The 57,671-nt window shown below is 45.8% G+C and carries 42 protein-coding genes and 2 pseudogenes (1 of these 44 running past the window's edge); 10 read left to right on the forward strand and 34 right to left on the reverse strand.

The window, feature by feature from the left end; all coding sequences use genetic code 11:
• Window positions 1–107 precede the first annotated feature (107 nt).
• The 6 genes and pseudogenes from H8S63_RS14145 to H8S63_RS14170 all read right to left on the reverse strand — a co-directional run.
• Window positions 108–4,784: pseudogene (locus tag H8S63_RS14145) on the reverse strand (N-6 DNA methylase); the annotation flags it as partial.
• The gene (locus H8S63_RS14150; protein ID WP_008645575.1) at window positions 4,774–5,226 is read right to left on the reverse strand and encodes a DUF1896 domain-containing protein; all 453 of its coding nucleotides are present in this window, start codon (window positions 5,224–5,226) and stop codon (window positions 4,774–4,776) included. The pseudogene H8S63_RS14145 and the gene H8S63_RS14150, both read right to left, overlap by 11 nt.
• A 163-nt stretch (window positions 5,227–5,389) precedes the next feature.
• The gene (locus tag H8S63_RS14155) at window positions 5,390–7,480 is read right to left on the reverse strand and encodes a type IA DNA topoisomerase (RefSeq protein WP_008645574.1); all 2,091 of its coding nucleotides are present in this window, start codon (window positions 7,478–7,480) and stop codon (window positions 5,390–5,392) included.
• Window positions 7,481–7,539: 59 nt separating this feature from the next.
• Window positions 7,540–9,117, reverse strand: coding sequence for a DUF4099 domain-containing protein (locus H8S63_RS14160; RefSeq protein ID WP_008645573.1), 1,578 nt, complete (start codon window positions 9,115–9,117; stop codon window positions 7,540–7,542).
• Window positions 9,118–9,136: 19 nt separating this feature from the next.
• Entirely contained in the window at window positions 9,137–9,487 is a 351-nt protein-coding gene (locus H8S63_RS14165; RefSeq protein ID WP_008655857.1) for a helix-turn-helix domain-containing protein, read from the reverse strand.
• A 3-nt stretch (window positions 9,488–9,490) separates the two neighbouring features.
• Window positions 9,491–9,883: a helix-turn-helix domain-containing protein gene (locus tag H8S63_RS14170; RefSeq protein WP_008655856.1), complete on the reverse strand. Its 393-nt coding sequence runs from the start codon at window positions 9,881–9,883 to the stop codon at window positions 9,491–9,493.
• A gap of 250 nt (window positions 9,884–10,133) precedes the next feature.
• Between H8S63_RS14170 and H8S63_RS14175 the strand changes: the two genes are divergently transcribed.
• Window positions 10,134–10,427, forward strand: coding sequence for a helix-turn-helix domain-containing protein (locus H8S63_RS14175; protein WP_032535412.1), 294 nt, complete (start codon window positions 10,134–10,136; stop codon window positions 10,425–10,427).
• A gap of 39 nt (window positions 10,428–10,466) precedes the next feature.
• The gene (locus tag H8S63_RS14180) at window positions 10,467–10,772 is read left to right on the forward strand and encodes a helix-turn-helix domain-containing protein (protein WP_008645571.1); all 306 of its coding nucleotides are present in this window, start codon (window positions 10,467–10,469) and stop codon (window positions 10,770–10,772) included.
• A gap of 79 nt (window positions 10,773–10,851) precedes the next feature.
• On the opposite strand, the gene H8S63_RS14185 is transcribed toward H8S63_RS14180, so the two are convergent.
• The 11 genes from H8S63_RS14185 to mutA all read right to left on the reverse strand — a co-directional run bounded on the left by H8S63_RS14185 (window position 10,852) and on the right by mutA (window position 27,686).
• Window positions 10,852–11,214, reverse strand: coding sequence for a hypothetical protein (locus H8S63_RS14185; protein WP_008645570.1), 363 nt, complete (start codon window positions 11,212–11,214; stop codon window positions 10,852–10,854).
• A gap of 11 nt (window positions 11,215–11,225) precedes the next feature.
• Window positions 11,226–12,461 (reverse strand): site-specific integrase, encoded by a 1,236-nt coding sequence (locus H8S63_RS14190; protein ID WP_008645569.1) that lies wholly within the window; start codon window positions 12,459–12,461, stop codon window positions 11,226–11,228.
• A gap of 408 nt (window positions 12,462–12,869) precedes the next feature.
• Complete coding sequence (locus H8S63_RS14195; protein WP_008015585.1) at window positions 12,870–14,423, reverse strand: glycosyl hydrolase family 18 protein; 1,554 nt, start codon at window positions 14,421–14,423, stop codon at window positions 12,870–12,872.
• 22 nt (window positions 14,424–14,445) lie between these two features.
• Window positions 14,446–15,741, reverse strand: coding sequence for a DUF1735 and LamG domain-containing protein (locus H8S63_RS14200; protein WP_004313565.1), 1,296 nt, complete (start codon window positions 15,739–15,741; stop codon window positions 14,446–14,448).
• 12 nt (window positions 15,742–15,753) lie between these two features.
• Window positions 15,754–16,656, reverse strand: coding sequence for a glycoside hydrolase family 18 (locus tag H8S63_RS14205; protein ID WP_186927172.1), 903 nt, complete (start codon window positions 16,654–16,656; stop codon window positions 15,754–15,756).
• Between the two features lie 25 nt (window positions 16,657–16,681).
• Window positions 16,682–18,322, reverse strand: coding sequence for a SusD/RagB family nutrient-binding outer membrane lipoprotein (locus H8S63_RS14210; protein WP_186927173.1), 1,641 nt, complete (start codon window positions 18,320–18,322; stop codon window positions 16,682–16,684).
• Window positions 18,323–18,327: 5 nt separating this feature from the next.
• The gene (locus H8S63_RS14215) at window positions 18,328–21,690 is read right to left on the reverse strand and encodes a TonB-dependent receptor (RefSeq protein ID WP_186927174.1); all 3,363 of its coding nucleotides are present in this window, start codon (window positions 21,688–21,690) and stop codon (window positions 18,328–18,330) included.
• A gap of 195 nt (window positions 21,691–21,885) precedes the next feature.
• Window positions 21,886–22,875 (reverse strand): FecR family protein, encoded by a 990-nt coding sequence (locus H8S63_RS14220; protein ID WP_186927175.1) that lies wholly within the window; start codon window positions 22,873–22,875, stop codon window positions 21,886–21,888.
• Between the two features lie 61 nt (window positions 22,876–22,936).
• Window positions 22,937–23,488 (reverse strand): RNA polymerase sigma-70 factor, encoded by a 552-nt coding sequence (locus H8S63_RS14225; protein ID WP_143864989.1) that lies wholly within the window; start codon window positions 23,486–23,488, stop codon window positions 22,937–22,939.
• 144 nt (window positions 23,489–23,632) lie between these two features.
• Window positions 23,633–25,780, reverse strand: coding sequence for a methylmalonyl-CoA mutase (scpA, locus tag H8S63_RS14230; RefSeq protein WP_007751753.1), 2,148 nt, complete (start codon window positions 25,778–25,780; stop codon window positions 23,633–23,635).
• 1 nt (window position 25,781) lies between these two features.
• On the reverse strand, window positions 25,782–27,686 hold the full coding sequence (gene mutA, locus H8S63_RS14235; protein ID WP_186927176.1) for a methylmalonyl-CoA mutase small subunit: 1,905 nt from the start codon (window positions 27,684–27,686) through the stop codon (window positions 25,782–25,784).
• Between the two features lie 327 nt (window positions 27,687–28,013).
• Between mutA and H8S63_RS14240 the strand changes: the two genes are divergently transcribed.
• On the forward strand, window positions 28,014–29,678 hold the full coding sequence (locus H8S63_RS14240) for a putative transporter (RefSeq protein ID WP_007751760.1): 1,665 nt from the start codon (window positions 28,014–28,016) through the stop codon (window positions 29,676–29,678).
• Between the two features lie 98 nt (window positions 29,679–29,776).
• Here H8S63_RS14240 and H8S63_RS14245 read toward each other — a convergent pair whose 3' ends face one another.
• Together H8S63_RS14245 and H8S63_RS14250 are read right to left on the reverse strand one after the other, a co-directional pair.
• A complete protein-coding gene (locus tag H8S63_RS14245) occupies window positions 29,777–30,406 on the reverse strand; it encodes an AAA family ATPase (RefSeq protein ID WP_007751763.1) in 630 nt (209 codons plus the stop codon).
• 52 nt (window positions 30,407–30,458) lie between these two features.
• Window positions 30,459–33,215 carry an outer membrane beta-barrel protein gene (locus H8S63_RS14250; protein WP_186927177.1) on the reverse strand — a complete coding sequence of 919 codons (2,757 nt, stop codon included), beginning with the start codon at window positions 33,213–33,215 and terminating at the stop codon, window positions 30,459–30,461.
• A gap of 237 nt (window positions 33,216–33,452) precedes the next feature.
• Between H8S63_RS14250 and H8S63_RS14255 the strand changes: the two genes are divergently transcribed.
• From H8S63_RS14255 to H8S63_RS14265, 3 genes are all read left to right on the forward strand, one after another.
• The gene (locus tag H8S63_RS14255; RefSeq protein ID WP_022275775.1) at window positions 33,453–34,589 is read left to right on the forward strand and encodes an ABC transporter substrate-binding protein; all 1,137 of its coding nucleotides are present in this window, start codon (window positions 33,453–33,455) and stop codon (window positions 34,587–34,589) included.
• A gap of 97 nt (window positions 34,590–34,686) precedes the next feature.
• Window positions 34,687–35,703: an iron ABC transporter permease gene (locus H8S63_RS14260; RefSeq protein WP_022275776.1), complete on the forward strand. Its 1,017-nt coding sequence runs from the start codon at window positions 34,687–34,689 to the stop codon at window positions 35,701–35,703.
• The gene (locus H8S63_RS14265; RefSeq protein WP_186927178.1) at window positions 35,700–36,455 is read left to right on the forward strand and encodes an ABC transporter ATP-binding protein; all 756 of its coding nucleotides are present in this window, start codon (window positions 35,700–35,702) and stop codon (window positions 36,453–36,455) included. Before H8S63_RS14260 ends, H8S63_RS14265 begins: the two co-directional genes overlap by 4 nt.
• 92 nt (window positions 36,456–36,547) lie before the next feature.
• On the opposite strand, the gene H8S63_RS14270 is transcribed toward H8S63_RS14265, so the two are convergent.
• The 9 genes from H8S63_RS14270 to H8S63_RS14310 all read right to left on the reverse strand — a co-directional run bounded on the left by H8S63_RS14270 (window position 36,548) and on the right by H8S63_RS14310 (window position 51,346).
• Entirely contained in the window at window positions 36,548–37,717 is a 1,170-nt protein-coding gene (locus tag H8S63_RS14270) for a sugar MFS transporter (RefSeq protein ID WP_022275778.1), read from the reverse strand.
• A gap of 79 nt (window positions 37,718–37,796) precedes the next feature.
• Window positions 37,797–40,172, reverse strand: a complete 2,376-nt coding sequence (locus H8S63_RS14275) for a GH92 family glycosyl hydrolase (protein WP_186927179.1) — start codon at window positions 40,170–40,172, stop codon at window positions 37,797–37,799.
• Entirely contained in the window at window positions 40,173–41,369 is a 1,197-nt protein-coding gene (locus tag H8S63_RS14280; RefSeq protein WP_186927180.1) for a glycoside hydrolase family 76 protein, read from the reverse strand.
• A 3-nt stretch (window positions 41,370–41,372) separates the two neighbouring features.
• Window positions 41,373–42,599, reverse strand: a complete 1,227-nt coding sequence (locus tag H8S63_RS14285; RefSeq protein WP_186927181.1) for a glycoside hydrolase family 76 protein — start codon at window positions 42,597–42,599, stop codon at window positions 41,373–41,375.
• A gap of 12 nt (window positions 42,600–42,611) precedes the next feature.
• Window positions 42,612–43,745: a SusE domain-containing protein gene (locus H8S63_RS14290; RefSeq protein ID WP_186927182.1), complete on the reverse strand. Its 1,134-nt coding sequence runs from the start codon at window positions 43,743–43,745 to the stop codon at window positions 42,612–42,614.
• Window positions 43,746–43,774: 29 nt separating this feature from the next.
• Window positions 43,775–45,379, reverse strand: a complete 1,605-nt coding sequence (locus tag H8S63_RS14295; RefSeq protein ID WP_186927183.1) for a RagB/SusD family nutrient uptake outer membrane protein — start codon at window positions 45,377–45,379, stop codon at window positions 43,775–43,777.
• 11 nt (window positions 45,380–45,390) lie between these two features.
• A complete protein-coding gene (locus tag H8S63_RS14300; RefSeq protein WP_186927184.1) occupies window positions 45,391–48,438 on the reverse strand; it encodes a TonB-dependent receptor in 3,048 nt (1,015 codons plus the stop codon).
• A 39-nt stretch (window positions 48,439–48,477) separates the two neighbouring features.
• On the reverse strand, window positions 48,478–49,578 hold the full coding sequence (locus H8S63_RS14305) for an ROK family protein (protein WP_186927185.1): 1,101 nt from the start codon (window positions 49,576–49,578) through the stop codon (window positions 48,478–48,480).
• Between the two features lie 37 nt (window positions 49,579–49,615).
• The gene (locus H8S63_RS14310; protein ID WP_007751806.1) at window positions 49,616–51,346 is read right to left on the reverse strand and encodes a class I mannose-6-phosphate isomerase; all 1,731 of its coding nucleotides are present in this window, start codon (window positions 51,344–51,346) and stop codon (window positions 49,616–49,618) included.
• A gap of 143 nt (window positions 51,347–51,489) precedes the next feature.
• On the opposite strand from H8S63_RS14310, the gene H8S63_RS14315 reads away from it, so the two are divergent.
• Window positions 51,490–52,218 (forward strand): GntR family transcriptional regulator, encoded by a 729-nt coding sequence (locus H8S63_RS14315; RefSeq protein WP_004312375.1) that lies wholly within the window; start codon window positions 51,490–51,492, stop codon window positions 52,216–52,218.
• A 120-nt stretch (window positions 52,219–52,338) separates the two neighbouring features.
• Here the strand turns inward: H8S63_RS14315 and H8S63_RS20165 are convergent.
• Window positions 52,339–52,880: pseudogene (locus H8S63_RS20165) on the reverse strand (hypothetical protein); the annotation flags it as partial.
• A 300-nt stretch (window positions 52,881–53,180) separates the two neighbouring features.
• Here H8S63_RS20165 and H8S63_RS14325 point away from each other — a divergent pair.
• Window positions 53,181–53,780 (forward strand): DNA-binding protein, encoded by a 600-nt coding sequence (locus tag H8S63_RS14325; protein ID WP_186927186.1) that lies wholly within the window; start codon window positions 53,181–53,183, stop codon window positions 53,778–53,780.
• 35 nt (window positions 53,781–53,815) lie between these two features.
• On the opposite strand, the gene H8S63_RS14330 is transcribed toward H8S63_RS14325, so the two are convergent.
• Genes H8S63_RS14330 through H8S63_RS14340 form a run of 3 tightly spaced genes read right to left on the reverse strand, consistent with a single transcriptional unit; the run spans window position 53,816 to window position 54,437 of the window.
• Entirely contained in the window at window positions 53,816–54,019 is a 204-nt protein-coding gene (locus H8S63_RS14330) for a DUF3791 domain-containing protein (protein WP_004299389.1), read from the reverse strand.
• Between the two features lie 20 nt (window positions 54,020–54,039).
• Window positions 54,040–54,174: a DUF3990 domain-containing protein gene (locus H8S63_RS14335; RefSeq protein WP_004326183.1), complete on the reverse strand. Its 135-nt coding sequence runs from the start codon at window positions 54,172–54,174 to the stop codon at window positions 54,040–54,042.
• A complete protein-coding gene (locus H8S63_RS14340; RefSeq protein WP_186927187.1) occupies window positions 54,171–54,437 on the reverse strand; it encodes a DUF3791 domain-containing protein in 267 nt (88 codons plus the stop codon). The genes H8S63_RS14335 and H8S63_RS14340 overlap by 4 nt, the downstream gene beginning before the upstream one ends.
• 330 nt (window positions 54,438–54,767) lie before the next feature.
• On the opposite strand from H8S63_RS14340, the gene H8S63_RS14345 reads away from it, so the two are divergent.
• Window positions 54,768–55,247 carry an HU family DNA-binding protein gene (locus tag H8S63_RS14345; RefSeq protein WP_004313515.1) on the forward strand — a complete coding sequence of 160 codons (480 nt, stop codon included), beginning with the start codon at window positions 54,768–54,770 and terminating at the stop codon, window positions 55,245–55,247.
• 142 nt (window positions 55,248–55,389) lie between these two features.
• A complete protein-coding gene (locus H8S63_RS14350) occupies window positions 55,390–55,635 on the forward strand; it encodes a DUF4248 domain-containing protein (protein ID WP_186927188.1) in 246 nt (81 codons plus the stop codon).
• A 23-nt stretch (window positions 55,636–55,658) separates the two neighbouring features.
• Here the strand turns inward: H8S63_RS14350 and H8S63_RS14355 are convergent, their stop codons facing one another.
• The gene (locus tag H8S63_RS14355; protein WP_186927189.1) at window positions 55,659–57,029 is read right to left on the reverse strand and encodes a TolC family protein; all 1,371 of its coding nucleotides are present in this window, start codon (window positions 57,027–57,029) and stop codon (window positions 55,659–55,661) included.
• A protein-coding gene (locus H8S63_RS14360; protein WP_186927190.1) for an efflux RND transporter permease subunit crosses the window boundary here: on the reverse strand, window positions 57,026–57,671 show its final stretch. Its footprint extends 2,495 nt past the window's final position; only the last 646 of its 3,141 coding nucleotides appear in the window; its start codon lies off the right edge, out of view; its stop codon occupies window positions 57,026–57,028. The genes H8S63_RS14355 and H8S63_RS14360 overlap by 4 nt, the downstream gene beginning before the upstream one ends.

Genomic DNA, 57,671 nt, shown 5'->3' on the forward strand with positions numbered 1-57,671 from the left:
AGCATTAAGGTGCATCGGTCGGTAGGCTACCGCTGACGGAACAGCGGGTTAAAGCTGATACTCGTAAGTATCATTCTAACAATTATCTATGCGACTTCATGTCGCACCCACGGCGTATCCAAATGATGGATTGCGACACACCGTTTCTGCGCGTTCACACCCGTTCCGAGCATGGAAGTGGAACCGAACAGCACGCGCACCGTTCCGGCGTTCATGGCGTCTATCACCCCCTTGCGTGCCTTGTCGGTCTTGCACTCCTGAATGAAGCGCACCTCGCTTGCCGGGATGCCGTAGTCCTCCGTCAGCTTCCGCTTTATCTCGCTGTACACGTTCCATCCGTCGCCCGGCTGGTATGTTCCCAGATCCGAGAACACGAACTGCGTGCCTTTCTGCGCGTCGTATTTGTGGTAATACTCCGCAATCGTCTTGGCGCAGTGGGAAGCCTTGTTGTCGGGGTGGTCCTCATAATGCGGGTCTATCATGCGCATGTCGAGAGCCATCTTCCGCGCGTAATCGGTGGCGATAAGCATCTTCGCCTTCTCCTCCGTTTCCGACAGGGGCGGTCTGCCCAGCAGCGTGGCGTCACCCGTCTTGGCGAACTGCATCAGCTGTTTGATGAAATACTCTTGGTCGGGCGTGGGAGGTATGTGATGCAGTATCTCGTTCTTACGCGGACGATCCACACCCACGTCCTCCGCCGTGCGGTAATCGGTAATCTCGTTGTAGAAGGCGGCAAGCTCCGGCACTTTGATGAAATATCGGAAACGCTCCTTCTGAACCACATTGTTCGTCACGTTGAACTCGAAGTCGGTTGTCTTTTTGGCGAAAATTGCCGCCCATGCGTCGAAGCATCGGATATCCTGCCTTTCCAATTCCTTCGGACGCAGATACTTGAAGAGCAGGTACAATTCCGTCAGACTGTTGGAAATGGTTGTGCCGGACAGGAACGTAGCCCCCAAGTCCTTGTCCGTGCGCTCCTGTATAGTTCGTATGGCAAAAAGCATATTCAGGGCTTTCTGGCTTCCTTCCGAGTTTCCCAACCCCGCCACACGGTCATGCCGGGTGTTGAAAGTCAAGTTCTTGAATTGGTGGCTCTCGTCAATGAAGATGTGGTCGATGCCCATCTGCTTGAAGTCCACTACGTCATCCGTGCGGGATTTGATGGCGTGTTCCACTTTCTCCAACTTCGCCACAAGGTTGTGCTTGCGTTTCTCCAATCCTTTCAGCATCGCCCGCGACACGTTCTTGCCCTGCTGCCGCAGCACTTCAAGGTTTTCCTCCACCGTGTCAAGCTCCGCTTGCAGGATGCGCTGTTGCAACTCCGGCGACTGTGGTATCTTGCCGAACTGGTCGTGCGACATGATGACGCAATCGTAGTCGTTGTTCTTGATGTTGTTGAAAAAACGCACGCGGTTGGCAGTCGAGAAATCCTTTTCCGAAGCGTAGAGAATCCTCGCATTAGGATATGCCGCCTGATAAGTGGCTACTATCTCCGCCACGTTCGCCTTCAAGCCGATAATCATCGGCTTGTGCGCCAAGTTCAGACGCTTCATTTCATGCGCTGCAATACACATTATCAGTGTTTTACCTGTTCCAACTTCGTGGTCACAGATCCCGCCTCCGTTCTGTTTTATCATCCAGACGCAATCCTTCTGCGACGGATAAACGCTTTGAATACCCCGGCTTGCCAATCCTTTCAGATTGAGGTCGGGAAACGTCTGGTGCGAACCGTCATACTTCGGTCGCACGAAACAGTTGAACTTGCGGTTGTACATTGTCGTCAGCCGTTCCTTGAACTGCGGCGACTGCTCTTCCAGCCATTCCGAGAACCCGTTACGGATTTCGTCAATCTTGGCGTTGGCGAGCTGTATGCCCTCGCTGTCGCGCACCTTGATGTCATTGCCATGCTCATCCTTGCCGATGGACTTCATCATGTCGGGGCAGGTGTTGTGCAGGGCGTGTTTCAACAGGTGCATACCGTCATAGTTCCGGTAATAGCCCTTCACTAAAAACTCGTCCGTGATTTTCATGGTGCGGTAGCCGCACGCCACCGAATACTCGTCCATGCTTGCGGAGTAGGCGATTTTCACGTCCGTGTCGAAAAGATGGCTCATGTAGGCGGCGTACACGCCCGTCGGAATCCAGCGTTCCCCGAAATTGAAGTCGAGGTCCTCGAAGGCGATGCGCGGCGGCTCGGCTTCTTTCAGAGCCAACAACGCCTGCTTCACTTCCGGCATACGCCCGTTTTCTGGGTTGTCACCCATCCATGCCTTGATGCGCTCCGCCTTCTCTATCACGTTCCCGGCGATGAACCTGTCCTTTATCTCGTAACCGGTTACGAGCGGGTTGTAGAAGATGCGTCCTTTGAGGGCGTCAAGCAATCCCTCTTCCGTGCTGTCGGTTATCTCCCGCATATAGTCGAGATTGACCGTGCCGAACTTGTTGAGCGATGCGGAGAGTGCCTCTTCGGGAGAGCTTACGTTGGCATGGCTCTCCACCGAGAAGGAAACGGGACGCTCGAAGATGTCCGCCTTGACGAACCTGCCGTCTTCCGCACGTTCCAACGAAAGGATGTCGCGCCCGGCGGCATCCATCATCAACAGTTTCACGTTCTGCTTGGCATTGAGGTTGCCGTAGCGCATGACAAACTCATCGTAGCAGGTGTTCAACGCTATGCGTTGTGCAGACCCTTCATCGTGATACTCCGCCTCGTAGCGGTAAAGCCGCTCGTATGAATCACGGAGTGACACATACAACATCGCTTTCTCCTTCTGGTAGCCAGTCAGGTCAAGCGGTTGGAATGTCGCGCCGTAAGGCGTGAGGTCTTTCAAATAACCGAGATTGCGTGAAGCATCCAGTACCATAGAGCCGTCACGATAGTGCGGCTCCAGCATGCCGTTGAACGGACGGGGAGAAAGGTCGAGAGGTTCCTCCTCCGGTTTTTCCGCTTCCATTTCGGGGAAAAGGGAGGTTGCAGCCGTTTCCGTTGCGTGAGCGGCAGGAGTGGCGGCAACTTCCGGCTGCGTTTCGGGTTGCCGTGTTTCCTGCTCCGGTGCGGCTTTCACGTCCGGGACATGCTGCCGTTTCTCCTGATGCTGTGCCGCCAGCCTGCGAAGCTCCTTGCGTCGCTCCGGCGTGAGGTCCATCATCATTTCATAGAAGCCGTTGATGGGCGGGTTGGTATCCCAATCCAAAGTGGCGTAAATATCATCCGGATCGGCTTTGGCTGCGACACTCACCGGCTTTGTTTCTTGGCTGTCCCTGTTCTCCGTCGGTGGTGCGGCAGACGGCTGTGGCGGTGCGGTCGTAACCTTCGGCGTAACCTGCGCCTGCGGTTTGGGAGGCATACGTCTTGCCGGGCTTTCCTTTTTCGCCGTCTTTTTCTTCTTGGAGGGTGCTTCCTGCTTGCGTACCTCCTCGGTCATGCCCCAGAGGTCGAGCAGGGAGAGCTGCACGCCCTCCGAATAATCGGGACGGTGCGGCTCTATCTCCGGCTTTTCTTCCTCCGGCTGCGGTGTTACCGCTTCGGGCTTGGCTGCCATTTCATTACGTGGCTGTATCTCAGGAGTGACAACTGGTATGGAAATGGTTTCCGTAACCGTGCTTTTCCCCTGTGCCGGATGCAGGCTGTACATTTCATACAGTTCTTTGTCAAACTGATGCAACTCGATTTTCAGATGTTCCCGCAAGTCCTCCGCCATTTGCCCGATGCCGCCCCGGTGCAGGAGTTGATAGGCAGGTTTCCCGTAAGGGTCTGTGCCTCTGATTAAATCCGTATTGGAAAGAGAGCTGATGCTCCATACATACCCGTTCACCGAAGTGCCGATGGGCGTCTGTTCGGTCTGCATGAAAAGTTTCTCGTTGTAGTACAGTTCCCCGTTCTTTCCGCTGTTCTTTTGCAGGATAATCAGGTCGCTGCCCACCTCCGTACCCGCGTTGTCCGTGAAGAGATTGTTCGGCAGGCGTGCGACACCCACCAGATTGGCATTACGCATCATATACTCGCGTATGGGTGCGTTGGACGGTGCGTCCAGCACCCCCTGCGAGGTGATGAACGCCACGATGCCGCCCTCACGCACAGCGTCAAGGCTTTTCAGGAAGAAGTAGTTGTGTATTGCCTTCGGTGCGGAACGCCTTGCCGGGTCTTGGCTTCCTGTAAACTCCGGGTCGAACACAGCCACGTCGCCGAACGGGATGTTCGAGATGGCAAGGTCGAAATAATCCGTGAAGGGCTTCTCTATCTTCTCGAATCCCTGCACCCTTACCTTTTGGTCGGGATGCAGGTGTCCCAATATCTTGCCCGTCATCAGGTCTTTCTCGAAAGCCATGATGTCCGCGTCCGGCTTGTTTTCCAGCACGGCATCCACGAATGCGCCCACGCCCGCCGACGGCTCCAACACACGGTCGGGACGTATGCCGTGTTCATGCAGAGCCTCCGCAATCGTGCCGGTTATCTCCGGCGGTGTGTAGAATGCGGTCAGCACGGACTGCTTCATGGCATCCGCGTACCGCTTGTACTCCGTATCGTCCTTGCTGTTTTCACGCACCAGCCTGTGCAGTTCCACCGTAGGGGCAAACAGTTCGAGGTCCGATTTCGCCCAATGCACGGCATCCGTCAGTTCCTTTGCCGGGTTCAGTATGCACTTCAACCCGCCGAAACCGCAATACTTCCGAAGTATGGCTTGTTCCTCGGCGGTTGCCGTCCTCCGTTCCCTGTCAAGGATGAATGCCGTCCGTATCGCCTCGATGTTGTCCCGCAGCCGTTGTTTGCGGTTAAACGCCATATTCCCCGATATAAAGGACGACGGCTCCCGTCAGCTCCGTGTAGAGCAGGTCGTATTCGGGCGACAGGGCGAAGTTGTCGTCCGAAAGATCATAGGCGGAGAATACGTTGCCGACAGGCGGCAGCAGCTTTCGGATGAAGGCTTCGCGTTTCTTTTCCGGCACTTCGTCGGCAAACTCGTTTTCCACGACTTCGCGGAGGATGGCGTACTTGGAATAGCGAAGACCACGCAGGAGCGTGTCCATCGCCAACTCCTGCGCCCCCTCGGACGGATAGCCTTCGAGCCGCGCACGCTCATACGTTTCGGCGGCACGGTCGGCACGTTCCCGGATGAAGGCATCGTCGGAAGCCTGTTCAAACCTGTTCGTGCGGAGATAGTCCAGCAGGTACAGACCGTAATAGGAAAAGTCGGTCTGACCTTCGTTTTTCTTCTTGTTGTTCATTACTTTGGAATTTAGTGGGTTGATAATGATGGGGATAATCGTCTGAAAAGGAGAATGAAAAGGCACTCGGTATCCCTCCGAGTGCCACCACTAAATCCAAAGTATGAGTGTAATCCGGTATCGAAGAACAATTCATTACTCTGAACAAGTGGCAAAGTTAATACTATTTCTTCCGTCCTGAAAATTTCCTGCTCGTTTTCCTTTCGGGGAACACGAAAGTCGTGTTATAGTCCCCGTCAAAGGCGACTATGGCGTCGAAGCTCTTGCCCTGCTTGCTCTTGAAGCCTTTGAGCGGCTTCGTATGCCCATCGGTGAGCAGCTCTTTGATCTCGTCATCGGAAAGGGTGCGGTTCGCCTTCAGGCGGAACACGGGTAGCCCGCAGTCCGCGTTGTCGCAGCGGACGACCTTGCCGTAGAACTGCATACTGCCCGTTCCGCACTTGGGACACTTGCAGCCGGAATCCCTGCGGGCGAACAGCTTGTCGCACGAGAGCAGTTCGGAGGTAATCTCCTTTGTGTACGCCTCTATCTCCTTGCAGAAGGTGTCGGCGGGCAGCTCCCCGCGCTCGATGCGTGCCAGATTCTTCTCCCATTCGCCCGTCATGGCGACGTCGGCGATGCGCATCGTCTTCACGACAGAGTAAAGGGCAAGCCCTTTTTCTGTCGGCACAAGCGATTTCTTGCAGCGTTCCATGTAGCCGCGCTTGAAGAGCGTTTCGATGATGGCGGCACGGGTGGCGGGCGTGCCGATGCCGCAGTCCTTCAAAGCCTGACGGAGTGCGTCGTCCTCTATGTCCTTGCCCGCCGTTTCCATAGCCGAGAGCAAGGTTGCTTCGGTATGCAACGGCTTGGGTTTGGTCTTTCCCTCCGTGATGGAACAGCCTTTCAACGTCAGCGTGTCGCCTTCCCGCCAGCCGGGGATGGCGGTTTCTTCCTTGTCCTCCTCACCATATACGGCACGCCATCCGGCTTGCCTGATGACGCTGCCTTTCACCGTGAACTCCACTCCGGCACACTCCGCCGTGACGGTAGCGGTGTCCTTGACGCATTTCTCGGAGAACGCCTCGATCATGCGCCCGGCAACCATCTGATAGACGGTGTTGTCTTCTTTGGAGAGGAACAGCGGTTTCTCTCCCGTGACGAGCAGGGCGTGGTGGTCCGTCACCTTGCTACCGTCCACGCTTCTGCGTGTCGGGACGGCTTTCGGCTGCACCTTGCCTTTCCATTCGGGCAAAGCCCCGATGAAGGCGAGCAGCTTGGGGATTTCGGCGAACACGTCTTCGGGGATGTAGCGGCTTCCGGTTCTCGGATAGGTGATGAGCTTCTTCTCGTAGAGCTTCTGCGCGATTTCAAGCGTCTGTTCCGCCGTGAAGCCGTGCTTGGTGTTGGCTTCCTTCTGGAGCGTGGTCAGGTCGTACAGGAGCGGTGTTTCCTCCGTCTTCTCCTTGCGTTCGGCTTTCGTGACGGTGGCTGTGCCTGCCGACTTCACCTTATTATACAGTTCCGTCGCGGGCTCTTTCTCTTTCCATTTTTCGGAAGAGGAAAACTTCACAGTTCCTTCGTCGCAGCCGTCCGTTGCGATATGGAGCTGCCAGAAGGCTTCGGGCGTGAAGCGGCGGTTCTCCCAGTAGCGTGCGCACACCATCGCCAATGTAGGTGTCTGCACCCGCCCGACGGAGTAAGTGCCGTGTCCGGCGGCGATGGAGAGTGCCTGCGTGCCGTTGATGCCCACGAGCCAGTCCGATTCGCTCCGCGCTTTGGCGGCAAGATAGAGGTCGTCGTATTTGCCGCCCGCTTCAAGGTTGCGCAGTCCCTCGCGGATAGCCTTGTCGGTAAGCGAGCTTATCCAGAGGCGGACGAACGGGGTGGCGCATCCGGTGTAATGGTAGAGGTAGCGGAAAATAAGCTCACCCTCGCGTCCGGCATCGGTCGCCACGATGATCTGTTCACTTTCCTTGAATAGCCGGGTGACGGTCTTGATCTGCGTCACCACGCCGCTGTCGGGCTTGTAGCCCTTCTCCGTCTTTACCTGACGGGGGACGAGCGTGAAGGTGTCGGGGATGACGGGCAGGTTGTCACGGACGAAGCCGCGTATGCCGTAGCCGTCGGGCATGGCAAGCTGTACGAGATGTCCGAACGCCCAAGTCACGGCGTAGCCGCCTCCCTCGAAATATCCTTCCTCTCTCTTTGTCGCGCCCACGATACGGGCGATCTCACGTGCCACAGACGGCTTTTCTGCAATGATTGTCTTCATATTCTTCTGTCGTTTTGAATTTTACAAATGTTACTTCGGATTTAGTGGCGGACACCGGATTACATCTTCATGCCCTTATTGTTTCTTTTTTGCGGCTTCTCCTGCTGCTGTTGCTGCGCGGTGTCCTTCGGGGCGGTCTGTCCCTTCCGCAACGGCTCCTTCAGGTTCTTGGTAGCCTCGTTGGTCTTGCCCTCGCTGTTCACCGCCACCTGCGTGCGGCTCTCGTTGGAAGGCGCGACCTTCTGCGCGTTGTCGGGGTTGGTGTCGTAGCGGTACGGGCGTCCCTTCTCCGGGTTGAACTTGATGTACATCGTGGCGTGGAAGCCCTGCTTGTCGGTCACGTTCTCCAGTTTCACGGCTTTGCCCGCCACGTAGTCGGCTTTCTGCTGCTCGGTGAAGTCCACGCCGCTCCATTTGCTGATGGGGCGGATGCTGCCGTCGGCGTTCGTCCACGTGTTGCGGCGTTGCTCCTTGTTCGTGTTGGCTGTGTTTTCCGTACCTTGCGCCTGTTTCTCCTTATTTTCCTGTGTCTGGACGGCACGGGGCGACCTGCCGGTTCCCGGCACGAACTCCACGCCGCGCTGCTCCACGTTCACTTGCAGGGTGGTGACGAACTTCCTGCCGTCCTTGCGTTCGATGAGTTTGTCACGCACGGGCAGACCGGCACGCAGCATGTCCTGCTCCTGCTTGGTGATTTCCGTCTTGCCGATGCGTTCCGGTATGCGCACCTTGCTGGCCGAGACATCCGTGATTTCGTTCGTCTTGCGGTCGATGCTGACGAACGAGGGGATGATCTCGCCCGTTTCCCTGTCCACGAGGTCCACGACCCTGCCGAGGTTGCCCGTTTCGCGCAGGTTCTTCCGGTCATCGTCGGAGAACTTGTGTTCCTTGTAGTCGTCGAGCTTCTGCTCCTTGCGGATGAAGTGCGGCACAAGGCTGACGTTGCCCTCGCCGTCCTTCTTGAAGGAGAGGCGGGCGTCCAGTTCGAAAGCCTCTCCGCCGAAATTGGGCGACACCCTCACCAAGTCGGACTTGCCGTAGTTGAGCATCCTGTTAAGGTCGCCCGACTTTTCAAGGTCGTCGCGCTTCACGCCCCATTTCTCCTCCAACTTCTGCCAGTTGATCTTGCTCTCGTCGATGGGCTGGTAGCCCCGGTTGCCCTGCGTCTGCTGAGGACTTTCCTGATTCTGTTCGTTTTTCTGTTCCATTTCTTCCTGTTTTTTAGGTTCGTCATCTTGTTTCTGTTCCGGTTGTTCCTGTTTTTCGGCGGACTGCTCCTCCTGTACTTTCTTTTCGTAGCCGGAGGTGTCCACCTTGTGGGGCGCAAGCATCTCCTTGTTGCCGTCGGGATCTTTCAGCAAGTCCTTGATAACCTCCAGCAGTTTGTCGGCTTGGTCCGCCGCGACACGGTAGAAACCGAAGCGGCTGGGTTCCCTGCACTGCCGGAAGAAGTTCCTGAAGAAGTTGTCCAGCACGTCGCCGTGCCGGTCGAATTGCAGGAAACTCTGCGCGTTCTCCGCTTTCGCGGGGATACGCTTGGGGGAGCCGTCGGCGTTCAGCCCGGCTACCACGCTGATTTCGCCCGTCTTCTCGTCACGGACAACCAGCACGTCCTTTTCGTCTTTTTTCTTTGCCATCTGAAAAATGTTTTAATGGTTATTTTTGAAAGAAATTATGGATACGAGCCTTGTAGAAGGCTATGTCTTCCTTGCGGAAATCCTTTACATGTTCGGAGAGGAACGTCAGCACGTCCGCCTCGCTGTAATAGGTCTTTTTGCCGAGCGTCTTGTAGGGCAGCGCGCCGATGCTGCGGTAGCGTTGCAGGGTGCGCTTGCTGATCTGGAGCAGTATGCACAGGTCTTGGTTGTCGAAAAGCCTGATCCCGTCCATCGGGTTCGGGGCTTTGCCGGACGGCTGCATGGAGAGCAGCATCTCGTCCTGACGGTCGAGCCGTTCCATCACCTTCTGCATCCAGTTCTCGAAATTGTTGCGGGTAAGCAGTTCCATGTCTTACGTCCTCCTTCCTTTGGGTCTGCCGCCCGTGCGCAGCGTGTGGTTGCGTTTCAACTGTTCCGGTGTCGCGGCTTCGCCCGTAACGGTGCTGTCTTCGAGCAGGCGGTCGATTTCCGACTGCCGGTAGCGGCACTTGCCGCGCAGCACGACATAGGCGATGCGCTGTTCGCTGCGCATGCGCTGGAGGGTGCGGCAACTCACGTTCAGCAGGTGCGCCGCCTCGCGGGTGGTGAGCAACCTGTCGGGAGCTTCTTCCTTCCTACCGCCGGAAACGGCACGCACGTGTGCCGCTATCTCGGCTATCTGTTCCGTCAATGCGGTGAAGGCGGAACTTTCCATCGTTATCACTTTCATATTCAGTTCTTTCTTTTGGTTTATTTGCATGAACATAGGCTGCGCCTCGGCATACCGTTCAAGCGGGCTTGACGTTCTGCGCTCGGCTTGCGCTATGTTTCTGCGACAAAATTCGGCAATAAACCAAATGGGCTTTAACAGCTCACTACGTGGCTCACGTAAGATTTTTACGGATAATGGCTCCGTAACCCGGACAGACGGCGCAACAAGCTGCCTTTTAGCGGGAAACGGTACGTGTTCAAGGCGGCTTCGTTACCTTTGCGGCAAACTCTGAAATGTTTTGCTTATGGAAATAGTATCTATCGAGAAAAAGACCTTCGAGATGATGGTGGCGTCCTTCAACGCCCTCGCGGAGAAGGTAGCCGCCCTGAGGCGCAGGAGCGACGGCGGGCGGATGGAAAGGTGGCTCACGGGCGAGGAGGTCTGCGGGCAGTTGAGGATCAGCCCGCGCACGTTGCAGACTTTGCGTGACAGGCGGCTTATCGGCTACTCGCAGATAAACCGCAGGTTCTATTACAAGCCGGAGGAGGTCAAAAGGCTCATTCCGCTTGTCGGCACGCTCTATCCCGGCGGAAAATGATTTGATTTTTATTATTCACAACCCACTGAATCCGAAGTTATGATGAACGAGAACAATGAAGTGTTTACGATGGAGGACGAGCCGCTTGCCACCGTCGTGCAGAACATGCGCAAAGGCTCGAAATGGCTCTCCGCCTTTCTGGAAAGTTACCGCCCGCCGTTGGACGGGGAGCGTTACCTGACGGACAGGGAGGTGGCGGAACTGCTCCGTGTCAGCCGCCGCACCTTGCAGGAGTACCGCAACAACAGGGTGCTGCCCTTTATACTTTTGGGAGGGAAGGTGCTTTACCCCGAATCGGGGTTGCGTGAACTATTGGAGGCGAACTACCGCAAGCCGATGGAATAAGGCGGCTGCATGAAAAAAGGAAACGGGCAACTCCATACGGGCTGTCCGTTTCCTTTTTCTTTTTTCTTTTTATGCGTGTTTAGCAATACCCGGCTTTTCCGTTCTGTATGAACATCACGTATGCCTGCCGCTTTTCCTTCGAGAGTGCCTTGCCCACCAGCCACGTGCGGAACACGTGTGCATGGTAGGTGTTCAGCCGGAAGGCGATGGGGATGATGATTTCCAGCGAATACACGTCGGCTGAAAGCCCGTTTTCAAGCCGCATGTAGCGACACACCTCGTAGTCGTTCAGCACGTCCGGCTTGCGGACGGCTCTGATGGCGGCGTTCACTGCCGGGACGCCCGTGTGGAACAGTCCGGCGATTTCTGTGGAGGTCATCCATATCTCGTTACCGGTTACGCTGACCGCCTTGTCCTCTATGATGATTATGTCACGTTTCATGGCTTTTCTTTTTAGATGGTGCAACCTGCAAATTCCTCGATGCCGTTCAACCTTGCGGCAAGGTTCTCCATGTCTTGGTTGAGCTTTTCTTTGGTGATTTTCGCGTATATCTGCGTCGTTTTTATGCTCTTGTGTCCCAGCATGGAACTGACCGTTTCGATGGGTACGCCGTTGGAGAGGAACACCGTCGTGGCTGCCGTGTGTCGGCTCTGATGCCACGTGATGTGCTTGGTGATGCCGCAACGCTTGGCGACGGAACGGATTCCGGCAAGGCACGTGTTGTAGTGGGGAACGGGGAAAATCCTGCCGTTCCCGCACAGACCCCGGTATTTGTCGATGATGCGCTTTGCGATGTCGAGCAGGCGGATATTGGACACCACGCCCGTCTTCTGGCGGTTGATGTTTATCCACTCGTGTTCGTCGAAGTAGGTATGGATGTTCTCTTCCGTCAGGTTGCGCATGTCGGCGAACGACAGGCCCGTGAAGGCGCAGAACAGGTAGAGGTCGCGGTAAAGCTCCTGCTTGGCGTTTTTCAGCCTGCCCTCCATCAGCAGCCGGATTTCCTCTTTCGTCAGGAAACTGCGTGTCGTTTCCTCCTTCTTGATTTCATACTCCCGGAATGGGTCGCGTGTGAGCCACTCGTTGTTGATGGCGATGAACACCATCGTCCGCAAGGGGCAGACATACAGCCACACGGTGTTGGTGCAGCAGTGCTTGTCCGTGCGCAGGAACATCTCGAAGTCGGAGATGAAGGCGGGCGTAAGCTCTTTCAGCGCGATGTCCTTCACGCGGTAGCGGATGGTGAGGAACTCTTGCAGGTGCTTGTAAACGGTCCTGTACTTCAGGAGCGTGCCTTTGGCTTTCATGCCAGCATCCACCTGTTTCTCGTAGTCTTCGTTGTGCTGCCGGAACACCTGCATCAGCGTGTGATAGCGATGTTCCAGTCCGAGAAAGGCGTTCTTGACCTTCTCCGCCGTGACGAAGTTGTCACGCTCCATGATTTCCTGATAGTGTTTGTTGATGCGCACACGCATCTTGTCGAGCATGCGGTTCGTTTCGAGTGCCGCCGAGCTTCTGCCCGTGACACGTCCCCCTTTGGTGTCCCACAGCTTGGGATCGACGGTCAGTTTGCAGCTGAACTGCGTTTGGCTGCCGTCCACCGTAATGCGTCCCATGACGGGTACTGTCCCGTCCTTTTTCACTACCTGACGTTTGAGGTAGTAGATTACTGAAAATGTACTCTTCATCGTCCTTATTTTTTTAGGTTCAAAATTAGTTGGTGAAGAGTCCGTCGCCGGTACGCAAAACGGGGAGGAACGGCGCAATCTTTTTCCGTAACCGGATTTGTTGCGTGAGTTGTCAGTAACTCACTAATCCTTAACGCCTTGTTTCGTTATCCGTGTCCGTTTGTCGCCATTCCGTGCATGGTTACGGACAAGTAACGTAGCGGCGTCCTGATTTGGCTTCAGCGGTGATTGCGATGGCTTCACGAATAATCGGAAGCACGACTGAAACCCTTGTAACTCAATTCTATCACTATATCTTTCCGCATTTCTCTTTTTTGTAGTAACTTTGTATGGAAACTATACGAACCATCTCCCACAATCTCGGGTTCTTACAAACAGCTATTACATCAATAGAGAGCACTTTTCAATTTACCAATCTTTTCGGAAAGCAAAATAATATGACGCTGCCAACGCCTCCGTTACCTCTACGTTATATCGAGGATATTCTCCATTGTTAGTATCATGAAAACAGCTTAAAAGCCCCATAATTCTCATAACATTTGCAACTTCCTGTATATAGTCTCTATAAGGAATATTCTCTGCAACAGCTACTTTTCCAAGTCCCTCATTCAGGGCGATTGCACGGGATTCATCCTGCAGATTCTCAAAGAATAAACCTTCTTCATTTGTCATTATCGGCTTTATATAAAAAGAAATGCCCCCATATCGTTCTTTCGTTATCCCCGCTATAGGTTTGCGTTCCGACCCGCTTGCCCAAGGGTTAACCGCAGTATCCCACACAACATTCCACGCCAAATCAATGTAATCGCCTACTACAATGCCACCCTGTTCTTTGTCCATCATTGCCGTAGTTCCTCCATCATCTGCAAGAGTCAACATGATGTCCGGCATCGCTTCACGCAGTGCCTTAACTAATTTTGGATAAGAAGTTTCATCTAACTCCGGTGCTCCAGTCTTGTCATATCCGGCACCTTCATCACGCAAATGGACGCCATCCAGTTGATACATTTTCACAGCCACTTGGACTTGTGCTACAAAATCAGCAATTTGCACATCTGTTAAATTGGCAAAACCTATGCCTGTTCCTCCACCTTCGATGGAAAGGCAGACTTTTATACCACTCCGCTTCAATGGTTGAATATATTGAGCATAGTTTTTCAACACATGTTCTATATCAGGTGTAAATTTCAAAATTGCTCTACGGGAAGACTCGTCGTATTTCAACAAAGCTTTTCGTAAATTCACTATATCAAATACCGGGACGTTTTCGTAAATAGTTTTTCTATCCCGACGGGATTTCATATACTGCAATTTAGAAGTATATTGGTCAGCAATCAAAGGATTCATCATTTCAGTATCAATATACGCCACCACTGTATACGGTTTATTCGACCTGTCCTGACGTTCCATTTCCACTTGGCAGATATAATAGAAAAGCTTGTACTGATTACCATCTTCATCCGTCGCCAACAATGGCAATAAATAATAAGAACCAATAAGCTCCATATTTGACACAGTAAAACTTATCCGTGTCGATTTTCGTTCACCTGCCGCTACCGTCACCTTTCCTCCATTAGTTATCGTAAATTTATTCTCCCAATCTTCCACAAAATTTGCACCCACTTTATAAAATTGCTCTGTAATCGATGGTATATCCTGGAGAACTAATGAAGTATTTATACCAATTGTGAATGTCATATCCCGCTCTGCCGGCTCCACCAATTCTACATATAGTTCATCACTTCCCTGTTCTACAAAATCAAGAAAAATAAATTTATTTCCCGATTCTGAAGCACTTTGCAGGAAAGCAGCTTCCCCAACTTCCTCCGGTGATACTGTAGACTTGTCATGTGCTACGTTCGGAGCCACCAACGCCGCATCTTCTTCGCAAGCTCCCATCACCAGTGCCAATAACACGCACAAAGAGATATTTCGTATTATTCGTTTCATAATCATATACATTTTAATAGTTATCTGTAATCTCCTATTCCTGATTTATTTTCGGCACCTCAATGCCACTTGGCCATAGTTCAGCATCCGTTTTACTATAAACTTCAACATGGTCGCTTGCTTTCCAATAAGGGACTACTTTCGCATTGTTCCCATGTCCAGTACGGTCTTTGACTTCCATCCCTGTTCCCTCATCAAACTTCCAATAGGCACACAAAGCTGGTTCTTCAGTAGGGTCGGGAATATCATACATATTCTCCCAAATCTGTTCTTGAGTACGAGCTACATTCCAAATGCGAGCTTCACATATTTCACCATCAAACTGGCGGCTTATATCGTGCGACTCTCCATAAGAACGCCCAAAATAGAAGTTAAAATCACCCCCATTCCCAAATTCATCATCAGGTAACTTATCTCCCAAACTGATGCTAGTCAAGTCACTTTTGCCATGACTGGTACTTATGCTTTGTAATTGTCCGTTTACATAGAAAGCAATAGTAGCAGTAGCTATGTCCCATGTCAATGCCACATGATACCACTCACCTGCCAATAGTAATTTCTGGTTACTGATTTCTGGAAATTTGCCGAATGTTGTTTGCGTCTGCAACTGTTGATTCGGAAAGTTTGCATCACCGATACGCATCAAGAAATATTGTTCTATGCCCATGATAGAGGATATTTCTTGCTGGAAATTGTTGACTCGTATAATAGCCTCCATTGTCACTGCCGTCAAATTATTCACCACATCCGCTGTCGGACTTCCTTTATCAAATCCCGGAACAGTGACATAGACATTTTTCAAATTCATAGCTGTTGTTATAGCACTGGAACGACGTACCAAATAATACATCGTGCGTGAACCATCCATAATACCTACTCCTTCAGCTCCTCCAATGGAAAGCGGGCAGAGGTAAGTAACGTCAATCTCCAACTCATCGAGTTTGGAGAATTTAATGCCTACTTCTTCAGAAGTGGTCTTTCCGGCAGGAATTACCACTTCTGTTTTCAATAGCTGATAATATGTTTCAGGCAGCACTTCATAATGCGTGTCGTTCTTTGCATTATATTCACTAGTCAACGAAGCGTCTACCTTCAAGCTGACCTTCACATCATCCCCCGAAGGATAAGACAACTTCACTGTAAAAAGTTTCGTCTGGCTTGTCACCTTCCGATTAAAAGTGAAAGTTTCTGTATTCTTACTAGCAGCTATATTCAGATACGCCGAATTGTCAAACGGTGACTTTTCGCTGTAATCCGTATTATCACAGGCAACCGGCAGAAATAACAAAACTGCGGCTGCAAAGCACTGATAAAGTTTATGTATTCTCATAGCTTACATCGTTTAGTGAGCCGAAGCAGGATTCAGGAATTGAATACCTCCACGGGTCTGTTTATAAATAATATCAGTATCGTAGTAATCGGCAGAGATATTGTAAATAGCAATACCTCCCAATGGTGTTTCCATATTGAGAGCACCGTAAGCAGCTCCGGCGATGGCATTGCGCGTCACTCCGTTATAGTCGGTCAATGTACCGTCAGGAGTGACAGCCAACAGCAGGCGATCCGGAGCGGCCTTGCCATATCCGGTGGCATAGAATACAGAGGTTTCTATATCATATTCATCGGATGCACCGGAAATATCGAGTACGAAATAGTTGAAAAGGCTGCGCTGCGCTTCCGGCAACAAGGAAGGAGTACCCTCAAAAACTAACAGACACGGGGTCTGTCCCAAAGCATCCAGCAGCGACTTTAACGCCGAGACGTCTACCGCAGAGCCTTCCGAACCGAGGGCAAGCCCGTCAAATGTCCCTGTACGCACTGCCTCAACAGCAGAAGTAATAGAGGTATTCAGTTTATCTTTAGCCGTGCAATCTATATAGTAAAGCACTTTCGTCCCATAATCCTCACGCACCAACTTCATATCTTCCCGGTCATATTCGGACAGACGGTCGGCATTACGCATCGTCACTATATCGATACTGTCCGGCAACGCACGGAGAAAGTCCTTCTCACCGGTAGATACTTCCGGAGCATTATCCAACCGGGCATAAACGACAGCATGTTTCGTTGCTTTATATGCGCGAAGATTCTGCGTATATGCCGCATATTCTTGCGGATTCTGTTCCTTAAACCCATTCACCTGACTATCGTGTATTTCCATTTCCGTCCAGTCGTCACAACCGACAGCGGCAACCGACAGAAAAATAGTCAGCAAGCATAACTTAAAGATTGATTTATATTTCATAATCTCATTGATTTAAAGGTTTGTTCTAGTTTGAGGATTGACTATTCTCAATGGAATGGTCTTTCTTATCCCACCAAAGTTTAGTTCCTGCGGCATCGGGACCATTCAGCATTTCTACAGCTTGATCGATGTATTTCGGATTCCCTGTATATTCATCGGCAGGGAAAGGCAGACGACGGGGACCGATTGTTACATTCACACTATTGTTGGGGTCTTTATTCTCCACGGTAGGCAACAACTTCGGGTAGCCCGTACGACGATGTTCCGCCCATGCTTCCAGCCCCAGCGGAAATATTGCAATCCATTTTTGAGTAATGATACGCTCCAGGTTCCGTTCGAAATACTCCGCTCCAGGTTCCCAGGCAATCGTAATGGTACTTACCGCCGGATGGCTATACTTAATATCAGCCCCGTCCATCGGGTTCACATAGTCTATAGGCTTTTTCGTCGCATCCTTCACATATTGGTCCGCTCCGGTGGCTCCGCCACGCTCTTCGAATGAAAGGGCAATAGCCTTTTCATACAATGCCTGCGCATCGCCTCCCATATTCCAACCACGCAACGCGCCCTCGGCACGAAGGAAAGTCACCTCCGCCGCATTCATCCAGAGATAAGGGTCGGTGCTGGAAATCACCTGCTTTGAGTAAAGATTAATCATGTCGTCTTTCTTCTGGGTAAATATGCCGATACGTACACCGTAATAATCGTATACATCGACTTTCTCGCCATCCTGATCGACTGTCTGCACACCTTTGACAAACATCTTATCCAAACGCGGATCTTCATAACCTTTCATAATAGAAACTAAATCGGCACTAATACGGTAGTCATTCCAGTTATTAAACAGTAACTCCGAACGGTTCTCCGCCACATGAAGCATGGCGTTGTCCTCATTCGATTCAATCACTCCCGCTTCCACAGCCTTCTGCGCAATACGTTGCGCCTCGGTAGGATTGACATAGCTCATACGCATGGCAATGCGAAGTTGCATGGAATGTACAAACTTACGCCATTTGGAAATATTTCCGTAATACAAGTCTTCCAGTTTGCGGAAAGCCTCGGACGACAGGTCTTTGTTTTCCTCCAACACTTTATCCGCTTCTTCCAGTTCTTTCAGCATCTGTGTATATACCTGCTCCTGCGAATCGTAAGCGACAGCCAGGTCTTCACCCGAATTATCATTATCCATCATCTTCGAATAAGGAATCGGACCATAAATGTCCGTCACACGATGCATGATACACACCCGGAGAATTTTACCAAAAGCTAAAGCCACAGGGTCATCCGTCTTGTTCATCATATCGCGGTACTGCGGGTACATATCTTTAATCGGATCGGCAAACGGGGATTTGAGCCATCCCTGTTCGGGATTGAAAGTAGAGAATTTCATCACCCAAGTGTCTACAATTCCTTCCAGATAACCACCGTATGCTCCTCCTGCCATGGCATCCATAAACTGGTAAAGGTGTTCACGTGTAGGAATCACCAATCCCTGCATTCCTTTGAGCGTAGCACCTACAATATGATTCTCACGCTGCATTTCATCTCCGTCCGCTTCGTACATACTCCGGTTGATGTCGCTGTCGAAACAACCGCCCAACGGAAGCAGAAATAATGAAAGGATCATTATCAGAAGAATGTTATATATTCGTTTCATGTCCATCATAGTATTTAGAAGTTAATCTTTATGTTAAATCCTATATTCCGGGTACTCGGCATCATGAAGTAGTCGATTCCCTGATAATAGTTGTTCGTAGTAGCTACTGCTTCAGGATCGAAAGGAGCTTTACAGTAGATCATCCAGAGATTTCTGCCCACAAGGGATACATTGATATCACAAACATTGCCCAGCCAGCGGCGCGGAACGGTGTAACCGATATGTGCCTCCTGCAGACGCAGGTTGGTAGCACTATAAGTATAGTAGGTAGGCAATCCGCTCTGCGATGCTACCACTTCATAGAAGCTTTGCGGATTCACGCGGCTACGGCCGTTTATCCATACTCCTCCGGCATCACGCGCGGCAGCAGATGTTTCAGATACTCCGTAGAGATCAAGATAAGCCTGTGTTGCCGAATAAACGATTCCGCCCAAACGGGCTGTCAACAAGAAACCGGCATTGATACCTTTATAAGAGAAGCTATTATTCCAGGCTAAATTTGCCTTAGGAAGTACGCTTCCCAACTTTATGTCACCGGCATTGTCGATGGCTGTCACATTGCCGCTATCGTCAATCAGGACATTACCGTTAATATCACGCTTTAAATCGGCATGGGTATAAAGATCGCCCAGCGTACCACCTTCCTTCAGGATAAATTTCGCCTTTCCGAATCCGCGACCTTCATCGGTTTTGAGTTCCAGTTTATCGACGTTGTAAGTTTTGCCCGTTTCCGGGTGAACATAATCCTTCACTAGTTCGACGATTTCATTCTTGTTGGCCGAGAAAGTAAAGCTGCTGTCCCAGCCGAAATCTCCCCAACGATGCCCATAAGACAACATAGCCTCGAAACCATAGTTGCGTACATATCCGGTCTGTACATACAATTTGTCATATCCTGACGAAACAGGAAGCCGAGGATCAAATGTCTGATTATAAGTATTGGCGTAATAGAAAGATCCGCTCAATTTGAAATCTTTAAACAGGGTTGCATCCAGACCTACTTCCCATGAGTCAGTACGCTCAGGGTATAGTTTACCAATGGGATAATTCGTCTGCGATTTCCAGTCCTGCTTATTGGCATCATACGAGTAAGTAGGATAGGTAAGAAAACGAGGATAAGGATTACCTACGGAACTGAACGATCCACGTACTTTAAGATAATCCACCCAATCAGGCAGTTTCAACATTTCAGTGATGACAGCCGAAAGCCCTACGGAAGGATAGAAGAATGAAGCCTGCGGAGAATGTGTCAGCTGCGAAGCCCAGTCGTTACGTCCTGTAACGGTGAGATAAAGCATACTTTTCCACCCTACTTCGGCACTGGCAAAAATAGATTCGGTCGCTTCGCGCCAACCCACCTGCGTAGCACGTTTTTTTGCGTTGTCAAGGTCGTAAACATTGAACAGATTAGGAATACCAGTTTCTCGTATAGGCCCCGCATAGCCCAATTCCTTACTAGTCACTCCACTATAACTGGCACCGATATTGGCTACAATCGTAAAATCCTGAATACGTTTATTAATATTCACCAACACATCGGCATAAGTCTGCGAATATTGTCCGTTATTTACTGTATAATGGCCTTGTGAACTACCGTCAGTCAGCGTGTTGCTACTGCTTGCATAAAGCTTGCCTTCATATTCGCTATGAGTATTGTCGATGCGAACACGCCCTGCCACATTCAGCCAGTCAAGAATCTGGTAACTCAAACCTGCTGAAGCCATATAGCGTTTCTTATTGTTGAGACGGAGATTACGGTAAGCAATCCAATAAGGATTCTGCATACGAAGGTCACCTTCGCCCTGCGGCCAAAACTGTACGCTAATTTTCCGGGCTTCATCCCAACGCTCGAAATTCTTCACTATAGAGAAATCATCCCCACGAGGGAAAAGATAAGCAGAAACCAACGGATTGGAGTACTGCCCCTGATTGGTCATATTACGGTCGTTCTGAAGAATATAGCTTGCACTTACATCCAGTTTCATCTTGTCATTCAAGAAACTGGTCGTATTGCGGAAAGTGAAATTATATCTGTTATACCTATTGTTGGGAACCATCCCTGCCGAATTGACGGCAGCCGCAGAAAAGAAAGTCTGATTTTTATCCGTTCCGGTAGACAACGTAACGGAATTTGTATATACCGCACCCGTATCAAAAAAATCATCCGGCTCATATCCTGTTTGAGCAGCCGAGTTTAACTTCGGTCCCCAGCTATAAATATTGGAATTTCCTGTTTTACCATTACTACCTGTACCATAACGGTCCTGGAACTCGGGCATCTTAAAAGCATTCAACCATTCGATGCCACTTGATACACCTACTTGCAGCTTACCTACCTGTCCTTTTTTTGTAGTAATCACAATCGCACCGTTTGCCGCATTACTACCATAAAGGGCGGCAGCTGCCGCTCCAGTCAGTACGGAAATGCTTTCTATATCTTCCGGATTAATATCAGCAATGGCCTCGGTAGCTCCCTTTGAACCAAATTCCGTATCTCCTCCGCCACCGAAATTATACATCGGAATACCGTCAATCACATACAAGGCGTTACTACTCTGTTCAATAGACTTTGTTCCACGCATCACCACTCTACTTGCCCCACCGACACCGGAAGAGCTCGTATTGATAGTAACACCCGCAACTTTACCATTCAGGCTGTTTACAAAATTAGCATCCTTAATCTGGGTCAGTTCGTCGGACTTTACTTGCTGTACGTTGTAGCTCAATGCTTTCTGCTCGCGTTTGATGCCAAGTGCTGTTACAACAACTTCACTCAACAGTTTTGTATCCGAAGCCAGTTGCACGCTATATGTATTCTGTCCGGTTACTTTTACCGTCTGTGGAGTGTAACCTACATAACTGATACTCAACACACTTCCAACAGGAGCTTCGAGTATAAAATTACCGTCAATATCCGTAATAGAACCGACACTCGTTCCCTCTACATGTACATTGACACCAATTAACGGCTCTCCGTTATCATCCAGCACACGGCCGGTGATACGTTTGGCAGAAGCTGCTTCCGCTTCTTGTTTTTCCTGTGGAACGATGATTACATATTTTCCTTTTAACTGATAGGTATATCCCGTATTTCTAAGGATTTCTTTGAGAGAACTCTCCAGCGTGGCTTTTTCTAACGCCAAATTGATGGAGGGTTTGTTTTTCAACTGCGACTCATTGTAACCAACGGACAGTTTCGTTTGTTTTTCCACCTCTTTCAATGCCTCGATGACCGATATGTTTTTCTTATGGATCGTAATCCGGACATTGCTACTTTGAGCAAAAGTAGGAGCAGAAAGGAGCAGACAGCACAAAAAAAGCATAAATACTCGACTGATTGCCTGCTTATTGGCTATAAATTCATAAATTTGCTGCATCTTCTTAGTATTAGTTTATACAGATAAAGTTAGATTCTCGAATTTAGTAGCGTTTGTGTAACGCTAATAGTAAGAATTTCGATTTCACATCCGGGGGAAGGTTGCAGCTTCTCCCGGATATTTTTTCCGCATAGGCTTCTTGTATATTTTAAGGTTAATAATCGGTGTTATTCAAATAGTCCGGTAGCGGGAACGTTATTTATGACGCACCGTCAGATAACATTTGTCGCCCACTATCTTATAATCCAGATTACCCGTCACACGGGCAATAATATCCATCACTTCTTCTATGGAAGCGTTCTGCCCGAAAGTCAGGTTAAAACGGTCACTTTTCAGGCTGTGAAAGCTATACACGAATGTATAAGGATATTTGCGTTCGAGACGGGTGAAGATCTCTTCCATCGTCATACTGCGAAAAACAATCTCACCGCGTTGCCAGGCTGTGACATCCTGCATATCCGGATAAGTCACACTACCCAAGCGGGTGTGTTTATTATAAGCCAACTGTTCGTTGGGTTTCAGTATCTCTTGCTCTTTCAACCCGTTGTACTCTACCAGAACTTTTCCCGAAATCAACGTTGCCGTTACCTCTTCCTCTTCGGGATAAGCCGACACATTAAATTCCGTTCCCAATGCCGTGACTTGGAAATCTGCCGACTTTACGATAAACGGATGTGCTTCGTCACGTCTCACCTTGAAGTTGGCTTCTCCCACCAGATAGACACAACGACTGTCTCCCGTAAACTGTTGAGGATATAGCAAGGTACTTTCTGAATTGATCATCACTTGCGTGCCGTCCGGTAAAGTAATATTCTGCATCTCGGTGGTAGGTATATAAGCCTGCAACAAGTCCGGTGCCTGTCTGTTCTGTAAAGCCAGATAAATAGAGCTAGCGGATACGGCAATCAGCAAAGCCGCTGCAATCTTCCAGATAACCAGCCGCGTATGTAAGGTATGTACTTTTTGTCTCGTCTTTATTCCGGTGAGTTCTCTCATCCTCTCCAACGAATGTTGATAATTGGGAGTAGTTGCGGATTCGGTAGCTTTCCAAAGCTGACTCAATTCGGAATCCTTTTCATCGGCACGTTCGTCATCTATAAGCCATACACGAAAATCCCGGTCGACTTCCGCCGGATAGTCATGCTTGATATAACGGTCTATAACGTCACGAATATAATTCTTCATAAGGTGATATTTATTGTTTCTAAGAAACGTTTACATAATTACCACCATTCAGAAAGAGAAACTACGGAAAGAACCGGAAGAGAATAACAAACATTAACACTTTACGAAGTTCGGTCAATGTTTTGTAGATGTGGTCTTCCACTGTGCGCAGAGGGATTTGCAGTTTCTCCGCTATTTCTTTGTGAGACAAACCTTCAAACCGGCTCATCTCAAATATTTGCCTGCGTTTGGGAGGCAATTGGTCGAGTGCCATCTTGACGAGGAGGAGCACTTCTTTATAATAGAGATTTTCGAGCAATGAAGTATCTTCATCACACAAATCGCCTATCAACTGCGCTTTCATTATCTTATCTTCATATTCCTGTTCCACCTTCTGATGTTTGAAAAGGTTGAAGATTTCATTTCGGGTAACGGTATAAAGATAGCTCGTCATGGTTTCTTGCTCCTGCCAAAGTTCAGGACGTGTCCATAACTTAAGAAATATATTCTGAGCGATGTCTTCCGCATCCTCCTCCGATTTGGTCAACAACTTCGCAAAGTTCTTGACACGAGGGTAGTTAGCCGCGTAAAACCGTTCAAAACGAACATCCAAGTCTTCTACTTTTTCACTCATCTATTCTGCTTTTTATAATGAAAGCCGGACAAATATAGCCAATTTTAATTTCAGACAAACGAATGTCAGTAAAAAAAACATCCCGCCTTTCAGTTCATTTGAACTAAAAAGGCGGGATAAAATCAAAAACAGGAAAGTCCTGTCTTATTCTTCGTCCATCAGGATTTCCAAAATCTGGCAAGCAGCTTTCGCCACCGGAGTACCCGGACCGAAGATAGCAGCCACCCCTGCTTTATACAAGAAATCATAATCCTGTGCAGGAATAACGCCACCGGCAATCACTACGATATCTTCGCGACCCAGCTTCTTTAATTCCTCAATAATCTGCGGAACCAATGTCTTATGTCCGGCAGCCAACGAAGAAACACCGACTACATGAACATCGTTTTCAACAGCTTCACGTGCAGCTTCCGCAGGTGTCTGGAACAACGGTCCCATATCCACGTCAAAACCGCAGTCGGCATAACCGGTCGCTACCACTTTGGCACCACGGTCGTGACCGTCCTGTCCCATCTTCGCAATCATGATACGGGGTTGACGCCCCTCTTTCTTCGCAAACTTCTCAGCCAGTTCACAAGCACGCTTGAAGTCGCTATCGTTTTTACTTTCTGATGAATACACGCCTGATATAGTTCTAATTATTGCTTTATAACGTCCTACGACCTGTTCGCAAGCAGATGAAATTTCGCCCAATGTGGCACGGACGCGCGCTGCCTCCACTGCCAGTTCCAGCAAGTTACCCTTACCGGTCTTCACACATTCGGTAATAGCCGCCAACGCTTTATCTACCTCAGCCTGGTTACGTCCCTCTTTCAGACGTTTCAGGTTTTCGATCTGTTCAAGACGAACCGCCGTATTATCAATTTCAAGAATATCAATCGGAGCTTCTTTGTCCAGACGATACTTGTTCACACCGACAATCGTCTGCTGACCACTGTCGATACGAGCTTGTGTACGTGCAGCGGCCTCTTCGATACGCATCTTAGGAATACCTGTTTCGATAGCTTTTGCCATGCCACCCAGTTTTTCAATCTCCTGAATATGCTCCCAAGCCTTATGCGCCAACTCATTCGTCAGAGTCTCTACATAATAAGAACCGCCCCACGGGTCAACATTCTTGCAAATGTATGTTTCTTCCTGAATGTAGATCTGAGTGTTACGGGCAATACGTGCGGAGAAGTCCGTCGGAAGTGCGATAGCCTCATCCAACGCATTGGTATGCAAAGACTGTGTATGTCCCAAAGCGGCAGCCATAGCTTCGATACAAGTACGTCCTACGTTATTGAACGGATCCTGTTCGGTCAATGACCAACCGGAAGTCTGTGAGTGGGTACGCAGTGCCAATGATTTCGGATTCTTCGGGTTAAACTGTTTCACAATCTTCGCCCACAACATACGCGCGGCACGCATCTTGGCAATTTCCATGAAATGGTTCGTCCCAATCGCCCAGAAGAAAGACAGACGCGGAGCAAATGCATCGATATCAATACCGGCGGCAGTTCCGGCACGAAGATATTCGAGACCGTCGGCAAGCGTATAAGCCAACTCAATATCTGCGGTAGCACCTGCTTCCTGCATATGGTAACCGGAAATGGAGATGGAGTTGAACTTAGGCATCTTCTGCGAAGTATACTCAAAGATGTCGGAAATAATTTTCATTGAGAATGCAGGCGGATAAATATAGGTATTACGCACCATGAATTCTTTCAGGATATCATTTTGGATAGTACCAGCCATTTCTTCCAATTTCGCACCTTGCTCCAGACCGGCATTGATGTAGAATGCCATAACCGGCAGCACCGCCCCGTTCATTGTCATGGATACGGACATCTTGTTCAAAGGAATACCATCGAACAGGACCTTCATGTTTTCCAAAGAACAGATAGATACACCCGCTTTACCTACGTCACCTACCACACGTTCGTGATCGGGGTCGTAGCCGCGATGCGTAGCCAAGTCGAATGCAACCGACAACCCCTTCTGACCGGAAGCCAGGTTACGGCGATAGAAAGCATTTGATTCTTCGGCAGTGGAAAATCCGGCGTATTGACGGATCGTCCAAGGACGCAGAGTGTACATTACCGAGTACGGACCACGCAGGTACGGAGGAAGTCCGGCAGCATAGCCGAGATGTTCCATTCCTTCAAGGTCTTCTTTTGTATAAACAGGCTTCACTTCGATGTGTTCCGGCGTTTTCCAATCAGCGGAGATACCGTTAGCCTTTTGCCATTCAGCACCGTTAGCAGGCTGAAATGCGGCATATATATCAATGTTTTTAAAATCTTTTCTCATCTTACTTCAATAGTTTGGCGTTAAACTCTTTCAAGGTATCCAGCACATTGACACGGACATGGATAAAGTACTCAATACCTGCGGCTTTCAATGTATCGGCACATTCCGGATTACCGGCGATGATAAACATAGCACGGCCATTCAAAGCTTTGAAAGCGGGAATTGCATATTCCGCATATTCATCATCACTGGAACAAAGCACCACGATATCCGCCTTAGCAGCCATAGCCGCCTCTATTCCTGCCTCAACCGTTTCGAAGCCCAGATTATCAATCACTTCATAACCGGCACAAGCCAGGAAGTTGCAAGAGTATTGTGCACGTGCCTGACGCATTGCCAGATTACCGATAGTCAACATGAACGCTTTCGGACGTTTGCCGGACGCTTCCGTCTCAAGACGCAAAGCCTCGAATTCGCTGGCAGCACGGTCGGATACCAAAGTAGCCACATCTTTCTCGCAAGTATGTTCTTTGCCACCGCCACAACAACATTTTGCCTCAACCGGTTTCTTGTCACCCGCTTTTTCATTAAAGTTGGGGAATTGGTTGGTGCCCAACAATACTTCACGACGCTGTGCCACCGCTTTATGACGCGCTTTATTGCTTTCGTTCACAGCAGCCTGAACTGTTCCCGCTTTCAAGGCAGCATAGAAACCACCGGCTTCTTCGACAGACAGGAAGAGCTCCCAGGCCTGTTTAGCGATAGAGACAGTCAGGTTTTCAATATAATAAGAACCTGCAGCCGGGTCAATCACTTTATCAAAATGAGATTCTTCCTTCAGCAGCAATTGCTGGTTGCGTGCCAGACGCTCGGAGAATTCATCAGGGGTCTCGTATGTCTTGTCAAATGGAGTAACTGTCATTGAATCCACACCTCCCAAAGCAGCACTCATCGCTTCGGTTTGCGTACGAAGCAGATTCACATGTGCATCAAACAAAGTAAGATTGAATGTGGAAGTTTCGGCGTGAACCGCCATTTTTGCAGCGCAACGGCATTCACCGTTAGGACCTTTATTGTCGCAATCACGTACACATTCGGGCTTATAAGAAGCTACGATATTCGCCCAAAGCAGACGTGCGGCACGGAATTTTGCAATTTCGAGGAAGTAATTGGAGCTGATACCGAAGTTGAACTTGATTTTCTTGGCAACAATGGCAGCGGGAATACCGGCCTCTGTCAGTTGATTCATGTATTCATTACCCCAAGCCAGCGCATAACCCAACTCCTGAGAAATATAAGCTCCGGCATTGTTCAGAGATAAAGCATTTACATTCAGTACACGATAGAAAGGAAGCGGTTGGATGGCCTCAATCAAAGCTTTGCCCGTTTGCACCATATCGCCTTTTTCCTTGCCGCGAGTCAACATCTTATTGAAGAAATCATAGTTTATAGAACCTCTCAGTTTCTTCACATCATAATCTTTCTTCTGGAAATAAGCTACCAGCAGATTAGCCAACTCAACGACGTGTCCCTGGCAAGTAGAGAAGTTCAGTTCAACGCACTCAGCTTGAATATCATTCAACAGTGTTTCAAGATATTCCGCATTGAGTTCCTTTGCTTTCACATGGAAAGAAAGTGAATCGACACCCTTATTCAAGATATCCAACGCCTTTGCATTAGCTTCTTTCGGGCATTCCACTCTGATTTCCTGACGAACCAGCCACTCATTGTTGTCTTTCCTGGTTCCCCTCAGATAAGGGAATTCTCCTGGAAGCGCATCGGTAGTCTTCAAACCCTCCAGATCTTCCATCCGGTAGAAAGGTTTCACTTTGAACCCTTCGTTCGTTTTCCAAACGAGCTTCTTCTCAAAATCAGCACCTTTCAAATCGGCTGTGACCTTCTCCATCCATTGTTCGGTGGAGACTGGAGAAAAGTCTGAGAAGAGTTTTTCTTTTTTGTCTGCCATAGTTTATTTAAAATTAAAACAAGATTAATATTGTCTTTATTTTTATCTATCTCTCTAAATGTCCGTTGTTCGACTTGCAAATATAACCAAATAGTTAAAACAATACTCTTTTTTAGGGAAAATTCGCACAGCCCGGAAAATGAAGAATAAATAAATGAAGAATAGGAAATGGGAAATGAAAAATTACCATTATTCATCCTATATATACAATAGGTATAGAAATTCTTCATTTTTCATTTTTAGTTCTTCATTTATTTGATTTGCTCCAATGTTATGAGTAATTTTGCACCCGTTTTATAAAAGACATTATAAAAACTACTATAAATTATGGATTGGTTACAAAGTTTATTGTGGGACCCTAGTTCTGTGGCACATATCGTGCTCCTCTACGCATTTGTAGTGGCAGCCGGTGTGTATCTCGGTAAGATAAAGATATTCGGAGTATCTTTAGGTGTCACGTTTGTTTTGTTTGCCGGCATCCTAATGGGACATTTCGGCTTCACGGCCGATACACACATCCTACATTTCATCCGTGAATTCGGATTGATTTTGTTCGTATTCTGTATCGGTCTTCAGGTGGGGCCGTCTTTCTTCTCTTCTTTCAAGAAAGGGGGAATGACACTAAACCTGTTGGCTGTAGGCATCGTAGTGTTAAATATTGCTGTTGCGCTGGGGCTTTATTACCTGTGGAACGGCCGGGTGGAATTGCCGATGATGGTTGGTATACTCTATGGAGCTGTGACAAACACTCCGGGACTTGGTGCCGCCAATGAAGCATTGAACCAGTTGAACTATACCGGTCCGCAGATCGCGTTGGGTTATGCGTGTGCATATCCGCTCGGTGTGGTAGGTATTATCGGTTCTATCATTGCTATCCGCTACATCTTCCGTGTTAATATGGCTAAGGAAGAAGAGAATCTGAAGATTCAAAGCGGGGACGCACACCACAAGCCACACATGATGAGCCTTGAGGTACGCAACGAATCAATCAGCGGAAAGACACTGATCGAGATTAAAGAGTTCTTGGGACGCAATTTCGTTTGTTCGCGTATCCGCCATGAAGGGCACGTCAGTATTCCCGACCACGAGACCATATTCAATATGGGCGATCAGTTGTTTATCGTCTGCTCGGAAGAGGATGCTCCGGCTATCACCGTATTTATAGGAAAAGAGGTGGAACTCGATTGGGAGAAACAAGACCTGCCGATGGTTTCACGCCGTATCTTGGTCACCAAACCGGAAATTAACGGAAAAACGCTCGGTTCTATGCACTTTCGCAGTATGTATGGGGTAAATGTAACCCGTATCAACCGTTCCGGTATGGACCTGTTTGCCGATCCGAATCTGGTACTTCAAGTAGGTGACCGTGTGATGGTAGTAGGCCAGCAAGATGCAGTAGAACGTGTGGCAGGTGTGTTGGGTAATCAGTTGAAACGTCTGGACACTCCGAATATCGTAACTATCTTCGTCGGTATCTTCTTAGGTATTCTTCTAGGCAGCCTTCCGATTGCATTCCCGGGTATGCCGACTCCTTTGAAACTAGGTTTGGCAGGTGGTCCGCTGGTAGTAGCGATCCTTATCGGACGCTTCGGTCACAAACTCCATCTGGTAACTTACACAACAATGAGCGCTAACCTAATGCTTCGCGAAATAGGTATCGTGCTTTTCCTTGCCAGTGTCGGTATTGATGCAGGTGCCAATTTTGTGCAAACGGTAGTCGAAGGTGACGGATTGTTATACGTAGGTTGCGGTTTCCTTATCACCGTCATTCCATTGCTTATTATCGGTGCTATTGCCCGACTGTATTATAAGGTAAACTACTTCACTCTGATGGGATTGATAGCCGGTAGTAATACCGATCCTCCCGCACTGGCTTATGCCAACCAGACAACTGCCGGTGACGCTCCGGCCGTAGGGTATTCGACGGTTTATCCGCTATCTATGTTCCTCCGTATCCTAACGGGACAGATGATATTATTAACAATGATGTAAATCAAGCTTAGCTTATAAATAGTAAAGCCGGCTCTATTCTTTTAAGTAGAATATGCCGGCTTTACTGTTTTATCTCCCTTTATTCATTATACCATATATTACAACTTCAGTTTCTTCACTACAAACTCCTCCACAAAGCGTACCGTTTCTTCTATTCCTAAAGAAGAGGAGTCCACACACAGATGATAAGTAGCTGCCGCTCCCCATGTTTTATAACTATAATAATTATAGTATTCCGAACGTTTCTTATCTGCTTTCTCCATCATTTCCTCCGCAGCCTCCTCATCAATATGATGGATCTGACACAACCGTGCAATGCGGTCTTCTTTGGAAGCCGAAATAAAAACGTTTACACAACGCGGATGTTCGCGCAATATATAATCCGCACAGCGCCCCACAAACACACAGGATTTTTCAGCCGCCAAATGACGAATAACATCACTCTGTACCTTAAATAAAGCATCATTGCTCAAACAGTTGGTACACGGCATAGCCCCCTCACTAATAAAAGGGAACCGCATTCCGAACAACCCACCGATAATACCTTGTGAAGCCTTTTCATCCGCTTTTTCAAAAAATTCTCTACACAATCCGCTCTCTTCAGAAGCTAGATTGATCAACTCTTTATCATAGAAGTCGATGCCCAAACGGGCTGCCAACTTCTCTCCTATTTCTTTTCCGCCACTACCTAACTGGCGACCGATATTAATGACATAGCTACCGCTCATAGTACATTTTGTTTTATGGTTTGGTAGCAAACATACGAATTATTTCTAAAACTCACATCATCAGACGAAAGTTATATTTGAAAGTTACAATAAAATATCCTTTTATTTCCTGCGTCCGAGACTCATAAAACCCGTCGGAAGTAGCCATACGAGCATAACTTTTCCGTTTGCCAAGAATATCCGCCCAATAAGCAGACAATTCGGCTTTTCTCTGTTTCAGGAATCGCCAGGTTGCCCTCGCATTCCACACAATCTCATCATCCTCTCCTTTCTGGATATTTGTCCCGCTACGCAAGATATAGCCTGCATCCGTACGCAACTGTAACCCGAAAGGAAAATCCACATAGCCGTCAAAACGGAAATTATAATAGCGGGTATAGGTATTATTATCATTCAGAGAATTAAGTGAATACTGATAATCCCATGAAGTAGAAAAATCAAACCCTCCCCAAGTGGGCTGATAAGAAGCTTCCATCTCGCAATTCAACCCGGTATCACGTGTTGTGCTTTTCTCCGGCTGTTGACTTCTATCCTCATTAATCATACTGACACGATTACTATGTCTTCCGGAGGTACTCAGTTTTAAAGAAAAATGCCCGAAACGCTTCCACCAGTCAGCACTGCCATATGTATTCCAATTTCCATTGATATTTATAGGGTATGTCTCCCGTCCACCGGTCTGCACATCATAGAGAACAACTTGTGTGACACTGTTCTTCTCCATCTGCCATCCCAGATTGGCGGATATTCCCTTTGAAGGATGTTGAAAACTCACATGCATAGTATGCATAAACATCTGTTTCAAATCCGGATTTCCACGAGTAATATACAACGGATCGCTATTATCCGTCAACGGCATTAAGTCCGATAAAGAAGGCTGCCGGGTTCTTCCGTTATAATTAAGACTGACACGCATTTTCTTTTTCCGCCAACTCAGCCATATCATAGGCTGATAATCAATCGTACGCATTGTGGTGTCCGCATAAAGTTTTCCGACTTTCCGATCAATAGTACGCTTCTGCGGAGTGACACCCAACGAAGCATTAAACATCCAAGTATCATCCGAATAATTGAAGCCTACATTCAAGTCGTGCCCATTACTGCGGCTATGACTCCTATTACTTAAACTATCCACATACCCCGCCTCATAACCTGCAGGCAAATCACCGAAAGAATCCCGGTTTGTCATGGAAGACAATTCATACGTATCACGGTTGTCCCGTTCATACTGTGTATTCCAATTATATGCTGCCCGGAAATGCACCTTCTTGCCAATCGGTTGAGTAAAGCTGACTCCTACCCTCCACTGATTATTTGTCTGAGGAGACTTTATATATTGGTTTCGATAAAGTACCGAATCATTCCCATTCTTGTCTTCCAGCTTGAAATAAGTAGTCTGAGACAGCGAAAAACTCTCATTATCTCCCCATGAATCAGAATTTGTAACATTCAATCCTAATGTAGTTCCTTTCTCATTCAAACGCCTCATAATCCCAATCATCCAATTATAACGATTGGATTTATTTTCCGAAGCCGAGCGGTTCTCACTACGATTGACTTTCATATCCTTAGGTATAGATTCAAAATCAGCAAACAGACTCTCATGATTCACATTAGGAGGAGCATCAAAAGAAGCACTCTGATTACTGCTCTCATTCTCGTTGGGAGAAAGCCCGAAACTCCCGTTGAAATGTATGCGTGTACGCTTATCGACTTTCCATTCCCCCATCAGACTCGAATTCATAGACCGGCTTTTCGAAGTACCCTCATTGGCAGAAGCCGAATACTGATTGCCACTCGTCAAATATTGTTCCCGATACATGGAAGTGATATTTCCATTCCGGTTCAAGTCATAGTTCACATTTCCGGTCAAAGAAAACTTCTTGCCGAACTTGCGCGTCATATTCAGCCCGACAGAATTATTGATATTGTCCTTATAAGTGCTATTCTGATAGCGATTGGTAGAACGGGCCATAAAAGAAAGATTCTCTCCGTTCTTATTAAAATAATTCACCTGTCCTTCCAGGTCCTTCTTTTTATTATTTCCATATCCTACCGTCGCATTCGTCAGCCAAGTCTTGTTCAGTTCATCTTTAGTCTGAAGATCAAGCACATACTTTTTCTCTCCAGAACTGATTCCGGTAAACTCTTCTTCTTTTGATTTCTTATCATATACTTTCAGCTTGCTAATCAAGTTTGCCGGCAGATTTTCGAGCGCCGTTTTCTTATCCCCCGAGAAAAAGGATTCTCCATTGACATTGATCTCACTGATAGCCTGACCGTTGTAAGTTAACGAATGATCTTTCTTATTATACACCAATCCCGGAACACGTTTCACCAGATCCTCCAGATAAGAACCTTCGGGAGTTTTATAGGCAGCAGCATTGATAACGGTAGTATCTCCCTTCATCTCTACCTCTTTCAATTTTCCCGTGATTGTCACTTCACCGATTTGTATATCATCATCCTTCAGTGTGACCACACCAACATTCACAGACAGCGAATCACTTAATATACGGTATACGGACTCCATTCCCATGAAGGAGACTTTCAATAAATATTGCCTTCTGTTCTGCGGCTGATATTTAAGAACAAAACGACCGTTCTTATCACTTGTCGTACCCTTTACAAAAGTGGAATCCCTCTTCTCCAGAACAACTATACTGGCAGATGGCAGTGGTTGTTTTTTGTGATTACCAGCTTCAATAGTCTGCACAGCTCCTCTTACCGTCCTTACCTGTTGCGCATACGACACCGTATGCGCACAAAAAATGAATAAAAAAATTCCGCACAGTCTACAAGCATTCATGTCAATAGTAGTAGTCTATATTAATTTAACTGAAATGATGGAGTAAAATTAAACAGTTTTTTTGAAAGCGTACTACTTTATTCATTTTATTAAAACTTATTACATTCCAATCACACAAAACATTCAAGAACAGCCATCAAATAAATCCGGTTAAAATAAAAACAAACTAATAATAAGTCCTATCTTTGCCGTTCGAAAATATCCACTATCATTTTTCTAATTAAAATTTATATAGAAGTGAAATCTCCGTTCCTGACCATCACGTTGCTATGCCTTCTCCTTTTGACAGGCTGCATCATTAACCATAATAAAACATCTTTGGAAGCATTCAACCGGGAGATATATACCCCCGAATACGCTTCGGGATTTAAGATTCTGGGTGCCGAAGACTTTGCCAGTACACTGATACAAATATCAAATCCCTGGCAGGGAGCCAAAGATGTGAAGATGTCCTATTTCGTTTCACGCAACGGTGAGCAGGCCCCTGCCGGATTCAATGGTCCCGTTATCCCGGCCGGAGCCAAACGGATTGTGTGTATGTCTTCTTCCTACATTGCCATGCTCGACGCGTTGGGAGAAATCAGCAGAGTTGTCGGAATTTCCGGTATGGATTATATCGCCAATCCTTACATCCTCGCCCATAGGAATTCAATCAAAGATATGGGAGCAGAAATGAATTATGAGTTGTTGCTGGGACTGAAACCTGATGTAGTTCTGCTATACGGGATAGGTGACGCCCAGACTGCCGTAACCGACAAATTGAACGAACTCTCCATACCTTATCTATATATAGGAGAATATTTGGAAGAATCGCCGCTTGGAAAAGCCGAATGGATGATTGTCCTCTCGGAGTTGATTGACAACCGGGAAAAGGGCTTGAACATATTCCGGGAAATTCCCCGACGCTATCATGCACTGAAAGCCTTGACCGACTCCGTAGAAAAACGCCCCACCGTCATGTTCAACACTCCGTGGAACGACAGTTGGGTAATGCCTTCCACCCAAAGCTACATGGCGCAACTAGTTGCCGACGCCGGAGCCGACTATATCTATAAAGAAAACGACTCCAACAGCTCGACTCCCATCGGCCTGGAAACAGCCTACGGACTAATACAAAAAGCCGATTACTGGATCAATGTAGGTTCTGCAAAAACGCTGGATGAACTGAAAGCCGTTAACCCCAAATTTGCAGACGCCAAAGCTGTACACGAAAAGACAGTGTACAACAACAATCTACGGCTGACACCCACAGGAGGAAACGACTACTGGGAGTCATCTGTGGTACGTCCCGACGTAGTGCTACGTGACTTAATCCGTATCTTTCATCCGAAACTCGTATCCGACTCACTTTATTATTACCGAAATCTGGAATGAAAAGAACCGATTATTCGGATATGAAAGAATTTGAGCATTTTTCATTTCTAACAACTATCTTTGCAGAAGTCTAACATACTACAAATCGTAATCCGGGATGAAACAGCCTCATGCACATATCACTTTTTTATTCGTTACACTAGGCATTGTCGCCATACTGTTATTACTGACAGATATGGCAACAGGAGATACATTTATCCCTATTTCCAAAGTATGGGCGGTACTCACCGGAGGTGAATGCGACGAAATGACACGTAACATTCTGTTGTCCATCCGCTTCGTGAGAGTTGTAGTGGCAGGATTGATAGGTATAGCATTATCCGTAAGCGGGTTACAGATGCAGACCGTTTTTCAAAATCCTTTGGCCGACCCTTATCTATTGGGTGTCAGCTCCGGAGCAGGCTTAGGAGTGGCATTGTTTATACTCGGCGCTCCGTTGCTCGGATGGACAGCCTTCCCATTGCTGCAATCCATCGGAATCATCGGTTCCGGATGGATAGGTACTGCCGTCATCCTGCTGGGAGTAGCCGTCATCAGCCGGAAAGTCAAGAACATTCTGGGAGTTCTGATCATGGGAGTCATGACAGGTTATGTAGCAGGCGCCATCATCCAGATATTGCAATATATGAGTTCTGCCGAACAGCTAAAAGTGTTCACACTGTGGTCGATGGGCTCACTCGGTCATATCACAATGACACAGTTAGCCATTATGGCCCCCATAGTATGTATCGGACTCGTGGTTTCCATCGCCTGCATCAAACCGCTGAACTTGCTGCTGCTTGGAGAAAACTATGCACGGACGATGGGAATGAATATCAAACGCTCACGGACACTCATTTTCATATCTACCGCCCTACTGACGGGAACAGTTACCGCCTTCTGCGGTCCGGTTGGATTTATCGGATTGGCCGTGCCGCACATCACACGATTGTTATTCAACAATGCCGACCATCGTGTGCTCGTTCCGGGAACAATACTTACGGGACTTATCGGTATGCTGCTTTGCGACATTATCGCCAAAAAATTCCTGCTTCCGGTCAACTGTATTACCGCCCTGTTGGGAGTTCCGGTCATTTTATGGGTAATTGCTAAAAACTTGCGTATAATCAAATGATTCAACTTAAAGATTTGACATTGGGATACGGTCGGCGCATATTGCTGGACAATGTATCCGCCCGGATACCAGAGGGACAACTAGTTGCCCTGTTGGGACGCAACGGCACAGGAAAAAGCACCCTGCTCCGTGCCATGATGGGATTGGAAAAACCTCAATCAGGAGAAATCATCTTGCAGGAAAAAAACGTAGCTTCGCTAAAACCGGAGAGATTGGCCCGCAGCATTAGTTTTGTAACGACTGATAAGGTACGCATTGCCAATCTCCGGTGCGAAGACGTGGTCGCTCTCGGACGTGCGCCTTATACCAACTGGCTCGGACAGCTGCAAGGAGAAGACCTAAAGAGGGTGGACAATGCCATGCGACTGGTCGGTATGTCCGGCTATGCCGACAAGACAATGGATAAAATGTCCGACGGCGAATGCCAGCGAATTATGATTGCCCGTGCACTTGCACAAGATACACCGGTCATTCTATTGGATGAGCCTACCGCTTTTCTGGACTTGCCCAACCGGTATGAATTATGTCTGCTCCTGAAAAGGCTGGCACAGGAAGAAAACAAATGTATCGTATTCTCCACACATGATTTAGATATTGCATTATCAATCTGCGACTTTATCATGTTGATCGATAATCCTCACTTATATGCGTTGCCGACTTCCGAAATGGTAGCCAGCGGACACATAGAAAGACTTTTCCACAATGAATCCATCACTTTTGATGCACAGGAGATGAAAGTACGTATCAAATGAAGCTAGAAGACAATGGGATACGGTGCGCTGTGAAGACCGAAGAAAGTTACACTTCTTCACAGTGTGCCATATCCCAACCACGAAATTGAAAACTATGTCTTTACTGTTTTCACTCCAAAAGCACAATAAGTCAAATAACACACACAAGCTAAAGTAACAAAAACACCTCCGATCACACCTACTGTTCCAATCGCAAATCCAATAACCGGAGTAACGACTCCGCCACCGGCAACAGCAGTAATCATCAATCCTGAAATTTGGTTTGCTTTTTCCGGCCTTGCCTGTAAAGCCATCGAATAAATGATAGAAAATACGGATGAGGCAAAGAAGCCGACAGCACCGATACAAATCAGATTCACCATATCATTTTTTACAAAGGCCAGAATAAGCAAAGAGAAAATACAGGCAACAATATTCACACGGAAATATTTCATTTCAGCAATACGGGCTAACAAGAAAGCACCCAGCAAAGCACCTACCGTACGGCTTAAAAAATAAACCTGTGGGGCAAACTTCACTTGTTCTGCCGTCCAGTCAAATCGTTCCGCCATCAGTTTGGAGCTAATAAAGTTGGTAGCAACATCTACTCCCACAATAAAAAAGATACCCAGAAACAACAACAGAATCGTTTTATCCTTCAACAAAGAAAAAGTATCACTGATAGAAATCTGCTGCGTTGCAGCGGTAGAATCTTCCCGTTTAACAGGAGTAGCCATCAGCCAAACAGCGGATAATAATGTGATAAAGCCTAATATCGGGAAGCAATAATACCATTTGTCATCTCCAAAGTGAGCTACAGCCAACAATACAATCTCCGGCCCGACGAGAGAAGACACAGCTTTAATCACTTGTCCTGCAGTCAAACTACTTGTCAGCAAACGTTGGCTGGTTACCACATTACTCAATAACGGATTCAGTGAAACCTGTAAAATGGCATTGCCAATTCCCAAAAGAGCATAAGCTATCATACAAGTCGCACTGTTATAAACGACTAATGGCAGCAGCATACCCACTACCGTTATTCCCATACTAAGTAAAACCGTATTTTTACGTCCCCATTTGTTCATCTGATTTCCAACAGGAATACCTAAAAACAGGAACCAGATAAAAACCAATGAAGGAACAAATCCCGTCATGACGGGAGACCAGTCGAAAGTACGTTGAACATAATCGGACGAAATACCGACTATGTCACAGAAGCCCATTACAAAGAACCCGAAGAGGACGGGAAGGGCGGCATAAATAGAGTTTTGTGTTTTCATGTTTAACTCACTATATTATAAAATGTAGAATCCTCGGTGCCATTGTCAAGCGACATCGGCACCGAGGTAAATAAGCTGTTTATTCAGAACAATGAGGCGGATTTTCCACTCCCCATTTTTCATTCGGTTGATTACCCATTGTGAGTTTCAATGTTCCACCTTTATAGAGTTCATCCCGGTACAACCAGCACTGTTCCAATGGTTCGCCATTCAGCGTAGCAGACTGTACATAATAAGCATCCGGTGTATTACCAGTCGTTTCAATCACAAACGTTTTTCCCGTCGCGTTCATCGGACTAAGTTTGATTTCAATCTTATCAAACAACGGACTGCCCATCTGGAAAGTCGGCCGTTCACAAGAACCACCCTGTACATCAAACAACCCCATTGCTGCCATCACATACCAAGCTCCCAACTGTCCCTGATCCTCATCCTGACCGTAGCCATAACCATGCTCTCCGTTTGTTCCATAAAACTCATCACAAATCAAGCGCGTCCATTTCTGTGTCAGGTAAGGTTTACCGGAGAAATTGAATAACCAGGAAATATGAAGACTAGGCTGATTTCCATGATTATAAGGGCTCTGTAAACCAGAGAAAGCATTTACTACTTTTCCACCACCAAAAATCGACTTACGGGCTTCTGTGAAGATAGAATCCAACCGATTATTAAACTCATCTTTGCCGACTTTTTCAATCAAACGAGCCGGATTCTGCGGTACAAAGAAAGTATATTGCATTGCATTCCCTTCCTGAAAACCTCTCCATGATTCCAATGGATTAAAGTTATCAATAAACTCACCATTGGGTACTCTCGGACGAATCATCTTCAGCGAATCATCAAACAGCTTTTCCCAACCTGCAGAAAGCTCCATCAAACGCTCATAATCTTCCGTACGTCCCAAAGCTTTTGCCCATTGAGCCACTGCATAAGCACTAAAACTATATTCTAATGTGTGAGATACGGAGAAGCTCGAACCTTCCGGATGTGTGCCGAAATGAACACTGTTTTCATAAGGCACATACCCTCTCTCTACAAACTGCTTCACATCCATCTTGCCTGCCCCTTCAATGCGGCCTTCCCAGCCTAATTCATTCTTCAAGGCTGCCTGATAAGCTGTTTCCACATCAAAGTTACGAATTCCACTATTATAAGCACCCGCTAAAGTGATGCTCACCATATTGGTTCCTACTCCGGAAACATACTTGCTAGTTGCAATACCATCACCCAGCCAACCAGCATCTTTATACACCAGTAACTGACTGTTTACAAAGTCATTATAGTACTCCGGATATGCCAATGCCCAAAGAGAAGTAAGGTTCCAGTAAGCTCCCCAAACCGCATCCGTATTATAGTGATTATATTCCGGTTTACCATCCTTAGTCAAAGGTATCTGACCAATGGTACCGTCATTTTTAGGATAAGCTCCGTTGACATCGCTGGCAAGCCCTCTACCCAATAATGCATGATACAACCCGGTATAGAATTTGATTTTGCTATCTTCCGTACCTCCGGAAACCAAGATGCGGCTCAAAGACTCATTCCATTTATCCGTAGTCGCTTTCATAGCCTCATCAAAAGTCAAGTCTTTCGCCTCCGATTCCAAATTCACTTTTGCATTTTCTATGGAAGTATACGATAAACCTATTTTTACATTGACTATCTCGTCTTTCTTTGTTTTATAATTCAGACACATGATAGCACCCGGCCCTTTTATTTCATTACGAGCCATCAAAGCACTATCTTGATAAAAAACTTCGACAGATTCCGGCGCACGGTCCAATTTTGCATAAAAATACATGGCAACCGAGGCACCTGCCTGATATTTCTTCACATATTCCGGCTCTGTAATCACATAACCTTCAATAGTATTTCCATCTACCTGTCTGATGTACGCATCACGCACAGCTCCACTTTCGCCCTGACGATTGCCGATATTAAACAATATATGGGCATTCTCCGATTCCGGGAATGTATAACGCTGGAATCCGACACGAGCCGTAGCAGTAAGTTCAGCCTTTACCTGATAATCCTTTAATAACACAGAATAATATCCCGGACGTGCAGTTTCATCTTTTTTATCAAAGCGGGAACGGAAACCTTTATCCGGTTCTTCCAGCTTTCCGGGGTTTGTTTTCACTTCTCCCGTAACAGGCATCAGTGAAATTCCTCCTATCTGAAACTCGTGCAAGCAGGGAAAACCATCAATAGAAGCATGACCGTCCTCATAACCTACAGCCTCCCAACCTTGATTATTTCCGTACGTGCCGTTTGTAGATGCACCCAGCTTAGCTAAACCGAAAGGCTCGGCAGCCGGAGTATAGAAAAACCACCGACTATGAACCGTACCAATATTCGGGTTCACATACTCTACCAGATTGGGACGATCAGGTGTTTTGCACCCTACGATACCTGCCAGAATCAACAGGCTACCTATCCATTTTAATTTCATCATTTATTTCATTTTTCTGTTTGTAACTTCTCCTTTAATCATTGCCACACGTGCATAATATTCCGGTACACACGAAGCATCCAATAACCATTTCGGCTTACGTTTTTCATCAGTCCGCCCTGTCCAGTCATGATACATCAGTCCCGCCTGATCACGTGCATGATCCCAAGCATAATCCAGTCCTTTTATCATCGTATCCACATACTTTGAATCCCCCGTAACATTGTACAGATCGTGATACCCTCTAAACAAAACCAGATTAAACCAAGGCAAATCTGCAATATAGGGAATACCTTCTTCCGTGTATTTAAAGAACACTTTGTAACTTCCTTCTGCCAGAAATTTAGCATTATTCAGATACGCCTGCTCACCCGTATAATTATATAAAGCTACAGCTGCTTGTAACAAAGTACCTGTATTGTAAGTATACAAATCCGGGCATACTGCCGAAGTCGTTGTTAACCATGAGTTCCAAACGACTCCTCTTTCCGGATCTTTCAGATATTTATCAATCCAATGATAGAACTTCTTTCCCACCTCCAGATAATACTCATCTTTAGTTGCTTCATAAAGTTTTAAAGCCAACACCATCGCTTTTCCGTTAGAACAGGCAGGTTTCTGATCTTTCACTCCTTCCAGCCAGGAAACAGCTCCTTCAAAGTTCTCATCCCAACCACTTAAAATAAAGGTCAATACCTGTTTCGCTTTCTCCAGATAATGAGGATTTTTAGTTACCAAGTAAGAATCAATATAATCAATACCCACTAAACCATTGTCATCATAATAGCGGTCTACCTTTCCAAATTGAACAGGGTAAGCCTGATAACCGAAAGGAACGCGTGTTGTATCATAATAATGTTCCATCGCCATCACCATCGAATCGACATAAACTGTATATTTCTCCGGTTCGATGGCAGCCATCAATACTGCTGAAGAAAAGACACCACTCATAGGCCATAGGTAAGAAACCTCTTGTGCCTGTCGGGTAGAATCATTAAAATAAGTCAGATCAGGACGATGACTACCGGGATAATATTCAGAGAAGAGACCGTATTTGGGAACCCGATAGAGTTCCCAGACACGTTGAAACATTTCTTCCGCCTTATCTTTGTTCGGAGTCGCTTTGGGCTCTCCTGCACAAGAGAAAAGCATGGATACCGCTGATACAAATAAAACTATATTTCTAATTTTACCATTCATACACTATTCTTCCGTCACAGTTTCCCCTTTATACAAAGCTATAATTCCCAGAGATTCTAGTGCAGCATCCTGCATCAACAACTGTTCAGCCCGTTTCGGGTCTGTTCCAGTCCAATCTTCATAAAACAGTCCGCTTGACAAACGAGCATTCTCGTATGCATAATCCAAGAAGTTAATGAATGTTTTGATATAATTACCTGCATTTTTGTAATAAGGTTCAATATCAATAAAGGCACGGATCAGTTTTGTTGTAAACCAAGGATCATGATCAGGATAAGCTAACGCCAACCCATTAAGCGGACGTACAAAATAATTATACGCACCTTCAGAAGAAGCAATGGCATTGTCCAGATAAGTTTGTTCACCTGTTATTTTATACAGACGGACTCCGTTAGAAATCATTACACCAGTATTGTAAGTCCATTTTGTTTTATTAATAGATCCGTCCGCTTGTTTATCATTCCAGTAGCAAGCATCTTCCGGATCACGCAGATTATTCAACGTCCAAGCATATAAACGTTTTGCCAAAGCTAAAACATCTGCTTTTTCCTCTTGAGGACATACTGAATAATATTCAAGTAAGAATAGTGTTGCATATCCATTGGCACACGTAGGCTTATTGGAATCACCAACTCCCTGCTGTCCCTTCTGATCCTCATTCCACCAAAGACCTCCTCCAAATGTATCATCTTCACCTTCTTGCAAAAATGCCACGATTCTTTTGGCCTTTGTCAAATAGTCTTGATTATTTAACAAATTAAAAGCCTCTACCAATTCAATCCCTACAATAGAGTTATCATCATAAAAACGCGTTCCACTACCAGTAGTACCATTAGTTTGAGAACCATAACCACCCACAGCTCCATCAGGGGTTGAATAATAAACTTCAAAGCGGTCAACCATAGTTGCATAATTCACATCATAGCCCAAAGAATGTAAAGCTGCGACCCCTGATACCAGTCCGTCATACGGCCATAAGAAAGAAGCCGAGTTATCACCATCTTTCTTGGGATAATTTTCATTATACAATCCTTCTGTCGCCCCACTATTGATCCGGTAACACTGATTAATCAAATCAAACTGCTCTTTAGCGCGTTTATGATAAACGACTTCCTCTCCGGGTTCTGACGGAGTAATCGGTGTAGGCGGAATATATTTCTCTACGTCATCTCCGGCACAGGAGAATAATAGTACCGGAAGAATAGCTAAAATAGTCTTTATCTTTTTCATAACTTAGTTTTATTAATTAATCGGAGTCACATTAGTAAATGTATGTATCATCAATCCATCCGCGTTCGTATCGATAGTGATAGTCGCATGCGTATAATCCAGACTACCTTTCATTTTCCAAAGGTGTTCCCATTGACTCCATTGGAACTCATACAAAGCATAGAAAGAAGCAGGTTCTCCACCCACCGGGCGTTCGGCACTCACATCATCGCCTCTACCCCAACACATAGTTCCATCATTCACTTGAGCTAAAAAGTAATAACGCTCCTCTATCCAACCAAAAGGAGGATTAGTTTCCGGTTTTGCCGGATCATAGAAACGAATATCACCTTCTCCTACAAATTTACCGTTGCCAGCATATTCCAGTACAGCTATATCAGCAAATGTTGCTCCCCAGACGCAACGAACAGAAGAACCTATTTTTTCTGTCGTCATAGCCATTGTATTAAAGTTTACAGTCAGACGGGTTACCTCTTCGGAAGCAGTTACTGCCGTTTCACCATCACCCTCTCTCAACTTCGAACTATCATCAATATAATAACTGAATGTTTCACCTGTCGTAGCAGACTTAAATGAGATATTTCCAGCAGACAATTTTGTATAAATCTGGAAAACTCCCTCTTCTACACAACGGAACGGAATTCCGCCTTGTCCACCGTTCTCCGTAGCCGAACCATATAAATACAATTCTGCCGGAATATTATCAATTCCCTCCCCACGAGTCACAGTGATATTAGCCACCTTATCGGACTTCTTCACCACTCCTCCTTTCGAAGCAGTCACTGTCCATTTAATATCCCCTGTTCCCAAAGGATAAATACCAGCATTTCTGGCAATCGTATTAATAGCCGCATGAGTAATCGACAAACTGGGATTGGCTCCCAAATCACTTTTCATTGTAGCCAGTGGCTTTGAAAAGTCTCCGTCTGCTTTGTCAAACAAAACCTCGTACAATACAATTCCGCCGTCTGCCGCACCGCCTCCGGACCATGATAGCACAACAGGTACTGAAGATGACACATCCAACTGGATAGAGGCAGGGGAATTCAATTCCGTAGGGACTGTAAAATCCGCATTCAATTCATAATCTTCCTGACAGGATACCATTGCCAGAAATACTGAACATATTAATAATATCTTTTTCATAATTGTTCCTTTTTGAGTCGTTAAACCAATTACCAATTCGGATTCTGCACCAAATTACCATTCAAGTCACGTTCAGCCTGTGGTATAGGCCACAAATAATGTTTATTTGCATTAAAAGCTCTATTTTCAACCCGAACGTATCCGTTATCCGTACCTACCACTTCATTCGTCTTCAATCCGTGACACCATCCGTTCAATACATCATCCGCAATTCTCCAACGGATAATATCCTTATGACGATGACCCTCCAATGCCAGTTCCGAACGACGTTCATTCCGTACAATCTCAATCAGTTTATCTTTAGAAGCTCCTTCCGGGAATTCCACTGCCGAAGCAAGTGTAAATCCGGCTCTATCACGAATTGGTTTAATAGTTGCATCCCAAGCCGTCTTATCCAGTTCACCTAACTCTGCCAATGCTTCCGCATTCATCAATAGAATATCAGCATAACGAATCAAAATCGGATTCAAACCGGAATAAAGAGTAGCACGATACGTATTATCCCAGTATTTCTTGATATAATAACCGGTAGCCGAACAATCCGATCCTACACCGTATCCATCTTTACCTTCTCCTTTCTCACAGTTGATAACGACTTCTGTTCCGTCAGCCAACGTATATGAGTTCCCAGTATACATCACTGTTGCTTTCAAACGTGGATCACGATTAGCATACGGATTACTTTCGTCAAACGATGTTCCTGTCTCTCTTATTGTTTTTCCATCTAGCATAATATAACTGTCTACCAACTCCTGCAAAGGAGAAAGCTGGGAATATCCCCCCAATGAAGGTGGCAGGAAAGCATACATCATCTGATGTTCACGGCTGGTCGGACGATACTGTGCATCCAAAATTACTTCAGAGTTGTATTCATTAGCAATCTCAAACAATCCTGCATAACTTCCAAAGAGCCTAAAACCTCCCTCCGTCATAATGGTGGACGTGATATTTTTCACTTGCGTCCAGTTACCTTCGAACAGATAAATTTTAGCTTTGATAGCCATTGCCGCCCAACGGGTAATCCGTCCTTTATTATCCGCATCATAAGAAGCCGGCAGGTAATTACCGTTAATCACTTCATCCAAATCCGCCAACATATTAGCAATGACAGTAGCTCTATCTGTACGTGCGATAGACATACTTTCCTTAATAGAAAGCACTTTCGTTGTATAAGGCACATCTCCGAACTTCGTATACAATTCATAATAATTATAAGCACGAAGCACTTTAGCCTCACCGATATAACGTTTCTTCAATTCCGGATCTAAATCAGGAACCCGGTCAATATTTTCGAGCAACTGGTTGCACATACGGATACCCGTATAACGTCCGTCCCAAACCTGTTTCACGTAAGAGTCGGCTGTAGAATATGAACCATTACCAATATTTTGTGTAAAATCATTAGGTTGTTTGGTATATGCATTGTCCGTCATAGCTTCACTATAAAGCTGTTCGTCCATATTTCCCAAATACGTATAGCAATTATTCAACGCCTTGACAGCTGCTTCAGGATCTTCTTCCCAATAAGTCAAGTCCGTTTCTCTGTCATACGGTGCCGTATCCAAGTCAACACAAGAGGCACCGCCCACTACCAAAACAGCAGATAAAATCAAATTCTTTATAGTTGTTTTCATCACGGTACAGTTTAAAATTTAACATTAAGTCCAAATGAATATACTCTTGCCACAGGATAAGCACGACCACTGCCGTCTCCGGTATATTCCGGGTCCCATCCACCTTTCATCTTCGTGAAAGTCAACGGATTCTGCACGCTGGCAAAAATTCTCAAATTCTTGACATAGAGTTTTTTCATCCATTGCTGTGGGAAAGTATATCCGATCTGCGCATTTTTCAGACGCAAATATTTAGCGTCCTGAATCCAGAAATCTGATTTTGCAGCATTATTAGCCGATTCTGCTCCCATTGTCAGACGGGGATAAGTAGCATCCGGATTATTCGGAGTCCAACGATCCTGATGGAAATCCATTACCGGACCTTCATTATTATTATGGAAAGCCTCAACAGATTCACCACGCATCCATTTGTTACGTCTTCCCACTCCTTGCCACATCATCGAGAAATCAAAGCCTTTATATTCCAACCCATAAGTAAAGCCGAAAGTATATCTCGGAAAATCATTACCTACGATAAAGCGGTCATCATCCGGTTTAATCACACCATCGCCATTTTTATCCAGATAGCGGATATCTCCCGGTTTCGGTGTAATACCTTCCAGGTGCGGTCCTTTCTGACATTCTTCCTCATTCTGGAAAAATCCGTCTGAACGATATGCATAATAAGAATACAAAGGATAACCTTCCTTAATAATAGTCTGTACATCCGAACCACCGATAATTTCCGTACCGCGTGTATCTATTACTTCATTAAAGCTATCCGAAATATTTCCGGAGAAGTTATGCACTACTGGGCCAGTCTTCAAGCGATAGCTCACTGACAACTCCCATCCCCTCGTTTCTACTTTACCAGCATTCTGAATAGGCGCACCATTACCAAACAGTCCGGGAACCGGTAGATTCACCAAAATATCTTTTGTGCGGTTATTAAAACAGTCAAAAGTAATATTCAAATCATTATTCAACAATCCCAATTCGAAGCCGATATTAGCCATACGGGTAGTTTCCCATTTGAGATCAGGATTTGTAGAAGCAAATGTAGCCGTCTGCGCCAATTTATCTCCGAAACTGATGCCGTTAGTCACAGACACCGTCTGCATGTATTGATAGGCACCAATACGGTTATTACCTACCAATCCCCAGGAACCTCTAATTTTTAGAGAAGGAACATACGGTTTCAATACAGACCAGAATTTTTCCTCCGAAATACGCCATCCTGCAGAGAAAGAAGGGAAGACTCCCGAACGGTTTCCTTTAGCAAAATAAGAAGAGTAGTCATTACGGATATTAAATTCCAGTAAATATTTCTCATCATAATTATAAGTGGCTCTTGCAAAACCGGAATAGATAGCCCAGTCACTTCCCGAACCTGTATTACTTACCTTATCACCACTCAAATCACCTACAAAAATGTCGTATTTAGAATCTTCCGTCAAACGACTGGTAGAGAATTGTTTTTCAGAGAAACCTTCATAAGCATACCCCAGTAATCCACCGATAGAGTGCTTTCCTATCTTCGTATTATAAGTCACCATCAGATTGGTAGTGATATTCTTGGAACGGTAGAATTGCTCGGTCAACTTGTTTTCAGTATCTCCCGTACCTTCAAAAGCTTTCCGGTTTTCATGCAATTTATTATTCCACACGCGTCCACCAGCACTTCCAATCAGTTTCAGTCCTTTATATACTTCCCATTCGGCTTGTATGGTTCCCAATAATTCATCATTCACATTCTGGCGATAACCGCCTTCTTCCAAACGTTGTAAACCGTTTGAGTTACTTCCGGCTGGATAATTATAACTACCATCCTCATTCTTGATCGGATAAATCGGCGGCATACGGTTTGCCTGCTCGATAATCCATTCCGTCCAGTAAGCATGTTCTTTAATGTCATTACGGGCAAATTGAGAAGTCAAATTCAATGTAAAGTTATTCGTCACCTTATGGCTTACATTCAGACGTGCATTGTAGCGCTTATAACCATAATCAGGTCCCTTGAACATACTACTCTGATCCAGATAACCCAGAGAAGCCATATAAGACAACTGATCGTTACCGCCTGTCATCGAAACATTGTGTGAACTTTGAGGAGAATTACGATTATAAAGTTCTTTCACCCAATTTACATTCGGACCACCATTTCTATATTGCGCAATCTGCTCGGGAGTGAATTTTGCAGCTCTTCCCGAATTAACAGCCGCTTCATTATACAGTTCAGCGTATACCCACGAGTCTGCTATCTTAGGCAATGAAGTAGGTTGCTGAACACCATACATAAAATCATAAGAGATTTCCACCTTACCGGCTTTTCCTTTCTTGGTAGTGACAAGTACCACACCATTGGAAGCACGTGAACCATAAATAGCAGTAGAAGAAGCATCTTTCAAAATAGAAATCTGCTCAATATCAGCCGGATTCAGATTGGCGAGCGATCCTTCAATTCCGTCAATAATCACCAACGGATCATTGTTGTTCATTGTATTCAAACCACGGATATTAATAGAAGGTACACTACCCGGAGTAGAACTTCCCTGCTGAATTACCAAACCGGGAGTCGTTCCCTGCATCGCTTCCAATACATTGGAAATCGGCTTTCCTTCCAATTCATCCGTAGAAACAGAAGACACAGCTCCTGTCAGGTTGACTTTCTTCTGCACACCGTAGCCTACCACTACCACATCTTTCAAAGCAACCACATCCGACTTCAACACCACATTGATAAACTGGCGGCCGTTCACCGGAACTTCCTGTGTTTCATATCCAATTGAGGAAACTACCAATACCGCTTTCGAAGCAACATTCAGTGAAAAATTTCCATCCATATCCGTAGCCGTACCCGTAGATACACCTTTCACCAGCACGGTAGCCCCAATCACGGGTTCCCCGTCTGCCATTACCTTACCTTTCACTGCGATTGTATTAGATTGCGCATACAGTTTGGAACCAACAGCCACATTCATACAAACAATCAACATAACAGCCAATAATTGCCAACTCGAAAATGCCGTTCTGAAAAGCCGACGGGCAAATTGCGCGTTCAATAGATTAGATTGTTTCATAACATTTTATATTTGAATTAATAGAAGAGTTATCATATATTATAAGATATTAAGTTGGGACAAAGCAAAGGAATAAGCCCCTAAAGCAACGGCTCTGCTTGCTCCTAATGTAGAAACAGCAATGCCTATTTTCTTGTGACAGGCATAATGCACCTCTCTCTCCGAAAATGGTATTTTCACCATCTTGTCTTTTTCCTCCAGAAATTTATCAAATGCCTCTTTTTCGGACAGATTGAACACCTCCATCTGCAAACAAGGGAAAGAAGCTCCTGCAAATGTGCCGATCTGCCGATTCATCTCATTCATGATTCCCGGAAGTATGTATTTAGCCGCTCCGGCCACTCCTCCGCCAATCACCACCAAGCCATCAACAATATTCAATGCACGGATGATAGCATCACCAGCCATTTCTCCCAGTTCGTTAAAACTCCGGACAGCAGCCTGCTGATCTCCCTCTGCGATCCCTTCGGCAATATCATATATATCTTTGGGAGTTAAAGAAGAAGCATCCTTTCCGGTCAATTCCTGATATACTCGCCTGACAGCCCTGATGCTGACACTTTCTTCCGCGATCATTTCGGGATATTTCTTATTCCGCATAATCCAGACGTCGCCGCCGCAACCGTTGTCTCCGGTCAGTAACCGACTGTCAATCACCACTCCGGCACCAAACCCTGTACCCAGCGTAATTCCGAGCAGGTTCTTATATACCTTACTGCTGCCTGCTTCTTTCAGGCGCTTATTTACTTCAGGTAAAGTGCCCGCCAAAGCTTCACCATAGGCGAACAAATTACCATCATTATTAATAAAAACCGGAATACCAAATTGCTCTTTCAAATAAGGTCCGAGTGCCACTCCTCCCCTGAAAGCCGGGAAGTTAGGCAAGTCACCAATAATTCCATGCTCATAGTCAGCAGGCCCGGGAAAAGCAAAACTGATAGCTACCGGAAGTTTAGGTAATCGTTTTTCAACTTCCAGGAAGCCTTCTACAAGAACAGACAAGCAACGCTCTAAGTCGTCGGACGCTGCCGGAAGGCAAATAGGTTCCACTATTTCGCGACAGCCCTGTATGGCTGAAAACACGAAATTAGTGCCTCCCGCATCAAGCGTCATCACGATTCGTTCATCATGTTCGTACATAGGTTTCAAGATATTAGATGATTGAATTATTTCATTATTAAAAGCGTACGTAGGCTTTTATCGTTACACATTCTTTTCCTGCCGATTTACCATACGGAGCAATGGTATATTCTTTCACTCCGGCAGGAATGATAAATGTTTCCGCATAATGCACCACAAAAGGTTCAAAGGCGTGAGTAGGACTCTCAACGACGGCCTCTTCTCCCTCCAGCAGATTCAGCACATTTACACTATCGTTTGTGTGATGCAGCACCGGTGACGAGAAACGGTGACGACGGGTTTCGATAAATTCATTCGGATGCAATCCGGTACGTTCCTCAATCCACCCATCCCCGGAAGCCACTTCCTTAAACTGGTTGCGAAGATGTTCATTTACATATTCCGTATCCCGGTTCCAGTTGATTACGCATTTACCACGTTCCACATTGATTGGGCGTGGTTTTCCATCCAGTCCCAAGCGTTGCCAGTCCCATAGTTTGAAAGTAAAGAGGTTCGGAGTCGAACTGATTTCAAGTACCATACTATTCGCACCGGAACAATGAATCGTTCCTCCCGGAATCAGGAAGTGATCGTGTTTCTTTGTCGGAATCTTGTTGACATACTTTTCTGCGTCGAACACCAATTCGCCTTTTTGCGCCTTACGCAAATCATCGATCATCGCTTCTTTATCAACGCCCGTTTTCACTCCCAGATAAACTACGGCATCTTCTTCCGCATCTACCATGTAGTAACTTTCATCCTGTGTATAGTACATACCGAAACTATCACGGATAAATTGAGTGGTGGGATGCACCTGCAAACTCAAATTACCTCCACCTATCGTATCCAAAAAATCGAAACGGATGGGGAAGTCTTTTCCAAAGCGTGCTTCCACCGGTTCACCAAGCAACTCTTTACTTTTCAGCAAAACCAAATCAACCGAAGGCAATTCAAAGCGCACTCCGTTCACCTCAAAATAAAGGCTGTTTTCTTCGGGCACACAGTCAAAGCACCAGCCGAAATTTTCGCGTTCACGATCCAAGTCGCAAACTTCTTTCATCCATTGACCACCCCAGGGAGCCGGATCGAAGAAAGGAACTACCCGGAACGGCGTGTTCACCGTTGCCTCTACCCCTTTAAAGAAAGTATCCTTATCAATCATCTTCGGTGTCCCGGCCACATGGGTGTCAATCCAGAATTCTACCCTGTCAAACAATCTTTCCTTATACCTATCACATACTCTCCAATCGTTGAAATACCCTCTCTTGTATTGCAAAGAAACGGCATCGTTCCGATTGTCTATCCCTAAAGCTTTTACCTCATGCCGACGGAAACGTTGTTGAATTTCCCAACGTGCCATATCCGCATATACAATCATCGCATCCTGCGGAGCCACCATGGCAGCTCCTGTACCTATTATTACAATAGTATCCTCCGCTTCACTAATTTGCTTTTGAGCAGCAGCCAATTTATCCGCATCAAAATAATCTTCCAGCTTCAAATTGGTCACATAGCCAAACAACACATCTTCCGTCATGAAGCGTTCCGTCAAAGTTTGGATCTCTTGTTCCGGTTTCATCAAATCACGTACATTCATCACTCTTCCGGAGAATTCTTTAGAAAAAGCACCCAGCACTTCTTCTTCATATACTCCAGTATATAAATCCACTGCCAGCACTTTTCTTGCATCCATTTTCTCTTTTAACATAGAAATGATAATATCCCAACCCTGAACAAGCACCCCCGTCAGCTTCGTAGAAGGAAATTTATCATAATTAGCTTTTCTCATACCTATAGTCGTTTTTTAATTTTATATGTTCATACATATTTTCAATTGTGCAAATATATAGATTTTATTTTTATTTCAAACAAAACTTGGATTATTTTTTGATAAATCTTATATTTGCTGAAAATAAACCAATCCGAATAGATATGAAAATAGACCATAATAGTGATAAACCTCTTCATATTCAGGCAGAAGAGATATTAAGAAGACTCATAGAATCTGAAGAGTACAAAAACGGAAAGCTATTTCCCAACGAAGTCGAATTGTCTGAACAATTACACATTTCAAGGAACACATTAAGGCAAGCTATCAACAAACTCGTGTTCGAGGGACTTCTGGTACGAAAGAAAGGATACGGAACGAAGGTGGTAAAGAAAGGTATCGTAGGCGGAGTAAAGAACTGGCTTAGTTTCTCACAGGAAATGAAGATGTTAGGTATCGAAATCCGTAATTTCGAACTACATATCAGTTTGAAACGTCCGACTGAAGAAATCGGCACATTCTTTAATTTAGGTTCTAACCCTGATGCTCGCTGCGTAGTAATGGAGCGCGTCAGAGGAAAAAAGGAATACCCGTTTGTCTACTTTATCTCTTATTTCAATCCTAACATTCCATTGACTGGAGAAGAAGACTACACACGCCCATTATACGAAATGCTGGAAACTCAATATAATATAGTGGTAAAGACCAGCAAGGAAGAGATTTCGGCCAGACTTGCAGGGGAATTTATTGCAGAAAAACTAGAGATAAAATCAAGTGATCCTATATTAATAAGGAAAAGATTTGTTTATGATGTGAACGGAGTGCCGATTGAATACAACATCGGATACTACCGGGCAGACAGTTTTACTTATACAATAGAGGCGGAAAGATAAAGAGTATGTTCATACATACATGACATAAAAAAGACTATTTTAAAGACCGAAACTCTCATCTTCCTTTAAAATAGTCTTTTTACATTCCATTTCTTTGCATTATGCTTTATCCATCATCTATCATTTCTTCTCAAACCGACCAATAGAGTGTCCGGCAAGAATCCGATCCAGACTTTCATCCAAAACACCTATCATCTGAAGTTTGGATAATAAATGATAGCCTCTCCCCGATACTATCTCCAACAAATCTTTCACCGTTCGAACATCTTGATTATACAAGACATTAGCCAACCGGGTATCAGCTACTTTACAAACAGGCAATTGAAGTATCCACTCCTCCTGCCCAACATTTTATTGTCTGCCAAAGATAAAAAACGAGCATTGATAGCACGCTTTCGATAAGTAGCCAATATATCTTTCTTCAAATTCAACCCTTTAAGTATAGAGTTATACATTTGCAATGTCTTCCCATAGGTAATTCGATGCCGATCAGCCACTTTCGCTACTGATTCTCCTGTAGAAATTGAATAGAAGATATCGCGGGTAACAGGGTGAAGAATCAATGCTGCCAGTTCACGAATGATTATTTCATATAGCGGTTTACAAGTGTTCTGTGTTCTCAACACATATAGCAAATCATCGTATTTGGAAATGACAAACTCTCATCACCCAAAAACAACTGATCGTTGATTCAGGAACTCGCAATGTATCCAAGATTTGCCCGTATGTATATAAATAGACAGGCTTCAATTAGTTATCTTATTCATATAAGAAACCACTCTACAATTAAAGCACCTCTCTCTTACATAAACTAGCTACTTTTGTAGCACACATCAATTCGTTCCACAAATATGGAACGAAACAATAACAGATGTGGAACTAAAGGGAAACAACTGTGGAACTAAAAGTCAACAGTTGTAGAACGAATTAACAGTAACTATAAAACCACTAAACATTAGTATATGAGTGCAATATATGACTTATTTGAGACTCCTAGTCCAAACAAAGAAGAGAAACAACCGCTACATGCCCGTATTGTCTCCAAAGGAACCGTAGGTAAAGAAGAGTTTCTGGATCGTGTCCACAAATTTACCGGTATCAGCAGAAGTTTATTGGCAGGAGCCATGGAAGCCTTTGCCAATGAAGCACGGGATTTACTAGCCGACGGCTGGAATGTAGAAATGGGAAACTTCGGATTCTTCTCTACATCGTTGCAATGTCCGCCGGTTAAAGATAAAAAAGAAATTCGGGCAGCGTCTGTCCAAATGAAAAATATTAATTTCCGCGCAAGTCGTCCATTCAAGAAAGAAGTAGGCGACAAAATGAGGCTGCAACGAGGAGAATCTATCACACGCCCTAAGAAAAATAGTATCTCCCGTGAGACGTGTCGCGAGCGCCTCAACACATATTTGGAAAATCACCTATTCATCAGCCGGACAGATTATAGCCATCTGACAGGACGAAATAAAAAAGTAGCTATTGAAGAATTAAATTCCTTTATTACCGACAGAATAATCCAAAAGGAAGGGGTTGGAAAGTTGACTGTATATATAAAGGTATAAACTCTTGGAACACAGAATTAAGAGCCACAACAGGATTATTGCTGTTGTAACTCAAGTATGATTTCATCAGTGATGTAGGCATCACTCAATGTTATAAGCGGATATTGTTTATTAAGAAGCAATGCATATACCTTACTGTTATAGAACAAGTGCAATGCTTTTTCGGGAGAAATATTCAAACGCTCCGCTAATTGCATCACCACACGAGTGTATTTATTCCATACTAATACATCTATCATAAACGTAGTTTATTTTATTGTTATATATTCTTTGAAAGAGAGACACTCGTCAATGAGACGTTGATTGAGAATCCTTTACCAAAGTCGAGGTTTTCGCGTCCGACACCGACCAAAGGATATTCTACGGCCTGCGTACTACCATGATAGACTTTCATACAAATTCTCCTTTTTCTTTATAGTGGGCTTCCCAGTTTTCAAGAGCTTCTACCAACGTATCGGCTATGTACTCACGACTCTGGGTGTGAAGCATGTCATATCCACTTATCAGGTATTGACGGATAAGATTCAGTTTTTCCAAACGGTTATAGAGAGTAGGAGCCGGAATACCCAACTTCTGGGCGGCACTCTCAATGGCAAAAATCACAAACTCCATGACTTTGCCATCAACAACGGGGGCTGATTGGCTTGAATGTAGCATAGCTATACCTCTATTATCTTAATGTAATATGTACAAATATAGTGTTTATTCTTACAACGTTCATCGTTTTTCGGCATATTTTATGATTATCAAGAACATTTGAGTATCGTGAAACTGATTGAAATATTCCCTATTTGGAAATGGCTATTAAAGCAGAATATATAAGGATCTATAAATCAGAATCATACAAACAAAATAAATAAAAGTGAATCAAAGTACGTACATCTAGGACCGTTAAAGCACCTCCCCGGAAAGTGCCCATAGTATCTTTGCATCGTGATCACAAAGAGAATTGATAAATAAAGTAACTAATTTAAAAAACAAAAAACTATGGCACTTAGATACGTCATTAAAAAAAGAACATTCGGCTTTGATAAAACTAAAGCTGAAAAGTATGTAGCACAAAATGTAATCACCAATACGGTGGATTTCAGAGATTTGTGCGAGGAAATCACTAAAGTCGGAATGGTTCCCAGTGGAGCGGTAAAATTTGTACTCGATGCTTTGATCGATACATTAAATCTCAACCTTAGAAAAGGCATCTCTGTTCAATTAGGAGATTTCGGATGCTTCCGTCCTGGTATGAATTGCGAAAGTCAGGATACTGAAAAAGAGGTAGATAGCGATACGATACGCAGAGTGAAAATCATTTTCACTCCGGGCTACAAATTCAAAGAGATGCTAAGTAAAGTCAGTGTTCAAAAAGCGGTAGCTTCCGATGATGGTTCCATCAGCCCGGAACAACCGGACCCCAACCCGAATCCAAACCCGGATGACGGCAAAGGAGAAGCACCGGACCCGGCAGCATAAGATTAATCATCAGCCTTTAAAAGCAGGAAAACAGTACCCGCCTACGGGCGGATACTGTTTCCCAAAGTATTCCTGTAAAAGACTTGACAACGCCTTTTTTATTTTGTATCTTTACCACATCTTAAAACATTAAAATATCAACATGAAAGAATTGCCATCAGAAGAGGAAGAAATTCCGTTTCGCATTAAAACTTATAAGAAAAAGGAATTGGCTTGTATGTACAATCCGAACATTACACCCCGTTGCGCCATACGCATACTCACCAAATGGATTAAAATAAATAAAGAACTGCTCCGGTTATTGACTGCCACAGGTTATCATCCGCGTACACGAACGTTTACTCCCCGGCAGGTACAAATCATCACCAGTATTCTGGACATTCCATAAGGATGTCCAGAATACTGGTTTTATTATTGCAGTTGTCCCGCCGCTTTCAAATAAGCCACATAATTCACATACAATTGAAAATGAGCATCCACTTTCGTCTGATAAGCCTGTTGCCAGAGCACTTGCGCTTCCAGATAATCCGAAAGAGTTTCCAGTCCCACTTCATATTGCTTACCACTGACTTTCATATTCTCCTCTGCCTGTTCCAGCGAACGTTCGGAAAGTTCCGTTTCCAGCCGGGCCTCATCCAGATTATTGGCAGCTTGCATCAACTCCAGCAACATCTTCTCATTGGCATTTTCCTGTTCAAGACGAACTTGTTCCAACTTCACTCTGGCAGACTTTACCTTATTGGTACGCTCGCCAAAATGAAACAGAGGGACAGAGACATTCAGGAATACGGAGAAAGCCCCCTTTTTCATCAAAGTTTCATCATTAACTTCTAATCCGTGAAGGTAATCATAACTACCTCTGACGCCGATACGCGGCAATAGTTCACTACGATTCAGCTTTACTTCCTGCTCGGCAATGGCTATTTGTTTGTTCAAGATTCCATATTCGGGACGGGCGGTAATATCAGAAACCTGCACTTTCCATTCCTGCTCCACTTCCGGAAAATCATCAGATATATCAATCTGTGCTGTCAAAGGGCGTCCGATGCAATGACAGAGATTCATACCCGCAAGACGGAGGGCGTTATCAGCCTTTCGCAAAGAAAGTTCACTCTCGTTGAGCTTCACCTGCACTTTCAGTACATCATTTTGCGGTTTCATGCCATGCCGGTGAGCACTCTTCACATTTTTGAAAAGTTCCGTTAGTAAGGCATGATATTTTTCCGCCACTTTTCTCATTTCCTTGGCTTTCACTAACTGCACGTATGCTTTATCTGTATTCAGAATAACTTCCGAAGTAGTTAAGGCTTCGTTCAAGTGTGCCATTTCTTTTCCCAGTAGTGACATTTTATAGGCGGCACGGATTTTTCCTCCCATATAAAGAGGTTGCTCCACTTGTATACCGCCCGAGTAAACAGTTCCGACCTTATAATCCAGATTCAATCCGGGAAAATAAGCGAAACCGCTCGATACCAGTTCTCCGGTAGCAGGATTGGGCAAGAAAACCGGAAGGTTTCCTCCCGGAACTCCGAGACTTCCATCCGCTGTGCTATAAATACCCGTTCCGTTGGCTGTAAAATTAGGGAAGAAATTGGCTTTATAACTAAGAGACATCAATCGGGCTGCTTCCGTCTGCTTATTAGCGGCAGCCATATCCTTATTATATTTCAGTGCCATTTCACGGCATTGCGCCAGACTTAGTTTTTCTTGCGCGGCAAGAGAAACTGACAGGCCGAACAATACACCCGCTACACTAATGGCTACAAAAATTTCTTTTTTCATTTGTCTGTCTTTTTTATATGAAAGAATAATGCATACAAAATCGGGATAAAAAGCAACGTTATCAACGTGCCGAACAGCAACCCACCCATGATAGAAGCCGCCAACGAACCGAACATGGCATCCGGCAACAATGGAATCATTCCCAAAATCGTAGTCAGCGAAGCCATCATCACGGGACGGAGACGACTTTGCGAACTGTCTATCAATGCCGTCACAGGTTCTACTCCCTGATTAATTTGCAAAGTGATCTCATCCATCAAGACAATACCGTTCTTAATAATCATACCGATCAACCCCAATGTACCGACGATAGCCACAAAGTTGAATGTCTTCCCGGTAAGCAGCATTACGGCAACCACACCGACAAATACCAGCGGAATAGTACAGAAGATGATAACCGGTTTCCGGTAATCTTTGAACAGCATAATCAAAATAGAAATCATCAGAATGATAGCAAACGGGAAATTCTTGAACAGATATTGCATTGACTTTGTACTGGCGTTCCTCTCGCCTTGCCATTGAAGCCGATATCCGTCAGGCAGCGGAATCTGCTCAATCTGTGTGGCAATGGATTGCCGCGCCTTCTCCGTTTCTACCCCCGGAACAGGAGAACATTGCACCCGTTGGCTACGCTGCCCGTTA

Origin of the sequence: Bacteroides sp. NSJ-39 (assembly GCF_014287315.1) — a bacterium.
Lineage (GTDB): Bacteria > Bacteroidota > Bacteroidia > Bacteroidales > Bacteroidaceae > Bacteroides > Bacteroides finegoldii.

Bases quoted from the DNA above. Each gene is read 5' to 3' on its own strand.
- H8S63_RS14265 (WP_186927178.1), top strand. From the start codon at position 35,700: ATGATTCAACTTAAAGATTTGACATTGGGATACGGTCGGCGCATATTG.
- H8S63_RS14295 (WP_186927183.1), bottom strand. From the start codon at position 45,379: ATGAAAACAACTATAAAGAATTTGATTTTATCTGCTGTTTTGGTAGTG.
- H8S63_RS14260 (WP_022275776.1), top strand. From the start codon at position 34,687: ATGAAACAGCCTCATGCACATATCACTTTTTTATTCGTTACACTAGGC.
- H8S63_RS14330 (WP_004299389.1), bottom strand. From the start codon at position 54,019: ATGATAGATGTATTAGTATGGAATAAATACACTCGTGTGGTGATGCAA.
- H8S63_RS14210 (WP_186927173.1), bottom strand. From the start codon at position 18,322: ATGATGGACATGAAACGAATATATAACATTCTTCTGATAATGATCCTT.
- H8S63_RS14180 (WP_008645571.1), top strand. From the start codon at position 10,467: ATGATGAACGAGAACAATGAAGTGTTTACGATGGAGGACGAGCCGCTT.
- H8S63_RS14310 (WP_007751806.1), bottom strand. From the start codon at position 51,346: ATGAGAAAAGCTAATTATGATAAATTTCCTTCTACGAAGCTGACGGGG.
- scpA (WP_007751753.1), bottom strand. From the start codon at position 25,780: ATGAGAAAAGATTTTAAAAACATTGATATATATGCCGCATTTCAGCCT.
- H8S63_RS14305 (WP_186927185.1), bottom strand. From the start codon at position 49,578: ATGTACGAACATGATGAACGAATCGTGATGACGCTTGATGCGGGAGGC.
- H8S63_RS14215 (WP_186927174.1), bottom strand. From the start codon at position 21,690: ATGCAGCAAATTTATGAATTTATAGCCAATAAGCAGGCAATCAGTCGA.
- H8S63_RS14160 (WP_008645573.1), bottom strand. From the start codon at position 9,117: ATGGCAAAGAAAAAAGACGAAAAGGACGTGCTGGTTGTCCGTGACGAG.
- H8S63_RS14195 (WP_008015585.1), bottom strand. From the start codon at position 14,423: ATGTATATGATTATGAAACGAATAATACGAAATATCTCTTTGTGCGTG.
- H8S63_RS14350 (WP_186927188.1), top strand. From the start codon at position 55,390: ATGAAAGAATTGCCATCAGAAGAGGAAGAAATTCCGTTTCGCATTAAA.
- H8S63_RS14240 (WP_007751760.1), top strand. From the start codon at position 28,014: ATGGATTGGTTACAAAGTTTATTGTGGGACCCTAGTTCTGTGGCACAT.
- H8S63_RS14325 (WP_186927186.1), top strand. From the start codon at position 53,181: ATGAGTGCAATATATGACTTATTTGAGACTCCTAGTCCAAACAAAGAA.
- H8S63_RS14275 (WP_186927179.1), bottom strand. From the start codon at position 40,172: ATGATGAAATTAAAATGGATAGGTAGCCTGTTGATTCTGGCAGGTATC.
- H8S63_RS14200 (WP_004313565.1), bottom strand. From the start codon at position 15,741: ATGAGAATACATAAACTTTATCAGTGCTTTGCAGCCGCAGTTTTGTTA.
- H8S63_RS14250 (WP_186927177.1), bottom strand. From the start codon at position 33,215: ATGAATGCTTGTAGACTGTGCGGAATTTTTTTATTCATTTTTTGTGCG.
- H8S63_RS14290 (WP_186927182.1), bottom strand. From the start codon at position 43,745: ATGAAAAAGATATTATTAATATGTTCAGTATTTCTGGCAATGGTATCC.
- H8S63_RS14340 (WP_186927187.1), bottom strand. From the start codon at position 54,437: ATGCTACATTCAAGCCAATCAGCCCCCGTTGTTGATGGCAAAGTCATG.
- H8S63_RS14225 (WP_143864989.1), bottom strand. From the start codon at position 23,488: ATGAGTGAAAAAGTAGAAGACTTGGATGTTCGTTTTGAACGGTTTTAC.
- H8S63_RS14205 (WP_186927172.1), bottom strand. From the start codon at position 16,656: ATGAAATATAAATCAATCTTTAAGTTATGCTTGCTGACTATTTTTCTG.
- H8S63_RS14185 (WP_008645570.1), bottom strand. From the start codon at position 11,214: ATGAAACGTGACATAATCATCATAGAGGACAAGGCGGTCAGCGTAACC.
- H8S63_RS14175 (WP_032535412.1), top strand. From the start codon at position 10,134: ATGGAAATAGTATCTATCGAGAAAAAGACCTTCGAGATGATGGTGGCG.
- H8S63_RS14270 (WP_022275778.1), bottom strand. From the start codon at position 37,717: ATGAAAACACAAAACTCTATTTATGCCGCCCTTCCCGTCCTCTTCGGG.
- H8S63_RS14280 (WP_186927180.1), bottom strand. From the start codon at position 41,369: ATGAATGGTAAAATTAGAAATATAGTTTTATTTGTATCAGCGGTATCC.
- H8S63_RS14150 (WP_008645575.1), bottom strand. From the start codon at position 5,226: ATGAACAACAAGAAGAAAAACGAAGGTCAGACCGACTTTTCCTATTAC.
- mutA (WP_186927176.1), bottom strand. From the start codon at position 27,686: ATGGCAGACAAAAAAGAAAAACTCTTCTCAGACTTTTCTCCAGTCTCC.
- H8S63_RS14170 (WP_008655856.1), bottom strand. From the start codon at position 9,883: ATGTTCATGCAAATAAACCAAAAGAAAGAACTGAATATGAAAGTGATA.
- H8S63_RS14190 (WP_008645569.1), bottom strand. From the start codon at position 12,461: ATGAAGAGTACATTTTCAGTAATCTACTACCTCAAACGTCAGGTAGTG.
- H8S63_RS14165 (WP_008655857.1), bottom strand. From the start codon at position 9,487: ATGGAACTGCTTACCCGCAACAATTTCGAGAACTGGATGCAGAAGGTG.
- H8S63_RS14355 (WP_186927189.1), bottom strand. From the start codon at position 57,029: ATGAAAAAAGAAATTTTTGTAGCCATTAGTGTAGCGGGTGTATTGTTC.
- H8S63_RS14155 (WP_008645574.1), bottom strand. From the start codon at position 7,480: ATGAAGACAATCATTGCAGAAAAGCCGTCTGTGGCACGTGAGATCGCC.
- H8S63_RS14345 (WP_004313515.1), top strand. From the start codon at position 54,768: ATGGCACTTAGATACGTCATTAAAAAAAGAACATTCGGCTTTGATAAA.
- H8S63_RS14245 (WP_007751763.1), bottom strand. From the start codon at position 30,406: ATGAGCGGTAGCTATGTCATTAATATCGGTCGCCAGTTAGGTAGTGGC.
- H8S63_RS14285 (WP_186927181.1), bottom strand. From the start codon at position 42,599: ATGAAAAAGATAAAGACTATTTTAGCTATTCTTCCGGTACTATTATTC.
- H8S63_RS14220 (WP_186927175.1), bottom strand. From the start codon at position 22,875: ATGAAGAATTATATTCGTGACGTTATAGACCGTTATATCAAGCATGAC.
- H8S63_RS14315 (WP_004312375.1), top strand. From the start codon at position 51,490: ATGAAAATAGACCATAATAGTGATAAACCTCTTCATATTCAGGCAGAA.
- H8S63_RS14335 (WP_004326183.1), bottom strand. From the start codon at position 54,174: ATGAAAGTCTATCATGGTAGTACGCAGGCCGTAGAATATCCTTTGGTC.
- H8S63_RS14300 (WP_186927184.1), bottom strand. From the start codon at position 48,438: ATGAAACAATCTAATCTATTGAACGCGCAATTTGCCCGTCGGCTTTTC.